Source organism: Enterobacter sp. Taxon_8 (genome assembly GCF_058354585.1).
In genome coordinates, this window is record NZ_CM177989.1 from 4,176,573 (window position 1) to 4,234,243 (window position 57,671).

The window sequence follows — 57,671 nt, forward strand, 5'->3', positions numbered from 1 at the left end:
ATGAATTGCTGCGTCTTTTAGACCTCGATCAGCACCCAGAGTTGCTTGCTGGCCGCGAGGCAAAGCGCCTTTTCGCCCTGCGCGTTCCCCGTGCGTTTGTGGCGCGGATGGAGAAAGGCAACCCCGACGATCCGCTATTAAAACAAACACTTACTTCGCAGGATGAGTTTATCACCGCGCCGGGATACAGCACCGATCCGCTGGAAGAGCAGAACAGCGTGGTGCCTGGTTTACTGCACAAATATCTCAACCGTGCCCTGCTGCTGGTAAAGGGCGGCTGCGCGGTAAATTGTCGTTATTGCTTCCGTCGGCACTTCCCATATGCCGAAAACCAGGGCAATAAACGCAACTGGCAGGTCGCGCTGGACTATATTGCCGCCCACTCAGAGCTGGATGAGATTATTTTTTCCGGAGGCGATCCGCTGATGGCAAAAGATCACGAGCTGGACTGGCTGCTGACACAGCTGGAAGCCATCCCGCACATTAAACGTCTGCGCATTCATAGCCGTTTGCCGATTGTTATTCCCGCGCGGATCACCGACGGACTGGTGTCACGCCTGGAGCAGTCAAGATTGCAGGTGCTGCTGGTGAACCATATCAACCACGGGAACGAAATTGACGATGATTTTCGCGCGGCGATGGCGCGTCTGCGTAAAGCGGGCGTAACGCTGCTGAACCAGAGCGTGCTGCTGCGCGGCGTGAATGACAGCGCCCGCGTGCTGGCTGACCTGAGCAATGCCCTGTTTGATGCGGGCGTGATGCCCTATTACCTGCACGTGCTGGATCGCGTTCAGGGCGCGGCCCATTTCATGGTGACGGATGAAGAAGCCCGGCAGATTATGCGCGAACTGTTAACGCTGGTTTCAGGCTATATGGTGCCGAAGCTGGCACGGGAGATTGGCGGAGAGCCGAGCAAGACGCCGCTGGACTTGCAGCTGCGGCAGCACTAGTTTCCCCTCACCCTAACCCTCTCCCACAGGGAGAGGGAAAAAGGGAATCAGTTCGGGCACTTGTAGACCTGGCCGTTCATCTGGCTGGCGGTCGGCACGAAGCTGGACAGCATACTCTGCGTTGGGCTGCTCACGCCGTAAATGACGTTACCGCCCATTGCCGCAGCCTGGTTACGCAGGGCATTCGCCGCACCGCGCATCGAGCCACCTTCTTCGCCATGCTGACCTGACATCCAGTTGCTTTGCTCACCGGTTGCCGTGCCTAACAGCTGGCATTCACTGCCAGGCTTATCTTCCACAAAGCGAACGCCCTGGCCCGCTGCCGACAGCTCATTGCTGGAGCTACAACCCGCCAGCAGCAATGCTGCCCCTACAATCCCTGCACAGACTTTTACGCGCATGTTATTCCTCGTTTTCAATAAGCTGGACAGTAGTTGTCCGTGTGTAAATCTTATACCTAAAAGATGACCAAAAGAAAAACCCCCGAGCATTTCTGCCCGGGGGTTTTTCACATTCTACGACGTAGAGCGCACGATTACATCATGCCGCCCATACCGCCCATGCCGCCCATACCAGCAGCACCTAAGTCAGGCGCATCGCCTTTAGGCAGGTCGGTCACCATGCATTCGGTGGTGATCATCAGACCAGCAACAGAGGCCGCATACTGCAGAGCAGAACGGGTCACTTTAGTTGGATCCAGGATACCGAAGTCGATCATGTTGCCGTATTCTTCAGTTGCTGCGTTGTAACCGTAGTTACCTTCGCCCGCTTTCACGTTGTTCGCAACCACAGATGGCTCTTCACCGGCGTTAGAAACGATCTGACGCAGAGGGGCTTCCATTGCGCGCAGCGCAACTTTGATGCCCACGTTCTGGTCTTCGTTCTGAGCGGTCAGGCCAGCCAGTTTAGCGGCAACACGCACCAGCGCGACACCACCACCAGCAACCACGCCTTCTTCTACCGCAGCACGGGTCGCGTGCAGAGCATCGTCAACGCGTGCTTTTTTCTCTTTCATTTCAACTTCGGTAGCAGCACCGACTTTGATTACCGCAACGCCGCCGGCCAGTTTCGCTACGCGCTCCTGCAGTTTTTCACGGTCGTAATCGGAAGTCGCTTCTTCGATCTGCTTACGGATCTGACCAACGCGGCCCTGAATAGCGGCTTCTTCACCCACGCCATCGATGATGGTGGTGGTGTCTTTGTTGATCACAACGCGTTTCGCCTGGCCCAGGTCTTCCAGGGTCGCTTTTTCCAGCTCCATACCGATCTCTTCAGAGATCACGGTACCGCCAGTCAGGGTAGCGATATCCTGCAGCATCGCTTTACGGCGATCGCCGAAGCCAGGTGCTTTAACCGCAGCCACTTTCACGATGCCGCGCATGGTGTTAACCACCAGGGTCGCCAGCGCTTCGCCTTCAACGTCTTCAGCGATGATAACCAGAGGCTTGCCTGCTTTCGCAACGGCTTCCAGTACTGGCAGCATTTCGCGGATGTTGGAGATTTTCTTATCAGCCAGCAGGATGAACGGGCTTTCCAGCTCAACAGCGCCAGTTTCTGGCTTGTTGATGAAGTATGGGGACAGGTAACCGCGGTCGAACTGCATACCTTCAACCACGTCCAGTTCGTCTTCCAGACCGGTACCGTCTTCAACGGTGATTACGCCTTCTTTACCGACTTTGTCCATCGCTTCAGCGATCAGTTTACCTACGGTTTCGTCGGAGTTAGCGGAGATAGTACCAACCTGAGCAATGGCTTTAGAGTCAGAGCACGGCACGGACAGCGCCTTCAGTTCTTCAACAGCGGAGGCGACAGCTTTGTCGATACCACGTTTCAGATCCATTGGGTTCATGCCCGCAGCAACGGCTTTCAGACCTTCGGTGATGATCGCCTGCGCCAGAACGGTCGCGGTGGTGGTACCGTCACCTGCAGCGTCGTTCGCTTTAGAGGCAACTTCTTTCACCATCTGCGCACCCATGTTTTCGAACTTGTCTTCCAGCTCGATTTCACGTGCTACAGAAACACCATCTTTGGTGATGGTTGGCGCGCCGAAGGATTTATCCAGCACTACGTTGCGGCCTTTCGGGCCCAGGGTCACTTTAACTGCATCTGCCAGTACGTTTACGCCGCGGAGCATTTTTACACGAGCGTCGTTACCGAATTTTACGTCTTTAGCTGCCATGTTCTTATTTCCTCAAATTCTCGTGCGTAAATTACGCTTCAACAATTGCCAGAATGTCGCTCTCGGACATGATCAACACTTCTTCATTGTCGATCTTCTCGGATTTCACGCCGTAGCCATCGTTGAAAATTACGATGTCACCAACTTTAACGTCCAGCGGCTGCACAGTTCCGTTTTCCAGGATGCGGCCCTTACCGACAGCGATGATTTCGCCACGCGTTGATTTGGCTGCTGCAGAACCGGTCAGAACGATGCCGCCAGCAGACTTGGTTTCAACTTCTTTACGTTTGACGATCACACGATCATGTAACGGACGAATACTCATTGATAGCTCTCCTTTGAGAAAGTCATTATCAGTTATGGATGACGCCGGCCCGCATGCGGTTTTCCGACTAGTGCCCTGAGAGATGGGGATAGCTTTTTACCCCTTCAAGGGGGAGTTGAAAAAAAAATTTGCGAAAGTGTTACCATCGCCTCTCTTTTGCTACTGGCAGGGCGATGTCAATGAGTGGACTCAAGCAGGAGTTGGGACTGGCGCAGGGCGTCGGACTGCTCTCAACCTCCTTGTTAGGTACGGGTGTGTTTGCCGTACCCGCACTGGCGGCGCTGGTGGCTGGAAATAACAGCCTGTGGGCGTGGCCGGCGCTGATTGTATTGGTTTTCCCGATAGCCATTGTGTTTGCCATCCTGGGGCGGCATTTCCCCAGCGCGGGCGGCGTGGCGCACTTTGTCGGACTGGCCTTTGGCCCGCGGCTGCAGCGTGTAACCGGCTGGCTGTTTCTCTCCGTCATTCCGGTTGGCCTTCCTGCGGCGTTGCATATTGCGACCGGATTTGGTCAGGCGCTGTTTGGCTGGCATAACGAGCAGCTGTTGCTGGCCGAGCTGGGTACGCTGGCAATCGTCTGGTGGGTGGGCTCTCGCGGCGCCAGCTCGAGCGCCAACCTGCAGACGCTGGTTGCGGTGCTGATTGTCGCGCTCGTTGTCGCTATCTGGTGGGCGGGCGATATCACCATCAAGGAAATTCCCTTCCCTGCGCTGACAGACGTCGACCATTCACAGCTTTTCGCCGCGCTCTCCGTCATGTTCTGGTGTTTTGTCGGCCTGGAAGCCTTTGCCCATCTGGCCTCTGAATTTAAGCAGCCTGAGCGTGATTTCCCCCGCGCCCTGATGATAGGCCTGCTGCTGGCTGGCACGGTCTATTGGGCGTGTACCGTGCTGGTCTTACACTTCCACGCGTTCGGAGCGGATCTCGCCGCCGCGGCATCGCTGCCGGGTATCGTGGTTGATCTGTTTGGTGTGAAGGCACTGTGGATAGCCTGCGTCATCGGCTATCTGGCCTGTTTTGCCAGCCTCAACATTTATATCCAGAGCTTTGCCCGTCTGGTATGGTCGCAGGCGCTCTACAAACCCGAGAATCGTCTCGCGCGCCTGTCTAAACGCCAGCTTCCGCTGAATGCCCTGAATGCCGTACTGGGCTGCTGCGTGGTGAGCACGCTCTGTATTTACGCACTGAAGATTAATCTGGACGCGCTCATCGTCTACGCCAACGGCATTTTCATCATGATCTACCTGTTGTGCATGCTGGCGGGATGCCGTTTGCTAAAAGGTCGCTATAAAGCTCTGGCGGTCGTCGGGGGTGTGCTTTGCCTGCTGCTGCTGGCGATGGTGGGCTGGAAGAGTTTGTACGCAATTGTCATGCTGGCAGGGCTGTGGGTGTTTTTGCCGAGGCGCGGTGCGCTCCCGGAGGCCCGGTAAGCGAAGCGCCACCGGGCAAAAACATTACCGATCGTCTTTATGGTCTAAACGGTCGTGCTGTTCATCCTTACGCTGATACTCCCCTTCGAAGGTATCGCCCGGTCCGGTGCTAAATCCGCCCCCCGGCATTCGGCTAAAGCGCAGATGCGGCAGCAGCTTCATGGTCAGGTGTTTTTGCACCGGCGGCAGAAGCAGCAGCAGGCCGAGGAAGTCAGTGAAGAACCCCGGCAGGATCAGCAGCAGCCCCGCAATAATCAACGACACGCTTTTGATCATCTCTTCCGCCGGGCTTTCCCCTGCGGCCATCTTCTGCTGCATTATCAGGAAATTTTTGAAACCCTGATTACGCACCAGCGACATGCCGATGACGGAGGTGAAAATCACAAGAATCAGCGTCAGCAGGACGCCCAGCACATGGGCAACCTGAATAAAAATGGAAATCTCAATGTAAACATAGAGGAAGAAAGCAATAAACGGTATCCAGCGCACTGGCATCTCCTGTATGGCAAGGGCCATCGGCCCCTGTCTGAATGTGTTCGCGACGCGCGTTTGTATGAAATGGTGACGGTTAGCGAAAATTCAATCAGTTTGCACGGATATTTTTTTTGGAAATTTTAAAGCGGTGACCCATTTCACAGATTAATAATTATCATGGAATCGGCTCGATAATAAGTGATCCAGCTTACGGCAATTCGCTATCATCAGCATATGATCTCGAGCATCTGGCTGATTGAGGGAATAATCGTCGGCCAGAAAATATTCAAAACCACATAAATACTGTGTGTTTAGTACAATCCATCGGCAGCTTGAAAAGAAGGTTCACATGTTAAACAACATTCGTATCGAAGAAGACTTGTTGGGTACCAGGGAAGTTCCAGCGGATGCCTACTACGGTGTCCACACTCTGAGAGCGATTGAAAACTTCTACATCAGCAACAGCAAAATCAGCGACATCCCTGAGTTTGTCCGTGGCATGGTGATGGTGAAGAAAGCCGCAGCACTGGCCAACAAAGAGCTGCAAACCATTCCTAAAAGCGCGGCAAATGCGATTATCGCAGCCTGCGATGAAGTGCTGAACAACGGCAAATGCATGGACCAGTTCCCGGTTGACGTCTATCAGGGCGGCGCGGGCACCTCCGTCAACATGAATACTAACGAAGTACTGGCAAACATTGGCCTGGAGCTGATGGGTCACCAGAAAGGTGAATACCAGTACCTGAACCCGAACGACCACGTCAACAAATGCCAGTCCACCAACGACGCCTACCCAACCGGCTTCCGAATTGCGGTGTATGCCTCCGTGGTGAAACTGGTGGATGCGATTAACCAGCTGGGCGATGGCTTCCAGCGTAAAGCGGTTGAGTTCCAGGACATTCTGAAAATGGGTCGTACCCAGCTGCAGGATGCGGTGCCGATGACCCTCGGTCAGGAATTCCACGCGTTTAACGTACTGCTGAACGAAGAGACCAAAAACCTGCTGCGTACCTCCGAGCTGCTGCTGGAAGTGAACCTGGGCGCCACCGCTATCGGTACGCGTCTGAACACCCCGGATGGCTATCAGCAACTGGCGGTACAGAAGCTGGCTGAAGTGTCCAACCTGCCGGTTGTGCCTGCAGAAGACCTGATTGAAGCGACCTCCGACTGCGGCGCCTACGTCATGGTACACAGCGCGCTGAAACGTCTGGCGGTGAAACTGTCCAAAATCTGTAACGACCTGCGCCTGCTCTCTTCCGGTCCGCGCGCTGGCCTGAATGAAATCAACCTGCCAGAACTGCAGGCGGGTTCATCCATCATGCCGGCCAAAGTGAACCCGGTGGTGCCAGAAGTGGTGAACCAGGTTTGCTTCAAAGTCATCGGTAACGATACGACCGTGACCATGGCCTCTGAAGCGGGTCAGCTGCAGCTGAACGTGATGGAGCCGGTGATTGGCCAGGCGATGTTTGAATCTATCCACATCCTGACGAACGCCTGCTACAACCTGCTGGAAAAATGCATTAACGGCATCACGGCGAATAAAGAAGTCTGTGAAGGTTATGTCTACAACTCCATCGGGATCGTCACCTACCTCAACCCGTTCATCGGTCACCACAACGGCGACATCGTCGGTAAGATTTGTGCCGAAACCGGTAAGAGCGTACGTGAAGTAGTACTGGAGCGCGGGCTGTTGACCGAAGCCGAGCTGGACGATATCTTCTCGGCCCAAAACCTGATGCACCCGGCATATAAAGCGAAACGATATACCGATGAAAGCGAACAGTAACCGTTCAGGCTAGGCTTCTTAAGGCACGTCACTTGTGACGTGCCTTTTTTCTTTTTAGGCGTTACCAAAATACAACAATTCAATATCAACTTGTTAATAAGCAAGGCAGGTCCTTATGTTTGGAGCAGAACTCGTCATCGTCTTGTTGGCGATTTATTTGGGAGCACGACTCGGGGGTATCGGCATCGGTTTTGCCGGCGGTCTTGGAGTGCTCGTTCTTACCCTTATCTTTCAGATTAAACCCGGCGCTATACCGTTCGACGTTATCGAAATCATCATGGCTGTTATTGCCGCTATTGCCGCCATGCAGGTGGCAGGCGGTATGGACTACCTGGTAAGCCTGGCGGAGCGTATGCTGCGCCGCCATCCAAAATACATTACCTTCCTTGCTCCGCTGGTGACATGGTTTATGACCATTCTCGCCGGTACTGGCCACACCGCTTTCTCCACGTTACCGGTGATTACCGAAGTGGCGAAAGAACAGGGTATCCGTCCGTCGCGTCCGCTCTCCATTGCGGTCGTCGCGTCCCAGATCGCCATTACCGCTTCACCGATTTCCGCGGCGGTGGTCTTCTTCGCCGGTATCCTTGAGCCGATGGGCGTGAGCTACCTGACGCTGCTGGCGATCTGTATCCCGGTGACGCTGATCGCGGTGATGATTACCGCCGTGCTGTGTAACTTCCTCGGCGCTGAACTGAAAGACGATCCGGTTTATCAGGAGCGTCTGGCAAAAGGTGAAGTGAGCCTGCGCGGCAGTCAGGTTTTCGAACTGAAGCCACACGCGAAACGCTCCGTGCTGCTGTTCCTGATTGGTATCGTTGCCGTCATGTTCTACGCGACCGCCATCAGCGATACCGTAGGTCTGATCCAGAACCCGGTTCTGCCGCGTAACGAAGCGATTGTGGTGTTTATGCTGACCATCGCCACGCTGATTAGCATCACCTGTAAAATTGATACCAGCGAAGTGCTGAACGCCAGCACCTTTAAATCCGGTATGAGCGCCTGCGTGTGCGTGCTGGGTGTGGCGTGGCTCGGTGATACTTTCGTGAAAGCGCACATTAGCGACATTCAGACCGTGGCCGGGGACCTGCTGCACAACTATCCATGGCTGCTGGCGGTCGTGCTGTTCTTTGCTGCGACCCTGCTTTACTCTCAGGCCGCGACCACCAAAGCGCTGATGCCTGCGGCACTGATGCTGGGCGTAACGCCGTTGACCGCCATCGCCTCGTTTGCTGCTGTCTCCGCCCTGTTCGTGCTGCCTACCTACCCAACTCTGCTGGCGGCTGTAGAGATGGATGACACCGGCTCAACCCGTATCGGTAAGTATGTGTTTAACCATGCGTTCCTGATCCCGGGCGTGGTCGCCATTTCACTTTGCGTGATCCTCGGCTTTATCATCGGTGGCGTGGTGCTGTAAACCGCTCCCGGTTGTAAAAATAGTTAAAATCGGGCCGCTCTGCGGCCCGTTTCATTAATGACCAACCGCCTTGCGTGATATAGTTAAACCTTTCGTGATGAGGAGGTCGACTTGTGAACACGCCTGATGCTGTTGTCGTACTTTGTACCGCCCCTGATGAAGCCTCTGCCCAGGATCTCGCCGCTAAAGTGCTGGCCGAAAAACTGGCAGCCTGCGTTACGCTCCTCCCCGGTGCCACCTCTCTTTACTATTGGGAAGGTAAGCTGGAGCAAGAGTACGAGGTCCAGATGTTGCTCAAAACCAATCTGGCAAATCAGCAGGCACTCCTGGACTGCCTCAAATCTCATCATCCTTACCAAACCCCGGAGCTGCTGGTGGTGCCAGTGGTTCATGGCGATAACGACTATCTCTCATGGCTCAACGCTTCCTTACGCTGATTCTGCTGCTGTGCAGCACATCAGTATTTGCCGGGTTATTTGACGCGCCCGGCCGTTCGAACTTCATCCCTGCCGACCAGGCGTTTGTTTTCGATTTTCAGCAAAACCAGCATGACCTTACGCTCAACTGGCAGGTGAAAGAGGGCTATTACCTCTATCGCAAGCAGGTGAGCATTACGCCTGCTCAGGCCAGCGTGGGCGCATTACAGATGCCCGCTGGCGAGTGGCATGAAGATGAGTTTTACGGCAAAAGCGAGATCTATCGCCAGCGCCTGAACGTGCCTGTTACGGTGAATCAGGCGGATAAAGGCGCGACGCTGACGGTGACCTATCAGGGGTGCGCGGATGCCGGATTCTGCTATCCGCCGGAAACGAAGGTTGTTCCGCTCAGCGAAGTGAAAGCGGCTGCTGCAGTTTCCCCTCTCCCCTCGGACGAGAAGAGCGAAGACCGCGCAGACCTTCCATTCTCGGCGCTCTGGGCCTTCCTGATTGGGATTGGCATTGCCTTTACACCCTGCGTGCTGCCCATGTATCCGCTCATCTCTGGCATCGTGCTGGGCGGCAAACAGCGCCTTTCCACAGCCCGCGCGCTGCTGCTGGCCTTAATTTACGTGCAGGGTATGGCATTGACCTACACGGCCCTTGGACTTGTGGTTGCCGCTGCCGGGTTACAGTTCCAGGCTGCACTGCAGCATCCTTATGTGCTGATTGGCCTGTCGGCGATATTTATCCTGCTGGCGCTGTCGATGTTTGGCCTGTTCACGCTGCAGTTGCCCTCCTCGCTGCAAACCCGCTTAACGCTGATGAGTAATCGCCAGCAGGGTGGTTCGGCAGGCGGCGTGTTCGCAATGGGTGCCATTGCCGGGCTGATTTGTTCCCCTTGCACCACCGCGCCGCTTAGCGCCATCCTGCTCTATATCGCCCAGAGCGGAAACATGTGGCTCGGCGGCGGAACGTTGTACCTGTATGCCCTGGGCATGGGTCTGCCGCTGATTCTGGTCACGGTTTTCGGCAATCGACTGCTGCCGAAGAGCGGCCCGTGGATGGAAACGGTGAAAACCGCATTTGGCTTTGTCATTCTGGCGCTGCCGGTGTTCCTGCTGGAGCGTATCATCGGTGACGTCTGGGGTATGCGCCTGTGGGCAATGCTCGGGGTAGCGTTCTTTACCTGGGCGTTTATCGTCAGCCTGGGGGCGAAAAAAGCGTGGATGCGTCTGGTACAAATCCTGCTGCTGGCTGCCGCGCTGGTAAGCGTGCGTCCTCTTCAGGACTGGGCGTTCGGCTCGCCGGTCGGCCAGACGCAGGCGCATTTGAACTTCATCCAGATTAAGAACGTTGATGAGCTCAGCAGCGCGCTCGTACAGGCAAAAGGCAAACCGGTGATGCTCGATCTCTATGCCGACTGGTGCGTCGCCTGCAAAGAGTTTGAAAAATACACCTTTAGCGATCCACAGGTGCAAAATGCCCTGAAAGAGACTGTTCTGCTCCAGGCAAACGTGACAGCCAACAAAGCCCAGGATAAGGCTCTGCTGAAGCAGCTTAACGTCCTCGGACTGCCAACCATTCTTTTCTTCAATCAACAGGGCCAGGAGCAGCCAGAAAAGCGTGTAACCGGGTTTATGGATGCAGCGGCATTTAGCGCGCATTTGCGCAATCGCCAACCGTAAACAACACTTTAAACGGGACAAACCGTTGGGAATAGCGGAGGAGATAACCGTGCAACGTGAAGACGTACTGGGACAAGCCCTGCAATTACTTGAGATTCAAGGGATCGCCAGCACCACGCTTGAGATGGTAGCCGACCGTATCGATTACCCCCTGGATGAGCTTAAGCGCTTCTGGCCGGATAAAGAGGCGCTACTCTATGATGCCCTGCGCTATCTCAGCCAGCAGGTTGATATCTGGCGCAGGCAGCTGATGCTGAATGAAGAACTGACTGCGGAGCAGAAGCTGCTGGCGCGCTATACCGCCCTGACGGAATGTGTCAGCAACAACCGGTACCCGGGTTGTCTGTTTATCGCCGCCTGCACTTATTTTCCCGACCCTGGGCATCCTATCCACCAGTTAGCAGATCAGCAAAAACGGGCGGCTCATGACTTCACCCATGAGCTGTTAACCACCCTGGAAGTCGACGATCCGGCGATGGTGGCGAAGCAGATGGAACTGGTGCTGGAAGGTTGCCTCAGCCGCATGCTGGTAAACCGTAGCCAGGCCGATGTGGATACAGCGCACCGCCTGGCGGAAGATATTCTGCGCTTTGCTCGGTGCCGTATGGGCGGGGCACTGACCTAAGCCAGCATGCCAGCCCAGGCAGAGACGATAAGACACAGCGCCATCAGGCGTTGAAACCGCACCATCGCTACGGTGGTGCGAAAAATTCGGTTCACCGCTTTACCCAGCCACGCCCAGCACATCAAACAGGCTATTGAGATCAGCAGAAACCATAGCGCCATTAGCGCAATATCCCGCAATGCCTGATCGCCAGCAGGCGCAAACAGACTGACGACGGCCAGCGCCATCATCCAGGTTTTAGGGTTCACGATCTGCAGCAGTGCAGCCGCCTTAGCGGTAAATTGGATATGGTTCTCAGCGCAGAGACGAGCGGCCGGGGCGCGAAACAGCTGCCAGCTCATCCAGCTTAGCCACAGCACGCCTGTCCAGCTCATGAGCTGACGTATTAGAGGATACTGACGCAGCACTTCCCCTGCGCCGGCGCCTGATATCAGCACAATCGCACTGGCCGCGATACACCCGCCCAGAATAGCTGGTACGGTATTTTTAACGCCAAAGCGCTGGCTGTTCGTCAGCACCAGAATATTGGTTGGCCCCGGCGTAATGGAGGCGACAAAGGCGAACAACAGAAAGGGTATCAAACTCACAGGTGGCTCCTTTTTTATTAGAGCCATGAATGTGCCGCTATTTTTTGGAAACGTCTGGAAGGTTTGTGCACAACCTGCGGTAGTGTGCAGGAGAGATACGGTAAGCCCGCTGAAACCAGCGCCCCAGATGGCTTTGATCGGCAAATCCCACTGCGGCAGCCACATCAACAGGCTGGTCGCCACACGCAAGCAGCTGTCGGGCCTTTGCCAGACGCAGTTGAATAAGCCATGCGTGAGGCGCCAGGTTGAACTCGCGCTTAAAACAGCGCGTCAGGGTGAAGCGATCGGTGCCCGTCTCGCGCGCAAGGTCTGATAGCCCTACGTTCTCGCCGATATGAGCATAGAGATAGTCGCGCGCACGGTACGCCACGGCAGCACTTTGTAACTGCGACGGCAGCTTTTTACGCCAGTGGCAATGGGCGGTGATCCGGGAGAGCAGATTATCCATTGCGCTCTGCTGAACGATCTTCAACTCATTATTATGCAGGGTGGAAAATGTCTCGCCGATAGCGCGCACCAGCTGCGGCTCCCGCGTCAGCGTTTGGGCAAAGTGGAGTGAATAACTCCCGGGAGTAGATTCGTAAAGCCCCTGTAGCGCACGGATAAGCCAGCGCTCATCAAGATAGAAGGTCAGATAGGTAAAACCACCCTCTACAGGCGCATCTCCGTCGTGGATTTCACCAGGCTCGAGGAGGAAAGCGTCGCCCGGCTGGCTGCGATGACGCTCACGGCGGCAGTGAAACTGCTGCGTGCCGGAGAGGGTTATCCCTACCAGGTAGCTATCGTGCCAGTGCGGATCAAATGCATGCCCTTCGAAATGCGCTTTAATCGTCTCAATACCCGTATCTGCATGCTGACGCAGTTCAAGCCAGTCATTCACCATTACTGCCCTCCTCTTACTATCAGCATTGCCGTATTACACTGGTTCTGTCTGGAAGATTTGTGCATTTTCGCGGCGAAAGCGGACAGATTGCCGTAAACTTAAGCAGTTGAACAGCTTTTCCCGAAATAATGTTGACGATAGCGCGTGATTGCGGTTTAATGCGCTCCGTTGCCCGGATAGCTCAGTCGGTAGAGCAGGGGATTGAAAATCCCCGTGTCCTTGGTTCGATTCCGAGTCCGGGCACCACTATTTAAAGAACCCAGCCTATGGCTGGGTTTTTGCTTTTCTGCGTTTATAAATCCCTTCTTTGTATTCTTGTTTCTCTTTGTCGTGGGATCGTGCGGTCTGTATTGCCAATTTGCAGCTTTGCCTTATCGGGCCTACTAAACCCGTAGATCCGGCAAGCGCAGCGACACCGTTTTTTTCTGAGCACAAAGCAAAAAACCCCGCACCTTTCGGTACGGGGTTCTTCTATTTTGATGCCTGGCAGTTCCCTACTCTCACATGGGGAGACCCCACACTACCATCGGCGCTACGGCGTTTCACTTCTGAGTTCGGCATGGGGTCAGGTGGGACCACCGCGCTAAAGCCGCCAGGCAAATTCTGTTAATCTGTATCAGGCTGAAATTTGATTGTTCTGTCTCTTCGCCAAAACACCTTCGGCGTTGTAAGGTTAAGCCTCACGGTTCATTAGTATCGGTTAGCTCAACGCATCGCTGCGCTTACACACCCGACCTATCAACGTCGTCGTCTTCAACGTTCCTTCAGGACCCTTAAAGGGTCAGGGAGAACTCATCTCGGGGCAAGTTTCGTGCTTAGATGCTTTCAGCACTTATCTTTTCCGCATTTAGCTACCGGGCAGTGCCATTGGCATGACAACCCGAACACCAGTGATGCGTCCACTCCGGTCCTCTCGTACTAGGAGCAGCCCCCCTCAATTCTCCAGCGCCCACGGCAGATAGGGACCGAACTGTCTCACGACGTTCTAAACCCAGCTCGCGTACCACTTTAAATGGCGAACAGCCATACCCTTGGGACCTACTTCAGCCCCAGGATGTGATGAGCCGACATCGAGGTGCCAAACACCGCCGTCGATATGAACTCTTGGGCGGTATCAGCCTGTTATCCCCGGAGTACCTTTTATCCGTTGAGCGATGGCCCTTCCATTCAGAACCACCGGATCACTATGACCTGCTTTCGCACCTGCTCGAGCCGTCACTCTCGCAGTCAAGCTAGCTTATGCCATTGCACTAACCTCCTGATGTCCGACCAGGATTAGCTAACCTTCGTGCTCCTCCGTTACTCTTTGGGAGGAGACCGCCCCAGTCAAACTACCCACCAGACACTGTCCGCAACCCGGATTACGGGTCTACGTTAGAACACCAGCCATTAAAGGGTGGTATTTCAAGGACGGCTCCACGCAGACTGGCGTCCACGCTTCAAAGCCTCCCACCTATCCTACACATCAAGGACCAGTGTTCAGTGTCAAGCTATAGTAAAGGTTCACGGGGTCTTTCCGTCTTGCCGCGGGTACACTGCATCTTCACAGCGAGTTCAATTTCACTGAGTCTCGGGTGGAGACAGCCTGGCCATCATTACGCCATTCGTGCAGGTCGGAACTTACCCGACAAGGAATTTCGCTACCTTAGGACCGTTATAGTTACGGCCGCCGTTTACCGGGGCTTCGATCAAGAGCTTCGCGTTGCCGCTAACCCCATCAATTAACCTTCCGGCACCGGGCAGGCGTCACACCGTATACGTCCACTTTCGTGTTTGCACAGTGCTGTGTTTTTAATAAACAGTTGCAGCCAGCTGGTATCTTCGACTGATTTCAGCTCCACCCGCAGGGGCTTCACCTACATATCAGCGTGCCTTCTCCCGAAGTTACGGCACCATTTTGCCTAGTTCCTTCACCCGAGTTCTCTCAAGCGCCTTGGTATTCTCTACCTGACCACCTGTGTCGGTTTGGGGTACGATTTCGTGTTACCTGATGCTTAGAGGCTTTTCCTGGAAGCAGGGCATTTGTTACTTCAGCACCGTAGTGCCTCGTCATCACACCTCAGCGTTAAAAGGTACCGGATTTACCTGGAACCTCCGCCTACATGCTTAAACCGGGACAACCGTCGCCCGGCTAACATAGCCTTCTCCGTCCCCCCTTCGCAGTAACACCAAGTACAGGAATATTAACCTGTTTCCCATCGACTACGCCTTTCGGCCTCGCCTTAGGGGTCGACTCACCCTGCCCCGATTAACGTTGGACAGGAACCCTTGGTCTTCCGGCGAGCGGGCTTTTCACCCGCTTTATCGTTACTTATGTCAGCATTCGCACTTCTGATACCTCCAGCATGCCTCACAGCACACCTTCAACGGCTTACAGAACGCTCCCCTACCCAACAACGCATAAGCGTCGCTGCCGCAGCTTCGGTGCATGGTTTAGCCCCGTTACATCTTCCGCGCAGGCCGACTCGACCAGTGAGCTATTACGCTTTCTTTAAATGATGGCTGCTTCTAAGCCAACATCCTGGCTGTCTGTGCCTTCCCACATCGTTTCCCACTTAACCATGACTTTGGGACCTTAGCTGGCGGTCTGGGTTGTTTCCCTCTTCACGACGGACGTTAGCACCCGCCGTGTGTCTCCCGTGATAACATTCTTCGGTATTCGTAGTTTGCATCGGGTTGGTAAGCCGGGATGGCCCCCTAGCCGAAACAGTGCTCTACCCCCGAAGATGAGTTCACGAGGCGCTACCTAAATAGCTTTCGGGGAGAACCAGCTATCTCCCGGTTTGATTGGCCTTTCACCCCCAGCCACAAGTCATCCGCTAATTTTTCAACATTAGTCGGTTCGGTCCTCCAGTTAGTGTTACCCAACCTTCAACCTGCCCATGGCTAGATCACCGGGTTTCGGGTCTATACCCTGCAACTTAACGCCCAGTTAAGACTCGGTTTCCCTTCGGCTCCCCTATACGGTTAACCTTGCTACAGAATATAAGTCGCTGACCCATTATACAAAAGGTACGCAGTCACACCACGAAGGTGCTCCCACTGCTTGTACGTACACGGTTTCAGGTTCTTTTTCACTCCCCTCGCCGGGGTTCTTTTCGCCTTTCCCTCACGGTACTGGTTCACTATCGGTCAGTCAGGAGTATTTAGCCTTGGAGGATGGTCCCCCCATATTCAGACAGGATACCACGTGTCCCGCCCTACTCTTCGAGTTCACAGCCTGTGTGCTTTCGTGTACGGGACTGTCACCCTGTACCGTGCGACTTTCCAGACGCTTCCACTAACACACAAGCTGATTCAGACTCTGGGCTGCTCCCCGTTCGCTCGCCGCTACTGGGGGAATCTCGGTTGATTTCTTTTCCTCGGGGTACTTAGATGTTTCAGTTCCCCCGGTTCGCCTCGTTAACCTATGTATTCAGTTAACGATAGTGCAACGAATTGCACTGGGTTTCCCCATTCGGACATCGCCGGGTCAAAGGTTCATATCACCTCGCCGGCGCTTTTCGCAGATTAGCACGTCCTTCATCGCCTCTGACTGCCAGGGCATCCACCGTGTACGCTTAGTCGCTTAACCTCACAACCCGAAGATGTTTCACTTCATGATTGCGAAAATTTGAGAGACTCGAACACACCTTAAAGATGTGTCGTTTCAATTTTCAGCTTGATCCAGATTTTTAAAGAGCAAAACTTCGCAGTGCACCTTTTCAGGTTCACTCTGAAGTTTTCTTGTGTTTGCAGTAAAAGATGGTGGAGCTATGCGGGATCGAACCGCAGACCTCCTGCGTGCAAAGCAGGCGCTCTCCCAGCTGAGCTATAGCCCCATCGTTTTGCAATCTCTGTACCGGTAATTTTTCCTGAGACAAGGCGTGGTAACGCGAAGCATACATCAGTATGTGAGCGTTGCCGCAACGCAGTATCAGGGAAAATTTGGTAGGCCTGAGTGGACTTGAACCACCGACCTCACCCTTATCAGGGGTGCGCTCTAACCACCTGAGCTACAAGCCTGCAGAGATTTTTACTGCTGTTTTTTCATCAGACAATCTGTGTGAGCACTGCAAAGGCAGGTTCTTTAAGGTAAGGAGGTGATCCAACCGCAGGTTCCCCTACGGTTACCTTGTTACGACTTCACCCCAGTCATGAATCACAAAGTGGTAAGCGCCCTCCCGAAGGTTAAGCTACCTACTTCTTTTGCAACCCACTCCCATGGTGTGACGGGCGGTGTGTACAAGGCCCGGGAACGTATTCACCGTAGCATTCTGATCTACGATTACTAGCGATTCCGACTTCATGGAGTCGAGTTGCAGACTCCAATCCGGACTACGACGCACTTTATGAGGTCCGCTTGCTCTCGCGAGGTCGCTTCTCTTTGTATGCGCCATTGTAGCACGTGTGTAGCCCTACTCGTAAGGGCCATGATGACTTGACGTCATCCCCACCTTCCTCCAGTTTATCACTGGCAGTCTCCTTTGAGTTCCCGGCCTAACCGCTGGCAACAAAGGATAAGGGTTGCGCTCGTTGCGGGACTTAACCCAACATTTCACAACACGAGCTGACGACAGCCATGCAGCACCTGTCTCAGAGTTCCCGAAGGCACCAATCCATCTCTGGAAAGTTCTCTGGATGTCAAGAGTAGGTAAGGTTCTTCGCGTTGCATCGAATTAAACCACATGCTCCACCGCTTGTGCGGGCCCCCGTCAATTCATTTGAGTTTTAACCTTGCGGCCGTACTCCCCAGGCGGTCGACTTAACGCGTTAGCTCCGGAAGCCACGCCTCAAGGGCACAACCTCCAAGTCGACATCGTTTACGGCGTGGACTACCAGGGTATCTAATCCTGTTTGCTCCCCACGCTTTCGCACCTGAGCGTCAGTCTTTGTCCAGGGGGCCGCCTTCGCCACCGGTATTCCTCCAGATCTCTACGCATTTCACCGCTACACCTGGAATTCTACCCCCCTCTACAAGACTCTAGCCTGCCAGTTTCGAATGCAGTTCCCAGGTTGAGCCCGGGGATTTCACATCCGACTTGACAGACCGCCTGCGTGCGCTTTACGCCCAGTAATTCCGATTAACGCTTGCACCCTCCGTATTACCGCGGCTGCTGGCACGGAGTTAGCCGGTGCTTCTTCTGCGGGTAACGTCAATCGCTGAGGTTATTAACCTCAACGCCTTCCTCCCCGCTGAAAGTACTTTACAACCCGAAGGCCTTCTTCATACACGCGGCATGGCTGCATCAGGCTTGCGCCCATTGTGCAATATTCCCCACTGCTGCCTCCCGTAGGAGTCTGGACCGTGTCTCAGTTCCAGTGTGGCTGGTCATCCTCTCAGACCAGCTAGGGATCGTCGCCTAGGTGAGCCATTACCCCACCTACTAGCTAATCCCATCTGGGCACATCTGATGGCAAGAGGCCCGAAGGTCCCCCTCTTTGGTCTTGCGACGTTATGCGGTATTAGCTACCGTTTCCAGTAGTTATCCCCCTCCATCAGGCAGTTTCCCAGACATTACTCACCCGTCCGCCGCTCGCCGGCAAAGTAGCAAGCTACTTTCCGCTGCCGCTCGACTTGCATGTGTTAGGCCTGCCGCCAGCGTTCAATCTGAGCCATGATCAAACTCTTCAATTTAAGTTTGATGCTCGTGAATTAAACTTCGTAATGAATTACGCATGTTCACTCAGAGACTTGGTATTCATTTTTCGTCCGAGGACGTTAAGAATCCATGTCACTTTGAGTGCCCACACAGATTGTCTGATAAATTGTTAAAGAGCAGTGCAACGCGGCTTTTGCTCACCGTTGCGAGGTGGCGTATATTACGCTTTCCTCTTTCAGAGTCAACCCGTTATTTCAGGATTTTTTCTCTTCAACCGACCGGGCTGTCTGTGAAGTGATTCACATCCGCCGTGTCGATGGAGGCGCATTATAGGGAGTTCCCGAACGACCGCAACCGAAAAGTTGCAAAAAAATGACTGACTGCTGCATTCCCCAGCAAAACCCCGCCTTATACCCTTTTATGCACAAAGTTATCCACAATCATGCACGGTTCCCGACGCGATCCCACGAATTGAGCGGTAAGATCAACTATACTAGCGGCAAATACTCTCCTCTGTGCAGGCCGCATCATGACCACACAACGCCTCACCCGTGACTGGCGTCTCCCTACCGCTGGGTTGATGCTTCTGGTAATTCTCTTTGCCGGTTTTACCCTGCATACGCACTGGAACGCCTTTATCCAGTGGTGTCTTGCCACACAAATTACCCTGCACCGTTATCTGGTGATGTATCTGCTGCAGCTTAATAATCACCAGTACAGCGGAGGATTATGGCTGTTAACGGGGGCTTTCCTTTATGGTGTCCTTCACGCCATCGGACCCGGGCACGGAAAATTCATTGTGACAACCTATCTGACTACCAATAAGGAAAGCGAGCTGGCCACCCGGGTCGTTCCCTTCCTGGGCAGCCTGATGCAGGGCGTCAGCGCCATTCTGTTTGTCTTTATTCTGGCGGTAGGATTTAACCTCGCCTCAGGGGATATTAGTACCAGCCGCTGGTATGTGGAGAAGATCAGCGCAGTGCTTATTGGCGCATTCGGCGCATTTGTCATTTACCAGGCGCTGAAAAGTCTGCGTCCGCGCAGAATGTCTGTCTCTGCAATTAAGCCACTTCATCAGCACGGCGAACACTGTGGCTGCAGCCATCACGGCGTAGGTACAGACCTGACGCAGGGCGACTGGAAAACCCGTCTGGGCGTGATTCTGGCGATTGGCGCACGCCCATGCAGCGGGGCGATCATGATTCTGATGTTTTCGAACGCGCTGGGCATTGTCACCTGGGGGGTGGCCGCAGTCATGACCATGTCTCTGGGCACCGCCCTCTCTATTGTGGGGCTGTCCCTGGCTGTAAGGTACGCCCGCGAACGCACGGTGACCTGGTTCGGAGAAAGCGCCTCATTAAGATGGCTGGTACCGGCAGTCAAAATAGCCGGAGGGATAGTCCTGATCCTGTTCGCGACAGTGCTGTTCCTGACGGTGATCCCCATCAGTGCCAATGGCGACTACATCGCTGCCGGATGCTAATAAAAGAAAACCCGCCGTTGGCGGGTTTATTTATTACTCGTTGATGCGTGGATGCTGATCCACCAGTCGGGATCGTTTTTTCTGCAGCTCTTCAATCTCGGCGTCAATATCCTCAATCTTCTGCTCTACATTATCGTAGTGCTCACGCAGGATCTCTTTCGCTTCCTGGATATCCGATGCCGCAGGCGTTGCGCCTTTCAGAGGACGATTTGCCGTCTCCTTCATGGTAATACCGGTAATCAAACCAATCACCGCGATCACCATCAGGTAATAAGCAGGCATCATCAGGTTCTGTGTGCTCTCCACCAGCGAGGCGGCAAGCGTTGGGGTCAGACCGGCAATCAGCACCGAGATGTTAAAGGCTGCGGCCAGCGCGCTGTAGCGAATGTGGGTCGGGAACATTGCGGGCAGCGTTGAGGCCATCACCCCGATAAAGCAGTTAAGGATCACCGCCAGCATCAGCAGACCGGCAAAAATCAGCCCCAGCACATCACTGTTAATAAGAATAAATGCCGGGATTGCCAGAGCAAACAGCGCAACGCTTCCCAGAATAATGAACGGTCGACGACCAAAACGGTCGCTCAACAGGCCCATAATCGGTTGCACAAACAGCATACCCACCATGATGGCGATAATAATCAGCACACCGTGATCTTCCGAATAGTGCAGGTTATGCGACAGATAGCTCGGCATGTAGGTCAACAGCATGTAGTAGGTCACGTTGGTCGAAATCACCAGACCAATACAGGTCAGCAGGCTGCGCCAGTGCTTAGTGGCAATCTCTTTGAACGATACCTTAGGACCATCCTGCAGCCCTTCGCGGTCACCCTGCTCCAGTTTATCGACGTGCTGCTGGAAGGCAGGCGTCTCTTCCAGCGCATGACGCAGGTAGAGGCCAATAATCCCCAGCGGCAATGCCAGGAAGAACGGAATACGCCAGCCCCAGTCGAGGAAGTTATCTTCACCCACCACGGTTGAAATCAACACCACGACGCCCGCCCCCAGGACAAACCCGGCAATCGAGCCGAAGTCCAGCCAGCTTCCCATAAAACCGCGCTTACGGTCCGGGGAATACTCGGCAACGAAGATCGAGGCACCGGTATATTCACCGCCTACGGAGAAGCCCTGGGCCATCTTACAAATCAGCAGGAGAATGGGTGCCCAAATGCCGATGGTGGCGTAAGACGGTATAAGGCCAATACAGAATGTACTGATCGACATAATAACGATGGTGATAGCAAGGATCTTCTGGCGACCATATTTATCGCCGAGCATACCGAAGAACAGACCGCCCAGCGGGCGAATCAGGAAGGGAACGGAGAACGTACCCAGTGCGGCAATCATCTGCAGGCTGGGATCGGCCCCGGGGAAAAACACTTTACCTAACGCATAGGCCACAAAACCGTAGACACCAAAATCGAACCATTCCATCGCATTACCGAGCGAGGCTGCGGTAATCGCTTTACGCAGCTTTGCGTCATCAATAATGGTGACGTCGCGAAGCGTGATGGGTTTAATCTTTTTCCTTCTCAGCATAGCTATCCTCGTTGACTCGGCCCTGTCTGTTTCACAGTCCAGTATGCGTTCTGTGAACCATGGGATCCGCTCCATGCGAATCGCCTTATTCAAGCGTAGCAGGTTTACTTACATTGACGTTTTACATCGATACAACCGAACCTGTTGACGCCTGCCTGGGCAGTTAATGACCTTTTTACCCTACCAGCGTTTATATTTGTGATCAACTTCACATATATTTTTGCGTCTGGTCAACTCAGTCCAATTTTTGTCAAGGAATGCCAATAAGCACTTCCTTACCCTCCCCAAAAGAACATCCTCACGCGCGTTTTTATTTCTTTCGTAACAGAAAAACAAACCACGTTAATTCACATCAACTTTACATAAATTTTCATCAACAGGATCCGGCCTCAAGCTTTACATTGAATATGTGACAAAGATAACTAAAACGATGTTTTATTTTCATTGAATCAGTATTCCAATGATCGCATGATAAATCCGAATACAACGTTTTATGTGTTTTCAAAAGAGGCTAATCGCGAGCACACATTTAATTATGTTGCTGGGTCATCGAAAAAAGACGGCAAGCAATAAGAGCAATCAATTGAATTTATTGACTAATTTTTAACACCTATCCCCCGTGCTGCGGGATCCGATGTGAGGTTTGTCTATGAAGATTAAAGCCACGATAGAACGCATTCCTGGCGGTATGATGCTGGTTCCGCTGGTGCTGGGCGCGATCCTGAATACCCTTGCTCCCAATACCGGAGCTTATTTTGGCGGTTTCACTAAAGGCATGATAACGGGCACGGTTCCGATTCTTGCCGTCTGGTTTTTTTGTATCGGCGCGTCCATTAATTTGCGGGCAACGGGTACCGTATTACGGAAATCCGGAACGCTGGTGATAACCAAAATAGCGGTAGCCTGGGCGGCGGCAATGATATGCGCAATGTTCATTCCGGAGAATGGAATTCAGACCGGGTTCTTCGCGGGATTATCGGTCCTGGCAATTGTCTCGGCGATGGACATGACCAACGGCGGATTATACGCCAGCCTGATGAACCAGTACGGAACGAAAGAAGAGTCCGGCGCATTTGTGTTGATGTCTCTGGAATCTGGCCCGCTGATGACGATGCTGATCCTGGGGTCTGCTGGCCTGGCCTCGTTTGAACCCCACCACTTTGTCGGCGCGATCCTGCCCTTCCTGGTCGGTTTCGCCCTTGGCAATCTCGATCGCGATCTGCGTGATTTCTTCAGCAAAGCCACGCCGGTGCTGATCCCTTTCTTCGGTTTCGCACTGGGGAACACCATCAACCTGAAGGTCATTCTCGATACAGGCCTGCTGGGGATTGTGCTGGGTGTCGCCGTGATCGTCATCACCGGCATTCCGCTGATTATTGCTGACCGCGTAATCGGAGGAGGAAACGGCACGGCGGGCGTCGCCGCCTCTTCAGCCGCAGGTGCTGCTGTCGCAAACCCGATGATTATTGCTCAGATTAACCCGGCCTTCGAACCGGTCGCTGCTTCAGCGACAGCACTGGTTGCCGCGAGCGTGATTGTCACCGCGATTCTGGTGCCCATCATCACGGCGCTGTATGCGAAGCGCTACGGGAATATGCATGAGACCCAGCCTGAACCGGAGCCAATAGAAGCGAATCATTAACACACCGCACCAGATCATCCCCTCTCCCCTTGGGGAGAGGATCGGGGTGATAAGGGATTCATCCAAAAATTTCTTCCACCATCCCGTCCACCAGCCGTTTTGCCGAACAAAGCCTCGGCATGCCCAGCGCGACGGTCTGCCAGTTTTGCGTCACTGACCAGCTCACCGGATGTTGATCCGCCTGACACCAGTCCCCCAGCCAGCCCAGCATATCTTTATGATCGATTAAGCCCGGAGAGGCCGGTGTTGTAAGCCACTGGTGATAGAAATGGCGGGTCGTGGGTGACGCATTGATACCCTGCGCCAGATAGTTAGCCGCCATGCTGCGCAGGTTATCCTTAAGCATTGCCGCCACATCTTCATTCGCGAGGCGGCATGCGTCACCAAATGCCCCCCAGCGCAGCTCTTCCAGGACGATAAAACAGCGCCCGGCCAGCGACCAGCCATCATAATGTCCGGCCCGCCAGCGGGTAAAAATCTGCTCGCTGTGCTCGCCCGCCTGCACCGTCAGCCCGCGCTGGGTTAGCGCCTTCTCTTTCCAGGCGGCGCGTTGGGTAAAATGAGAAGAGAGTTCAGCGTACTGCTGCATCAGTCCGGGGGACTGCTGGGCGCGCGGGTGCGTCTGCTGGCGCAAAGCAATCAGTTTCTCTGCCATCAGCGTCAGCGCGAGATGACCCGGGTCAAGCATGCCGGCCAGTTTTTCCGCCAGCCCCAGGCGCAGCGCCGCATTTTCATTGAGCATACCCGCCATCGCCCAGGGGCGTAGCCGGGTATGCGTCATGATTTCCTGAGTCAAACGCTCACGAAACTGAAGCTGTTGAGGTCCCAGGTGAGGATGACGCGCCGCGTCCACTCCCTGAACCAGATCGACCATAAATTTTGGATTAATACACTCCAGCGTTCGCCCGGGGCCATCCAGTAGTGGTGTTGTCATGGTTGCTCTGCCGCGAATAGAGTTTGAATATCATCGCGTAACAGTCGGGTATCTTCCTGTATCCACGTCGCAGTAGTAATACTTTGCTTCAACAACTGGCAGAGCGCTCGGGTTGAATGCTCATTCTGTTGACGCACTGCGAGGCTATCACGCAAGCTTTCCTGTAACCCGGTCAGGCACAACGAAAATTCTGCAAAGAACGTTGCCATTCCTGCCGTAACAGAGACATCGACCTGCGCGGACAAAGCTTTACGTATTTGTTCACAAAACTGATCAATATGTTGCTTAAATTTGTCATGTAGCTGCGCAATGTCGATAACATAGCGCGTGCGCGTTTCCACATACTCATCCCAGCCCCAGCCCGGATTATTGAGCCAACGAGAGACCGTTTCACGCATGCTGCTCCCGCCGGAGGGAGGGGCGGCCTGGCTGTCGTCCTGTGCAATCGCATCGTTGAACAGCGCTCGCGTATTGAAGTTAAGCTGGCTTGCCTGAAACGCGGGGAAACTGATCCGCGCCCGAAACCCCGCATGGCTCAGATGCTCTTTAATACGCGTTTCGATGGGGCGCATGGCTTCGTTCAGGGAACGCGCCAGCGTAGATTCAAGCTGGTCGAAGCGTAACGCCAGCTCCCGGCAAATCTTCGTCTGTGCATCGAGCATCACCAGCTCGCAGGAGGAGCGGATTTTACTCAGCGCGATCTGCGCCTGCCCTTCATCTTCCAGAACCAGCTGTTTCAGCTCGTGCGCCTCGTCACCGCGAAGGTTCTGCCGATCGATACCTGCCAAATCAAGAATATGCTGAGCGCTGAACACCTCACCAATCGCCTGGTGAAGCGCAGTTTTTTGGGCTCCCATAAAGTCCGTAGTGGCGTTCAGAGCCTCTTCAACCTCATGTTTCACCTCATCGCTCACCACGCTCTGACGCGTCTGCAGAAGCGCCATGTCCTCTTCCAGACGTGCGATGTTCAGTTCCAGCGCCTCAAAGGCAACCGTCAGCCCCTGATAGCGGAAGTCGAGGTACTCCCGGGCATTTTGTGCATAGTTGAGCAGTTTATGCGAAGCAGAACGCAGCGCGTAAAGTGAAGCATTGGCATAGGCGGCGTAAATCAGTTTGCGTATCGGTTGTTCGAATAGCGAATCTTCCCAGAGCAAATCGGCAGAATGACGAATATGGTCGATATCGTCCAGGTCCGCCGTACGCCAGCGACGTCCAAGCGCAGCTTCAGCAAAATCCTGCACCCAGGGTTGCTCCTGATGATCCGGCAGTTGTCCGTGGGTACTCATCTCGTAGCGAGCGCGGTTCGCCAGATAGGCCCACATGGACGAAACGGGGTAGATCTGGCCAGGCGAAATATTGCCTTTCATTAAGGTGCCGGAGATCATCGCCCGGATCTGCTCTTCATCGTCGCTATTGCGATCTTTCTGATCGAATTTATTGACCAGCGCATACAGCGGCACGGATTTTCCCGCCGCAGAAATGGCCTGGCGGACTTCTTCATCAGAGATGGATTTAAGCTGGGTATAATCCATCACGGCCAGCACCGCCGACGCGCGGGACAACTGCTCGCTGAGCATTTTTTGCAGGTGCGGCTGTCCGGCCTCATTCGGCCCGGGCGTATCGAGCAGCGTCAGCTGTCCGAGGTGAGCATCCAGACCCGCAAGATGCACGAACTCCACTTCAATTACCGGGATATGTTCGATAGCCGCATACTCAGAGAACGGAAACTCTACACCTAATGCCTGGGAAAGCCTCACCAGGTCGTTGAGACTTTTCAGACAGTGAAATATCGGCTGTGCGCCCAGGTGATGCTTCTCAAACGCTTCCCCTTTTTCAATGCGCTCCAGCAGCGTATTCATGTCTTTATCAATTTCCAGACGCTGAGCCAGCTTCCCGCGGTCGTAATCGCATAGCTTTTTCTGGAGCAGTTGGATCAATTCATCAATGGGCGAGGCATGCGAGAAATGCAGCACCGGCTCCTTCTGACCCGGCGTGTGGCGAATCAGAGTAGGAAGTGCCGTCATCGGACGATTGCGATTCGGCAACACTTCGGTCCCCACAATCGCATTAATGGTGGTTGATTTTCCCGCCTTCATGGTGCCCACAATGGCCAGGACCATTTCCAGCCGGGTTATTTTTCGTAATTCATTATTCAGCATCGCCTGCTGCGCTTCGACGCCGCGCGCGCTAAAATGCAAAGGTAAAACGTTGTTCTTTTCACCCGTAATAGCAGCCGCGGTGCTCTCCAGCATCGCAGTCGGCATTGATTTCAACGTATCAAGGTTTTGCAGGGCGAGCTGTAGCAAACGCTCAGCTTCCTGGCTTAATTCAAAAATGGTCTGTGTGTGCATGATAAAAGCCTTTCCTTAACGCAAATTTATTACTTTTATTAAGCCACTGGTATTAATTATGTTGTTCAGGCTTATATGATTACGTGTGGAAAACATGTTCGCCGAAATATAACTGATTGATGATAATCAGAAATAATTCACTATCCTTGCATGGCGTGTATAGCTTCCCTCCTGGCCTGACAGCCAAAAGAAAAAAAGCGTAGCCCATTTTTAAGAAACTTCAGGATATATCATCATTATTTCCCCCCTAAAAAGAGAGGTAATACCCCACTGCCATAAGATATGTAGAGCAGCGAAGTCCAGAGATAAATAACAATGTGTCGCTTCACCTTATCCGAAATGAAGGAACGTAGCAATTTGCCGCAATAAAATATTCGATATATTTAGCGTCATTTCTTCCCACCGTGTTAATGAGGTAAGCATCGCTTAACTGACTGACAGGAAGTGTCACTCCCGATACGTTTTTTGCATTTTTTTAATTCACAATGTCACCGACAAACGTGTGGATTTGCGCTATACTTGCCGCCTTTTTCGGCACGCTGCCGTCATTTAGCTGGCACTTTCCAGCGCGTTTACACTTTTTGAGGATACCGATATGTCACTCCCACACTGCCCAAAATGCAATTCTGAATACACCTATGAAGATAATGGCATGTTCATCTGCCCGGAATGCGCTCATGAATGGAATGATGCCGAACCATCAAACGATGCTGATGCACTTGTCGTCAAAGATGCGAACGGCAATCTGCTGGCGGACGGCGACAGCGTCACCGTGATTAAAGATCTGAAAGTGAAAGGCAGCTCTTCCATGCTGAAGATCGGCACCAAAGTGAAGAATATCCGTCTGGTTGAAGGCGATCATAATATCGACTGCAAAATTGACGGCTTCGGTCCGATGAAGCTGAAATCAGAGTTTGTGAAAAAGAACTGATTTACCCGCCCGGTGGCGCTTCGCTTACCGGGCTTTCGGGCACTACACTTAACGGGCTTATCTTACGTGAGGTAAAGATTATGCCGTTAAGTCCCTACATCTCTTTTGCCGGCAACTGCGCTGAGGCCACCGTCTTTTACCAGCAAGCCGTCGGCGCAGAACTTCTCTATAAAATCACCTTCGGTGAAATGCCAAAAAGCGATAACAGCGAAGAAGGCTGTCCGTCCGGTATGCAATTTCCGGATTCGGCTATCGCCCACTCCAACGTCCGCATTGCGGGCAGCGATATCATGATGAGCGACGGGATGCCGCCCGGCAGCAACGCGCAGTACGCGGGTTTTACGCTGGTGCTTGACACCCAGGACGTCAATGAAGGCAAGCGCTGGTTCGACAACCTCGCCGCGGGCGGGAACATCGACATGGCGTGGCAGGAGACCTTCTGGGCGCACGGTTTCGGTAAAGTCACCGACCAATACGGCGTGCCGTGGATGATTAACGTCGTCAAGCAACAAACGTCGTAGGCAGGACACGCGCAGCGCAGCCAGCAAAAGCGCGCGGTGGCGCTGCGCTTACCGGGCCTACAGTAACTGTCATCGCTTTCACTTCAACTCTTCAAACTCCCGCAACCTGCACTTAACCCAAATGTCATATTGATGCGCCAGCATGAGGCCACATTTATCGTGAGGCCCAGCACATGCAAACCGTCATCCGCGTCGAGAAACTGAGCAAGACCTTCAATCACAACAAGGCTCTGCATGCCGTTGATCTGACCGTCCTGCAGGGCGACATGGTGGCGCTTCTCGGGCCTTCTGGCTCGGGTAAATCTACCCTTCTGCGCCATTTGAGCGGGCTTATCACCGGCGATAAAACGCCGGAAAACCACGTCGAGCTGCTGGGTAATACCGTACAGCGCGCCGGGCGTCTGGCGAGCGATATCCGCAAGAGCCGCGCCCAGACGGGCTACATCTTCCAGCAGTTCAACCTGGTAAACCGCCTGACGGTGCTGGAGAACGTGCTGATTGGCGCGCTCGGCAGCACCCCGTTCTGGCGCACCTGTCTGCGCTGGTTCTCCCCTTCCCAGAAGCAGGAAGCCTTGCAGGCGCTGACCCGCGTCGGCATGGCGCACTTCGCCCACCAGCGCGTCTCCACCCTGTCCGGTGGGCAACAGCAGCGCGTGGCGATTGCGCGCGCGCTGATGCAGAAAGCGCAAATCATTCTTGCTGACGAACCCATCGCCTCGCTGGACCCGGAGTCCGCCCGCATCGTGATGGAGACCCTGCGCGACATTAACCAGAACGACGGCATCACCGTGGTGGTCACGCTGCATCAGGTGGATTACGCCCTGCGCTACTGCGAGCGCATCGTCGCCCTGCGTCAGGGGCACGTGTTCTTTGATGGCGCGAGCCATCAGTTTGATAACGAACGTTTTGACCATCTCTACCGCAGCATTAACCGCGTCGAAGAGAACGCGCAGGCTGCTTAATTAAACCCGATCCGAGGAAAGTACATGAGCTACAAAGCCGTTGCCGCGCTGGCCTTTACCAGCATGTTCAGCATCAGCACCCTGTTAAGCCCAGCGTATGCGGAAGAGCAGGAAAAAGCGCTGAACTTCGGCATTATTTCGACGGAATCACAGCAGAACCTGAAGCCTCAGTGGGAACCGTTCCTGAAAGATATGGAAACCAAACTGGGGATCAAAGTGAACGCCTTCTTCGCCCCGGACTATGCGGGCATCATCCAGGGGATGCGCTTTAATAAAGTGGACATCGCCTGGTACGGCAACCTCTCCGCCATGGAAGCGGTGGACCGAGCGAACGGCCAGGTCTTTGCCCAGACCGTCGCGGCCGATGGCTCCCCTGGCTACTGGAGCGTGCTGATCGTCAACAAAGACAGCCCGATCAACAACCTCAATGACATGCTCGCCAAACGCAAAGAGCTGACCTTCGGCAACGGCGACCCGAACTCTACCTCCGGCTACCTTGTCCCTGGCTACTACGTCTTCGCCAAAAACAACGCCTCCGCCAGTGACTTCAAGCGCACCGTAAACGCCAGCCACGAAACCAACGCTCTGGCGGTGGCCAACAAGCAGGTGGACGTTGCCACCAACAACACCGAGAACCTCGACAAGCTGAAAACCTCAGCGCCGGACAAGCTTAAAGAGATCAAGGTTATCTGGAAATCGCCGCTGATCCCGGGCGACCCAATCGTGTGGCGTAAAAACCTGTCCGAAAGCACCAAGGACAAGGTGTACGACTTCTTTATGACCTATGGCAAAACGCCGGAAGAGAAAGCGGTTCTCGAACGTCTGGGCTGGGCACCGTTCCGCCCGTCAAGCGACCTGCAGCTGGTTCCGATTCGCCAGCTGGCGCTGTTTAAAGAGATGCAGGGCGTCAAGGACAGCAAGGGACTGAAGGACGAGGAAAAGACCAGCAAAGTGGCCGAGATTCAGGCCCAGCTTGAAGACCTCGACCGCCTGACCGCCGCGCTCGGCGCGATGACCAGCGTGAATAAAGCGGTGCAGTAACGCTTTTCGCCCGGTGGCGCTGCGCTTACCGGGCCTACATTTTGGATCGTAGGCCGGATAAGCGTAGCGCCATCCGGCACACAAAGACCTGCGGAGTAACACATGCAAACCATCACCCTCCCGCCGCCAAAGCGCGGCTGGTTCTCGCTCATAAGCTGGGCCATCCTGCTGGCGGTGCTGGTTATCTCCTGGAAGGGCGCGGAAATGGATCCGCTGCTGCTCTTCAAAGACGCGGGCAATATGGCGACCTTCGCCGCCGACTTCTTCCCGCCGGACTTCAGCCAGTGGCAGGACTACCTCAGTGAAATGGCGGTCACCCTGCAAATCGCCGTCTGGGGCACCGCGCTTGCCGTCATTCTCTCCGTTCCGTTTGGCCTGATGAGCGCTGAAAACATCGTGCCGTGGTGGATATACCAGCCCATGCGCCGCCTGATGGACGCCTGTCGCGCCATCAACGAAATGGTCTTTGCGATGCTGTTCGTGGTCGCCGTTGGCCTGGGTCCGTTCGCGGGCGTGATGGCGCTGTTCATCCACACCACCGGCGTGCTCTCCAAGCTGCTCTCGGAAGCGGTCGAAGCCATCGAACCCGGCCCGGTGGAAGGTATTCGCGCAACCGGCGCCAACAAAATCGAAGAGATCCTCTACGGCGTCCTGCCGCAGGTGATGCCGCTGCTGATCTCCTACTCCCTGTACCGCTTCGAATCCAACGTTCGCTCCGCCACCGTGGTCGGTATGGTGGGCGCAGGCGGGATTGGCGTCACCCTGTGGGAAGCGATTCGCGGTTTCCAGTTCCAGCAAACCTGCGCCCTGATGGTGCTCATCATCGTCACCGTCAGCCTGCTGGATTTCCTCTCTCAACGTTTGCGTAAGCACTTCATCTGAGAAGCGAGGCTTTGTTTTCTATGCACTTATCCAGACATCCGACCAGTTACCCCACCCGATGGCAAGAGATCGCGGCAAAGCTCGAAGTGGAGCTGCGCACGCACTACCGCTGCGGGGACTACCTCCCTGCCGAGCAGCAGCTTGCTGACCGCTATGAAGTGAACCGCCACACCCTGCGTCGCGCCATTGACCAGCTGGTCGAGCGCGGCTGGGTGCAGCGCCGTCAGGGCGTGGGCGTGCTGGTGCTGATGCGCCCGTTCGACTACCCGCTGAACGCCCAGGCGCGCTTTAGCCAGAACCTGCTGGATCAGGGCAGCCATCCGACCAGCGAAAAGCTGCTCTCGGTATTAAGACCGGCCTCCAGCCACGTGGCGGACGCGCTGGGCATTAAGGAGGGCGACAACGTCATCCACCTGCGCACGCTGCGCCGCGTCAACGGCGTGGCGGTGTGCCAGATCGATCACTACTTCGCGGACCTCACCCTCTGGCCGGTGCTGCAGAATTTCTCCAGCGGATCGCTGCATGATTTTCTCCAGAATGCGACAGGCATTGCGCTGAAACGCACCCAGACGCGCATCAGCGCCCGCCGCGCGCAGGCGAAAGAGAGCAAAGTACTCGAAATTCCCAATATGGCCCCGCTGCTCTGCGTGCGCACCCTCAACCACCGTGACGGCGAGATCGACGCGACGGAATACTCCGTCAGCCTGACCCGCGCCGACATGATCGAATTCACCATGGAGCACTGAATGCACTTCGACACCGCCACCCGACAGCGCTGGATGCGCGTGCTGGCCCACAGCCAGCCTGCTGCGCTGGCTGCCCGCATGAACGCGCTCAGCCTGACGCCAGACTACGACACCCTTCGCGCACCGGAGATCGGCCTCGTTCAGATCCAGGCGCGCATGGGCGGCACCGGCGAGCGCTTCTTCGCCGGAGATTCCACCCTCACCCGCGCAGCGATCCGCCTGCACAGCGGCACGCTGGGCTACGGCTACGTGCTGGGGCGTGATAAAGCGCACGCCGAGCGCTGCGCGGTCATCGACGCGCTTTTACAGGAACAACCGCATTTCCAGACGCTGATGGAAACCCTTATTTCCCCGCTGGAGGCCGACCGCGCCGCACGTCTTGCCGCGCGTCAGGCCGAAGTGAATACCAGCCGGGTCGACTTCTTTACGCTCGTTCGCGGAGACAACGCATGACGCTTCAAACCGCTTTTACCCTGGCCGTCCAGGATGCCCAACACAGTTTTCGTCGCCTGCTGAAAGCCATGAGCGAGCCGGGCGTGATTGTCTCGCTGCACCAGCTCTCTCAGGGCTGGCTGCCGCTGAACCTGGCGACCACCAGCGTGCTGCTGACCCTGGCCGACAACGATACCCCGGTATGGCTTTCGGGCGCCCTGTCTAACGATATCGCCAGCCAGAACCTGCGTTTTCACACCGGCGCCCCGCTGGTTGAACAGCCGCAGCAGGCAATCTTTGCCGTGGCCGACGAACAAATCAGTCATGAACAGCTGAATGCCCTGAGCGAAGGCTCCGCCGTCGCCCCGGAAACCAGCGCCACGCTGATTTTGCAGGTCACCAGCCTGAGCGGTGGCCGCATGCTGCGCCTGACGGGGGCAGGCATCGCCGATGAGCGCATGGTTGCGCCGCAGCTGCCGGAGTGCATCATTCACGAGCTGACCGAGCGCCCGCACCCGTTCCCGCTGGGCATTGACCTGATCCTGACCTGCGGTGAGCGCCTGCTGGCCATCCCGCGGACCACCCACGTGGAGGTGTGCTGATGTACGTTGCCGTCAAAGGGGGCGAGAAGGCTATCGCCGCCGCCCATGCGCTGCAGGCGCACAGACGACGGGGCGATGAACAGCTCCCTGAGCTGAGCGTGGCCCAAATCGAGCAGCAGCTAAACCTCGCCGTCGACCGGGTGATGACCGAAGGCGGCATCGCTGACCGCGAGCTGGCGGCGCTGGCCCTGAAGCAGGCCAGCGGCGATAACGTGGAAGCGATCTTCCTGCTGCGCGCCTACCGCACTACGCTTGCCAAACTGGCGGTGAGCGAGCCGGTCAACACCGCGGAGATGCGCCTGGAGCGCCGCATTTCTGCCGTTTATAAAGACATCCCCGGCGGCCAGCTGCTTGGCCCTACCTGTGACTACACCCATCGCCTGCTCGATTTTACCCTGCTGGCGAACGGCGAGATGCCGCCGCTCAGCTCCTCTGACGCAGAACAGGAACCGTCTCCGCACGTTTTCAGCCTGCTGGCGAAACAGGGCCTGGCGAAGGCGGAAGAAGATTCAGGCGCGCAGCCGGATGACATCACCCGCACGCCGCCGGTTTACCCGTGCTCGCGCTCGTCCCGCCTGCAGCAGCTGATGCGCGGCGACGAAGGCTATCTGCTGGCGCTAGCCTACTCCACCCAACGCGGCTACGGGCGCAACCACCCGTTTGCCGCCGAAATTCGCAGCGGCTACATCGACGTTGAAATCGTGCCGGAAGAGTTAGGTTTTGCGGTGAACGTCGGCGAACTGCTGATGACCGAATGCGAAATGGTGAACGGTTTTGTCGCGCCTGAAAATGAAGACCCGCACTTTACCCGCGGCTACGGGCTGGTGTTCGGCCTCGGCGAGCGCAAGGCCATGGCCATGGCGCTGGTCGATCGCGCCCTGCAGGCACCCGACTACGGCGAGCACGTTGCAGGCCCGGCGCAGGACGAAGAGTTTGTGCTGGCCCACGCGGACAACGTTGAGGCCGCCGGTTTTGTCTCACACCTCAAGCTGCCGCACTACGTCGATTTCCAGGCCGAACTGGAACTGCTGAAACGCCTGCAACGGGAGCGCAAACATGGCTAACTTAAGCGGCTACAACTTTGCCTATCTGGATGAGCAAACCAAACGCATGATCCGCCGAGCGATACTTAAAGCGGTGGCGATTCCGGGCTATCAGGTGCCCTTCGGCGGCCGCGAAATGCCGATGCCCTACGGCTGGGGCACGGGCGGCATTCAGATTACCGCCAGCGTGATCGGAGAGGCGGACGTGCTGAAGGTCATCGACCAGGGCGCCGACGACACCACCAACGCCGTATCGATCCGCAGCTTCTTTCAGCGGGTAACGGGCGTCGCGACCACGGAAAAAACCGAAGACGCGACGCTGATCCAGACCCGCCACCGCATTCCGGAAACCCCGCTCGCTGAAGATCAGATTCTGATTTTCCAGGTGCCGATTCCGGAGCCGCTGCGCTTTATCGAGCCGCGCGAAACTGAAACCCGCACCATGCACGCGCTGGAAGAGTACGGCGTCATGCAGGTGAAGCTGTATGAGGATATCGCCCGCTTCGGCCATATCGCCACCACCTACGCCTACCCGGTGAAGGTGAACGGGCGCTACGTGATGGACCCGTCGCCAATCCCAAAATTCGATAACCCGAAGATGGACATGATGCCAGCCCTGCAGCTTTTCGGCGCCGGGCGCGAAAAACGCATCTACGCCGTTCCGCCTTACACCCGCGTGGAAAGCCTGGATTTCGACGATCACCCGTTTACGGTGCAGGAGTGGGACGAGCCGTGCGCCATCTGCGGATCCAAACACAGCTATCTGGATGAAGTGGTGCTGGATGACACGGGCAAACGGATGTTTGTCTGCTCCGACACCGATTTTTGCCGCCAACAGAGCGAGGCGAACGGCCAATGAAACCGCTGCTTTCGGTTAATAACCTGACCCACCTGTATGCGCCGGGCAAAGGCTTTAGCGACGTGTCGTTCGAGCTGTGGCCGGGCGAAGTGCTGGGCATTGTCGGCGAGTCCGGCTCCGGCAAAACCACCCTGCTGAAGTCCATCTCCGCGCGCCTTACGCCGCAACACGGCGAGATACTCTACCAGGGACACTCCCTCTTCGGCATGAGCGAGGCCGAGCGCCGCCGCCTGCTGCGCACCGAGTGGGGCGTGGTGCATCAGCACCCGATGGACGGCCTGCGCCGTCAGGTCTCTGCGGGGGGCAATATTGGCGAACGCCTGATGGCCACCGGCGCGCGCCACTACGGCAATATCCGCGCCACCGCCCAGCACTGGCTTGAAGAGGTGGAAATCCCCGCCTCGCGCATCGACGACCTGCCGACGACCTTCTCCGGTGGGATGCAGCAGCGCCTGCAGATCGCCCGCAACCTGGTCACCCATCCGAAGCTGGTGTTTATGGATGAACCCACCGGCGGGCTGGACGTCTCGGTGCAGGCGCGCCTGCTCGACCTGCTGCGCGGCCTGGTGGTGGAACTGAACCTTGCGGTGGTGATTGTCACCCACGATTTAGGTGTTGCGCGCCTGCTGGCGGACCGTCTGCTGGTGATGAAGCAGGGTCAGGTGGTGGAAAGTGGGTTAACTGACCGCGTGCTCGACGATCCCCACCATCCCTATACCCAGCTGCTGGTGTCGTCCGTGTTGCAGAACTAAGAGGCCAACATGATCCACGTACAAAACGTAAGTAAGACCTTTGTGCTCCACCAGCAAAACGGCGTGCGCCTGTCGGTGCTGCAAAATGCCTCTCTGGAGGTTAATCGCGGCGAATGCGTGGTGCTGCACGGCCACTCCGGCAGCGGAAAATCGACCCTGCTGCGCTCCCTGTACGCCAACTATCTGCCCGACGAAGGCCATATTCATATTCGCCACGGCGAAGAATGGGTCGACCTGGTTCAGGCCCCCGCGCGTAAGGTGCTGGAGGTGCGCCGCACGACGATCGGCTGGGTGAGCCAGTTTCTGCGGGTGATCCCGCGGATCTCCGCCCTGGATGTGGTCATGCAGCCGCTGCTGGATCTTGGCGTACCGCGCGAAACCTGTGCCGCCAAAGCCGCCAGCCTGCTGACGCGCCTCAAGGTGCCGGAGCGCCTGTGGCACCTTGCCCCGTCGACCTTTTCCGGCGGCGAGCAGCAGCGCGTCAATATCGCCCGCGGCTTTATCGTCGACTACCCGATTTTACTTCTGGATGAACCCACCGCCTCGCTCGACGCTAAAAACAGCGCGGCCGTGGTGGCGCTGATCGAACAGGCCAAAGCGCGCGGGGCGGCGATCGTCGGGATCTTCCACGATGAGAGCGTTCGCACCCGCGTCGCGGACAGGCTGCACCCGATGGGGACAAACGCATGATTATCAATAACGTCAAGCTGGTGCTGGATAATGAGGTGGTTGACGGCTCGATTGAGATCCAGGACGGAACAATCCGCGCGTTTGCTGAAACCCAGAGCCGCTCGCCCGAGGCGATGGACGGTGAAGGCGGCTGGCTGCTGCCGGGGCTGATTGAACTGCATACCGATAATCTGGACAAGTTCTTCACGCCACGGCCGAAGGTGGACTGGCCCGCGCATTCAGCGATGAGCAGCCACGACGCGCTGATGGTCGCCAGCGGCATCACCACCGTGCTGGACGCGGTGGCGATTGGCGACGTGCGCGACGGCGGTGACCGTCTGGAGAACCTGGAGAAGATGATCAACGCCGTGGAGGAGACGCAAAAGCGCGGCCTCAACCGCGCCGAGCACCGTCTGCACCTGCGCTGCGAGCTGCCGCACCACACCACCCTGCCGCTGTTTGAGAAGCTGGTAGGCCGCGAGCCGGTCTCGCTGGTCTCCCTGATGGACCACTCGCCGGGGCAGCGCCAGTTCGCCAACATTGAAAAGTATCGCGAATACTATCAGGGCAAATATTCTCTCAGCGATGCGGAGATGGCGCGTTACGAAGAAGAGCAGCTGGCGCTTGCGGCACGGTGGTCGCAGCCTAACCGTCTCAGGATTGCGGCGATGTGCCGGGACCGCAATATCGCGCTGGCCAGCCATGACGATGCCACGCACGATCACGTGCTCGAATCCCACCAGCTTGGCAGCGTGATCGCCGAATTTCCCACCACGTTCGAGGCGGCTGAAGCCTCCCGCAAGCACGGCATGAACGTCCTGATGGGCGCACCGAACATCGTGCGCGGCGGTTCACACTCCGGCAACGTCGCGGCAAGCAAGCTCGCGTCCCTTGGCCTGCTGGATATCCTCTCGTCCGACTACTACCCCGCCAGCCTGCTCGACGCGGCGTTCCGGGTGGCCGACGACGAGGGCAATCGCTTTACGCTGCCGCAGGCGATTCGCCTGGTGACGAAAAACCCGGCCTCGGCGCTTAATCTGCAGGACCGCGGCGAGATAGCCGAAGGCAAGCGGGCGGATCTGGTCCTGGCCCACCGCAGGGGCGAGCACGTTCATATCGACCACGTCTGGCGTCAGGGAAAGAGGGTGTTCTGATGGGAAGACTTATCTGGCTAATGGGGCCGTCCGGCTCCGGTAAGGACAGCCTGCTGTCCGCCTTACGGCAGCAGGAGCATCCCCAGCTGCTGGTGGCGCACCGTTACATTACCCGGGCGGCCAATGCGGGGAGTGAAAACCATATCGCCCTGAGCGAGCAGGAGTTTTTTACCCGTGCCGGGCAAAATCTGCTGGCGCTGAGCTGGCACGCCAATGGCTATTACTACGGAATCGGCATCGAGACCGATCTGTGGCTGCATGCGGGGTTCGACGTGCTGGTCAACGGCTCGCGGGCGCATCTTTCGCAGGCGCGCGCCCGCTATGGGGCAGCCCTGCTGCCGGTCTGCCTGCAGGTTTCACCGGAGGTTCTGCGCAGCCGGTTGCAGAGACGGGGTCGTGAATCCGCCCGCGAGATCGACCAGCGGCTGGAACGTGCGGCGCGCTACACCCCGTCCGAGTGCCATATCCTTAATAACGACGGAAGTTTGCTACAGTCAGTCGAGACCTTTTTATCGCTTATCCGTCAGAAGGAGAAACAGCATGCCTGACTGCAGGCTTCGTCCCGCCACCGCCGACGATACGCAAATCGTCTATGCGTTAATCTGCGAATTGAAACAGGCGGAATTCGATCGCCAGGCGTTTCACGCGGGCTATCTTGCCAATCTGCAGGATCACAATATGCGCTACCAGCTTGCCGAGCTGGACGGGCAGGTCATCGGCATGATCGGCCTGCACCTGCAGTTTCACCTCCATCACGCGCGCTGGATCGGCGAGATCCAGGAGCTGGTGGTGATGCCGCAGGCGCGCGGGCTAAAGGTGGGCAGCCAGCTGCTGGCCTGGGCGGAAGGGGTGGCACGAGAGGCGGGCGCGGAGCTGACCGAGCTCTCCACCAGCGTGAAGCGCACCGACGCCCACCGTTTTTACGTCCGTGAAGGATATACGCAGAGCCATTTCCGATTCACCAAACCGCTGTAGAGGTGCGTTATGAGTCTGACGATCGCGTTAACAGGAACCGGAAGCGCCCAGCTCGTACCGGTCTTTGGCTGCGACTGCGCGGCGTGCCGCCGGGCGCGCCTGCAGGAGACCTATCGCCGTCGCCCCTGTAGCGCGGTGGTCAAATTCAACGATGCGGTGACCCTGCTGGACGCGGGTATTCCGCACCTGATGGACGACTGGGCTGCAGGCAGCTTTAAGCAGTTTTTGCTGACCCATTACCATATGGATCACGTTCAGGGGCTGTTCCCCCTGCGCTGGGGCGTGGGCGCGACGATCCCCGTTTACGGTCCGCCGGATGAAGCGGGCTGTGACGACCTGTTTAAACATCCGGGGATTCTGGATTTCAGCCATACGGTCGAACCGTTTGTGATGTTTGAACTTCAGGGAATGCGGGTTACGCCGCTGCCGCTCAACCATTCGAAACTGACCTTCGGGTATTTGCTGGAGTCGGCCCACAGCCGCGTAGCCTGGCTTTCCGATACCGCCGGGCTGCCGGAAAAAACGGTGAAGTTCCTGCTCAACAATCAGCCGCAGGCGATGATTATCGACTGCAGCCATGCACCGCGCGACGAAACGCCGCGAAACCATTGCGATTTAAATACCGTAATTGCGCTAAACGAGGTGATTGGCTGTCCGCAGGTGATCCTGACCCACATCAGCCATCAGTTTGACGTGTGGATGATGGATAACCCGCTGCCCGACGGCATTGAAGCAGGGTATGACGGGATGGTGCTGGTCCTGGATTAGTTTTCTCCCTCTCCCGTGGGAGAGGGTTGGGGTGAGGGCAAGAGGCCGCACTTAGCCTCGATCGTAATCGTCTTCCAACCTGCGCTCGTCCTCTTCCAGACGACGTCTGTCGTCATCCAGCTGGCGCTGGCGCTCGTCTAAACGGCGGCGCCTGTCTTCGAGCTGCCGACGACGATCGTCGTACTGTCGACTGTCGATTTGACGGCTGCGGTCATAACGATCGTCGTCGTCATTGCTGCGGCTGCTGCTGGGGTTGTAGGCATCGTTGATCGCCTGCTGAATGTTGCCAATAGCATCATCAACAATGTCGGCATGAGCCAGTTGGCTGGTGAGAGACAGCAGACCAAATAACAGAGCAGTTGAGTAACGTTTCATAAGGCCAGACTCGCAGGTGAACTGGCCTTACGATAATCAACGGCAGGAAACGGGGGTAGCGGAGGAATCTCAAATTCAGTTGTGTCCTGGGACTTCCATCAGTTGATTCGCACGCTGTTTGTTTTCTGCAACCAGGACGATGCCATAGCATTTTTGATCCGGCGAATGGCTCCAGATACGATCTTCGGGGATACACCCTCCGTCATAGATAACCTTGCTACCATCATACGGCCAAAATGCGCCCTGCTCGGTATCGAGAACAAATACAGCGATTTGGTCAGATTCGCGGGCAATTTTCTGCCAGAGCATCTTCCCACCCTCATATTGTTCAAAGTCGCTGACAAGTGTCACGCCACACTGTAATACCAGGGCTTCATACAGACGAGTTGCCAGTCCCTTGTCACGCTCGGCGGGATCAACACAGATACCTTCTACCTGAATAACATTGGCATCTTCCCAACAGCGCTCGACGGCAATGATATCTTCACCCAAATGCGTTTTACGTTGTAAATCCAGGGCAGCAACAACCCGATGCCGGGGCACCCCATCGAAGGTTTCAATATCCGCTTCAATAATCGCAGCTCTTGGCGTCTGGCTATCAAAAATAACATGTAGCACTCGTCCGGAAAGCTCAAACTCATCAACGAGTTTAAACGACCTGGCAATTGTGCTCGGGCTGTATGTTGTAGGCATCACGATCATTTGTGAGTCCCCCTTTGTGAGTACCGGCATAATTCCTTTTATATCCCAATCTGCTAAATTTTGCGCAGATTAACATCACCGGCGTTAACGATGCTCTTGATGAAATCCTAAACAGGGGCATTTAAAAACATATTTTCCGCAGAGCCTGCGCCAACTGCACCCGCGTAAACGGCTTACGCAGTAACGGAACGTCCGGCAGCTGAGGATTATGCGCGGGCCGTAAATCCTGGCCGCTGATCAGCAGCACCGGAAGCTGCGGATAGTGGCTGCGCACATGGCTAATCACCTCGGCTCCGCTCAGGCTTCCCGGCAACATCAGGTCGCTGATAAACATGCCAATATCCGGCGACGCCGCCAGCATGTTCAGCGCCTGCTCGCCGTTTTCCGCTTCGAGCGTCAGATAGCCAAGCTGGTGCAGCTGCTCGCACAGGGTCTGACGGACATCCGCCTCATCTTCCAGCACCAGCACCAGCCGCTCGCTATCGACGGAGGCGGTGGCAGATAATGCTTCATCAACTGCAGCAGCGGGCAGCGTCGAGCGCGGGAGGTGAAGCCGCACGGTCGTTCCCTGCCCCGGCGCGCTCTCGATCTCCACGCGACCGCCGGACTGGCGGACAAAGCCGTAGACCATCGACAGGCCTAATCCGCTTCCGCTCCCGGTCTGCTTGGTGGTGAAGAACGGCTCAAAGACCTGGGATTTCACCTCCTGCGACATGCCGCTGCCGCGGTCAATGACCTCCAGCGCCACCATATCCTGCCTGCGCCCGTCGCTGCGGGTGACGCGCTGATTCCAGGTCCGAATTTTAATCACTCCGCTTTGCCCTTCCATCGCATCGCGCGCGTTCATCACCAGGTTGATGATGGCGTTTTCCAGCTGGCTGACGTCTATCCAGGCGGGCCATGCAGGGGATTGCGCTTCAATCTCCAGGGTCAGGGTAGCAGGCAGGGAGTGGCGCAGCAGTTCCCGGAGGTTCTCCAGCAGCGGCAGCATCTCTACAGCATGCGGGGTCAGGGATTGCTTGCGGGAAAACGCCAGCAGTCGCTGGGTCAGCAAGGCGCCACGCTCGGCCGCCTTTAGCGCCCGGGTAATGCGCGGCGCGTCTTTTGATTCAGGGTCGGTGAGCTCAAGACTGCCGATGATCACCGCCAGCAGGTTATTAAAATCATGCGCCAGCCCGCCCGTCAGCTGTCCGACGGCCTTCATCTTCTGGCTGTGCAGGAGCGCCTCTTCAAGCCCCTGACGCTCAATGCGGTCGATCTCCATCTGCGTTGTTTTTTCTTTCAGCAGACGCGTGGTGTGTTCAAGCGAGGCGGTGTTGCGGGCAAAAACGTTGAACGCGCGCGCCAGCTCGCCCAGCTCATCGCGCCGCTGCAGGGCGGGAACGGAGACATCCTGTTCGCCGTGAGCAAGACGCGACATCGCCCGGGAAATGGCCGTCAGGTTTGAGGCCAGATGGCGGTAGATATACCAGCAGGCACACCCGGTGATGATCAACGCCAGCACGGCGAAGATGCTGATAAACACGCTGATGGATTGCAGTTCGTGATGGCTCTGGGCGGTGCGAAGCCGGGAGGCCTGCGCCACCTGCTCCACGTACTGATTGATGTCGCTGTTGAGGATTGCCACCAGCGCCTTGATGTGGAACATATACCAGCTTATCGCCAGATCGCTCTCCTCCAGCTGCTTCGACAGCGGGCCTAGCTTACCTAGCTCGGCATTAAAATCAGGCAGAACTTCCTTCACAACCGGCTGTGCGGCACTCCGGGGCAGCGTTGCGGCAACTGCGTCCAGCTGCTGAACGGTCGCGCGCGGCGAAGGGGTGTCAATGGCGGCGGCGATCAGCCGGTCCATCTCCATCAGTTGCTGCGCATTCGGTACGTTGCTGTCATAACGGCTGTTGATGTCCTGCAGATGGCGCAGGTAGCTCTGGCTTTGATACAGCGAGCTCAGCAGCGCGTTACGCTCCAGATGGCGTCGCTGTCCTCGCTCCAGCATCTCCGTCACGCTCTGCTGTAATTCATTACTTCTTTGAATAATACGCGCCACCAGGGCCGGCTCCTGCTGCGCCAGCGGCGCCTCCGCAAGCTGCTCCAGCGAATGGCGCAGGGCCATTTGCGTCTGCTTCAGGCGCTCGGCTTCCCCTTTGTACTCGAGCGCCCCCACCACCTGCGAGAGCCGCACCGCCGCCGTCGCCACGTTGGCGGTATCGCGGGCCAGGTTCATGCTGCCGGTCATATCGTCCAGCGTTTGCTGCTGCACCTGCTCCTGGATTTGACTGGCGTGACGGAAGCCGAGCACCGCCACGCCGCTCACCATCAGCGTCACGGCGACCACCAGCAGATTGAAAATCAGCAGGCGACCGCGGGCGCTGGCGAAGAACGGGGGGCGGCGTGATGGCATGGATTGAGGCTCCTTTGCGGTTTGCTGCCCTCACCCTGCCCCTCTCCCACAGGGAGAGGGAAAAGGAAAATGTGATGGCGATTAGCTATTCATAACTATGACAAATATGAACAGCTTCTGACATTTTGCATTTACGCACCTGTGATGAAGTGCAGAAATCGGCATTCACAGGAGATCCGCCATGAGCAGAACCCCGGTATTAGAGATGCGCAGCATTGCCAAAACGTTTGGCAGTTTCCACGCGCTCAAGGGCGTGGATTTGACGGTGTTTCCCGGTGAGATCCACGCCCTGATGGGCGAAAACGGCGCGGGAAAAAGCACGCTGATGAAAATCCTCGCGGGGGCCTATACCGCAACCGGCGGCGAGATCCTGATCGACGGTCAACCATTTCATATTAAAGGGCCGAAAGATGCGCTGGCCGCAGGCATCACTCTGATTTATCAGGAGATGCAGCTCGCGCCCAATCTGACCGTAGCCGAAAATATCTTCCTCGGCAGCGAGCTGTCGCGCGGCGGGCTGGTCCAGCGCAAGGAGATGGCCGCCCAGGCGCAGGCGGTGATTGACCGCCTCGGCGCGCAGTTCAGCGCCACCGATCGGGTGATGAAGCTGACCATTGCCGAACAGCAGCAGGTGGAAATTGCCCGCGCGCTGCACCGCAACAGCCGCATTCTGGTGATGGATGAACCCACCGCAGCCCTCTCCTCACGGGAAACGCATCGCCTGTTTGAACTGATTTTGCGCCTGCGCGATGAAGGGATGGCGATCATCTATATCAGCCACCGCATGGCGGAGGTCTATGAACTCTCTGACCGCGTCAGCGTTCTACGCGACGGGCAGTACGTCGGCAGCCTGACGCGCGACAAGCTGAACGCGTCGGAACTGGTGAAGATGATGGTGGGCCGCCCGCTAAGCGACCTGTTCAACAAGGAGCGTGATATCCCCCTCGGCAGCCCGCGTCTCAACGTCCACCACCTCACCGACGGTAAAAAAGTACAGCCGTGCAGCCTGCAGGTGCGTTCCGGCGAAATCGTCGGGCTGGCGGGCCTGGTGGGGGCCGGACGCTCCGAGCTGGCGCAGCTCATCTTCGGCGTGCGTAAAGCCACCGGCGGCATGATTGAGGTCGACGGCGAGCCGGTGGTGATCCACTCCCCGCGCGCGGCCATCGAAAACGGCATCGGTTTTCTCACCGAGAACCGCAAGGAGCAGGGGCTGTTTCTGGAGCTGGCGGCGCAGGAGAACATCACCATGGCGACGCTTGAGCGCGACGCCACCTTCGGCATGTTAAACCGCAAAAAAGCGCAGTCGATTTCCGATGACGCCATCGCCCTGCTTAACATCCGCGTGCCCCATGCTCAGGTGCGCGCGGGCGGGCTCTCCGGCGGAAATCAGCAGAAGCTGCTCATCTCCCGCTGGGTGGCGATTGGCCCACGCATTCTGATTCTGGACGAACCCACGCGCGGCGTGGACGTCGGCGCGAAAAGCGAGATCTACCGCATCATGAACCAAATGGCCCGCAAAGGGGTGGCAATTTTAATGATCTCCAGCGAGCTGCCGGAAGTGGTGGGGATGAGCGACCGGGTGTACGTGATGCGGGAAGGCAGCATTGCGGGCGAGCTCCACGGGCGCGACATCTCTCAGGAAAACATCATGACGCTGGCAACCGGCGTAAACGACACTCATCATCAGGCGGTGTAACCATGACACATTCAACCAGTCCGCAGCAGGTGGCGAAATCCGCTTCCGCAAAAAAAATGCTGATGAGCGATCTGATGCAAACGGTCGGTATCCTGCCGATTCTTATCCTGATTGTGGCGGTATTTGGCTTTATCGCCCCGAACTTCTTTACCGAGAGCAACCTGCTCAATATCACCCGTCAGGCGTCGATCAACATCGTGCTCGCGGCGGGAATGACCTTCATTATCCTGACCGGCGGGATTGACCTCTCGGTGGGGTCGATTCTCGGCACCACGGCGGTGGCGGCGATGGTGGTGTCGCTCATTCCCGAATTCGCCGGGCTGTCCATTCCGGCCGCGCTAATGCTCGGCATGGTGCTGGGCCTGTTCAACGGGGCGCTGGTGGCCTTTGCCAGGCTGCCGCCGTTTATCGTCACGCTTGGCACCTACACGGCGCTGCGCGGCGCGGCCTATCTGCTGGCCGACGGTACGACGGTCATTAACTCCAACATCAACTTCGAGTGGATCGGCAATAACTATCTCGGCCCGATCCCCTGGCTGGTTGTCATTGCCCTTGCGGTCATTGCGGTGTGCTGGTTCATCCTGCGCCGCACCACGCTCGGCGTTCACATCTACGCCGTGGGCGGCAACATGCAGGCGGCGCGCTTAACGGGCATCAAGGTCTGGCTGGTGCTGCTGTTTGTCTACGGCATGAGCGGCCTGCTCTCCGGCCTCGGCGGCGTCATGAGCGCCTCACGCCTGTACAGCGCTAACGGCAACCTCGGCACGGGTTACGAGCTGGATGCAATTGCAGCGGTGATCCTCGGCGGCACCAGCTTTGTCGGCGGGATCGGCACGATCACCGGCACGCTGGTCGGCGCATTGATCATCGCCACCCTCAATAACGGCATGACGCTGATGGGCGTCTCCTACTTCTGGCAGCTGGTGATCAAAGGGGCGGTGATCATCATTGCGGTGCTGATCGACAAATACCGTACCCGACATCATCAAAGTGCATAACAACAATACCCTACGAGTGAGGAAGACAAGATGCGTTTGAAACCGTTAGTAACCGCGCTCTGTGCTGGCGCGCTGCTTGCCGCAACGCCGTTTGCGCAGGCGAAAGATCTGAAGTCCATTGGCGTGACGGTGGGTGACCTGGCTAACCCGTTCTTCGTGCAGATCACCAAAGGTGCCGAGCTGGAAGCGCGCAAGCTGGCGGGGGATAACGTCAAGGTGACGCTGGTCTCCAGCGGGTACGATCTGGGCCAGCAGGTGGCGCAGATCGACAACTTCATCGCCGCGAAGGTGGACATGATCATCCTCAATGCCGCGGACTCCAAAGGGATCGGCCCGGCGGTGAAGCGCGCGAAGGACGCCGGGATTGTGGTCGTGGCGGTTGACGTCGCGGCGGAAGGGGCTGATGCCACCATCACCTCCGATAACACCCAGGCGGGTGAGATGGCCTGTAAGTACATTACTGACCGCCTGAAAGGGAAAGGCAACGTGGTGATCATCAACGGACCGCCGGTCTCAGCGGTGCAAAACCGCGTGGAAGGGTGCCAGACGGAGTTCAAAAAACATCCGGATATCAAGGTGCTCTCGGATAACCAGAACGCCAAAGGCAGTCGTGAAGGCGGCCTGGAAGTCATGACCTCCCTGCTGGCGGCCAATCCGAAGATCGACGGCGTGTTTGCGATTAACGATCCGACCGCGATCGGCGCCGATCTGGCCGCGAAGCAGGCGCAGCGCAATGAGTTCTTTATTGTCGGCGTGGATGGCAGCCCGGACGGTGAGGAAGCGCTGAAGCGCGAAAACTCCCTGTTTGTCGCGACCCCGGCGCAAGATCCGCAGGTTATGGCGGCAAAAGCGGTGGAGATCGGCTATGGCATTCTTCAGGGCAAACCTGCGCCGAAAGAGCCCGTGCTGATCCCGGTGACGATGATCGATAAAAAGAACGTCGGCACGTATAAGGGGTGGACGGTTAAATGATCCTTTTCCCTCTCCCACAGGGAGAGGGAACTGTTTTCAAGGAGTCCCCATGAAACGCTCCGACATCAATGAAATTCTCGGCCACACGCGACAGTTCTTTTCCATGCACGACGTGCATCTCCCGCCTTTTGCCAGCTTTCCGCCAACAAAATGGCAGCAGCTTGACCAGGCCGCGTGGCAGGAAGTGTTCGATCTCAGGCTCGGCTGGGACGTGACGGCGTTCGGCGGCAACAGCTTTGCCGCAGAGGGCCTGACGCTGTTTACCCTGCGCAACGGCTCGCCCAACGGCGTACCTTATGAAAAATGCTATGCCGAAAAAATCATGCACGTGCGCGACGGCCAGGTGACGCCGATGCATTTTCACTGGCGTAAGCGAGAAGACATTATCAACCGGGGCGGCGGGAACCTGATTGTAGAATTGTGGAATGCCGGGGCGCATGAAGAGACGGAAAACACCGACGTGACGGTCACCGTCGACGGCTGCCGTCAGACCCACGCGCCCGGCAGCCAGCTACGCCTCACACCAGGGGAAAGCATCTGCCTGACGCCCGGTCTTTACCACAGTTTCTGGGGCGAACGCGGCTTCGGTGACGTGCTGGTCGGGGAAGTGTCCTCGGTCAATGACGATGAACACGACAACCACTTTTTGCAGCCCGTTGCCCGCTATAACAACATCGAAGAAGACGAACCGGCGCTGCTGGTGCTGTGCAACGAGTACAACCTGTTTCGGATATAAGGGGTAAATAATGCCATTAATTTCTCTTGCCGACGGTCTTGCGCACGCCAGACAGCACCGCTACGCGCTGGGCGCGTTTAACGTGCTCGACTCCCACTTCCTGCGCGCGCTGTTCGCCGCCGCAAAACAGGAACGCTCGCCGTTTATCATCAACATCGCCGAAGTGCATTTTAAGTACGTGTCGCTGGATTCTCTTGTCGAAGCGGTTAAGTTCGAAGCCGCCCGTCACGATATTCCCGTGGTGCTCAACCTCGACCACGGCCTGCATTTTGACGCCGTCGTGCGCGCCCTGCGCTTAGGGTTCAGCTCGGTGATGTTCGACGGCTCTACGCTGAGCTACGAGGAAAACATCCGCCAGACGCGGGAAGTGGTGAAAATGTGCCACGCGGTCGGCGTGTCGGTGGAGGCGGAGCTGGGCGCGGTCGGTGGCGATGAAGGCGGCTCGCTTTACGGACATGCGGATGAAGCCTTCTTCACCGATCCGCAGCTGGCGCGCGAATTTGTTGATTCAACCGGCATCGACGCGCTGGCCGTCGCCATCGGCAACGCGCACGGCAAGTATAAAGGCGAGCCGAAGCTCGATTTCCCGCGCCTGGACGCCATTCGCCAGCAGACGGGGCTGCCGCTGGTTTTACACGGCGGCTCCGGGATTAGCGATGCTGACTTCCGCCGCGCCATCGAGCTGGGCATTCATAAAATCAATTTCTATACCGGGATGTCGCAGGCCGCGCTCGCCGCCGTGGAGCAGCGCATGGCTAACCGCCAGCCGCTGTACGACGAGTTTGCCGAGCTGCTGCTGGGGATAGAAGAGGCGATTACGGATACGGTCGCCGAACAGATGCGCATCTTCGGCAGCGCGGGGCAGGCATAATGGAACGTAAAGGCATCATCGCCGCAGGCAATATGCTGGTGGACCACGTCCACCAGATCGTGCAGTGGCCAGAGCGCGGCTGGCTGGCGGAAATCACCCACAGCGAACGCTCAACCGGCGGCGCGCCGCTCAACGTCCTGCTGACGCTGGCGAAAATGCACGTTGGCCTGCCGCTGCAGGCGGTGGGGCTGATTGGCGAAGACGGCGACGGGGACTACATTCTGGCAATGCTCGACCAGTACCACGTCAACCGCCAGCGCGTTCAGCGCACCACATTTGCGCCAACCTCCATGTCGCAGGTGATGACCGATCCCAGCGGACAGCGCACCTTTTTCCACTCGCCGGGGGCCAACCGCCTGCTGGATCTACCCGCCTTCGATCGCTTAGACGGATCGATGAAGATCTTCCATCTCGGCTATCTCCTGCTGCTCGACAGCCTGGATATGCCCGATGACGAATTTGGCACCCGCAGCGCGCGGCTGCTGGCGCAGATGCGCGACCAGGGGTATGAAACGTCGCTCGATCTGGTTTCCCGCAAGGGCGACCCACGCTATCAGCCGCTGGTGCTCCCTGCCCTGCGCCATCTCGACTATCTGGTCATTAACGAGCTGGAGGCCGGTGAGTTTAGCGGCCTGACAATGCGTGACGAAAACGACGCCCCGCACGTTGCCCATATCGCCGACGCCGCGGCGCAGCTGCTGGCGGCCGGGGTACGCCAGCGGGTGGTGATCCACTGTCCGGAAGGCGCATGGGGAGAAGCACATGGTGAAGAGGGTCGCTGGATCCCGTCATGGATGCTGGAGCAGGAAGAGATTATCGGCAGCGTCGGCGCGGGCGATGCCTTTTGCGCAGGCTTTTTATACGGCTGCCATGAATCGCTGCCGCTAACAGAGAGTATTTATCTGGCGCACGCCTGCGCGCGAGCAAGCCTGCTGGCCGCCAATGCGATTGATGGCGCAAAAACGCTGGCCGAGCTGCAGGCGTTTATTCGCGAGAGTGTTTAATTTAACAATAATTGCGATTTTTCATTACAGATCTATGAATTTTACATCTCCGAACTACACTCTCTCCATCTGGCATATTCGGCGTGGGCAGCACTTTGTCCGCACGCTTTTCCGAAATGAGATAGAAAGAGGACAAGGGAAAAATGTTCGCAGCCATCATCATCGGTATTTTCATTATCAGCGTTATTTATGCGCATTCACGCGGCAAAGAAAAACAGACGCTTTCCCGTCAGCTCTTCGACCATTCGACGTTCATGGCGCCCATCAATATGTTTATGACGGCTTTTTCTTCCCTGCCCGCCAGGCAGCCTTTCTTTGAAACAGAACGTTTTCCTGAATTAAATAAGCTGACGGAAAACTGGCTGATTATTCGCGAAGAGGCGCTGCGTTTGCAGCACCATATTAAGGCGGCGGAAAATAATAACGACGCCGGCTTTAACACCTTTTTTAAACGCGGCTGGAAACGGTTTTACCTGAAATGGTATGCCGATGCCCATCCCTCCGCGCAGTCTTTATGCCCGGTGACGACCCGGCTGGTGAGTGAAATCCCCTCGGTGAAGGCGGCCATGTTTGCCGAGCTGCCGGCGGGTGCAAAGCTTGGCAAGCATCGTGATCCCTATGCGGGCTCGGTTCGTTACCATCTGGGGTTATTCACACCGAATGACGACCGATGCTTTATTGAAGTCGACGGGCAGCGCCACAGCTGGCGGGATGGTGAAGCCGTTATTTTTGATGAGACCTACGTCCACTGGGCAGAGAATAAATCGGATCAAACGCGCATTATTCTCTTCTGCGATATTGAGCGTCCGATGAAATGGCGCTGGGCGCAGGCGGTTAACCATTGGGTGGGGACCACGCTGATGTCTGCAGCCAGCTCACCGAATGACGAAAATGACAGCACCGGCGGCATAAACCGCATTTTTAAATACGTTCATGCGGGCCGCGAGCGGGGGCAGCGTCTGAAAAAAAGAAACCGTAAGGCTTATTACGCCCTCAAGTATCTGTGCATCATCGCAATTTTTGCCGCCATCATTGTTCCGGCAATAACGTAAGCCTTATGCCGCCTGCTCGGGCCGGCTCACGTCGGTGGCAAACACGTAACCCAGCCCGCGAATGGTTTTGATGAGCGCAGGCTGATGCGGGTTAGCCTCTATTTTCCGGCGCAGGCGCATGATCAGCACGTCAATCGTGCGGTCGAACACGTCGGCGCTTTCGCTGTGGGTCAGCTCAAGCAGCCTGTCACGGCTTAGCACCCGACGGGCATTCTGCGTGAGCGCCAGCAGCAGGCCATACTCGCCCTGGGTTAAGGGGACGGGATTACGCTGCGGATCGCTCAGCTCGCAGCGGGTGGTATCAAGCGTCCATCCGTTAAACGCAATGCCCGCAACGGGCGCTGCGGAGGGTTCCGCAGCCAGCACGCCCGTACGGCGCAGTACCGCTTTTACGCGGGCGACCACCACGCGCGGGTTGAACGGCTTGCCAATATAATCGTCGGCCCCCATCTCCAGCCCCACCACCACGTCTGACTCGCTGCCCAGGCCGGTTAACATCACAACCGGTAGCGCCGGACGCTGCTTTTGCAGCTGCAGCAGAACCTGCAGTCCATTAATATCCGGCAGCATCATATCCAGCAGTACCAGCGCGATATTTGGCTCCTGTTGCACCTGCCGCAGTGCATCCTGGCCGTTATGGCAGACAAGCACGCTAAAGACGTGCTCGCTCAGCACATCCTGAAGCAGTTCGCAGACTGCCGTATCGTCATCAACCACCAGAATCGCCGGTTTCATCGTATGCTTCCGTCAGGGGATTATGTTAAGTCTGAACTATTCTGCCGTCGGCTCCAGTCAAAAGGTTTTTTCAGTGACGGAAATTCAACCCATGTCACATCCGCCGCCCCGTCGACACGTCAATTTTGACGATTGACTGCTTTTTGTCAGGGTTTTCACCCCGGATGGGCCGTAAAGTCAGGGGATACCCATACAAAAAACATGGCATAGAAGCTGCATAGTGGGTGCGAACGATTCGATTAACTGGAGCAGACTGATGAAAAAAGTCGTCACGGTTTGCCCTTATTGTGCCTCAGGTTGCAAGATCCACCTGGTGGTCGATAACGGCAAAATCGTCCGGGCGGAGGCCGCACAGGGGAAAACCAATCAGGGCACGCTGTGCCTGAAAGGTTACTACGGCTGGGATTTTATTAACGATACCCAAATCCTTACCCCGCGCCTGAAAACCCCTATGATCCGCCGCGAGCGCGGCGGCAAGCTGGAAGCCGTCTCCTGGAACGAGGCGCTGGATTACGTCGCCGCGCGCCTGAGCGCCATCAAGGCCAAGTATGGCCCGGATGCCATCCAGACTACCGGCTCTTCCCGCGGGACGGGAAATGAAACCAACTATGTGATGCAAAAATTCGCGCGCGCCGTTATTGGTACTAATAACGTCGACTGCTGCGCTCGCGTCTGACACGGCCCATCGGTTGCAGGTCTGCACCAGTCGGTCGGTAACGGCGCAATGAGTAACGCCATCAACGAGATAGATAATACCGATCTCGTCTTCATCTTTGGTTATAACCCGGCGGATTCTCACCCTATCGTCGCGAACCACGTTATTCGCGCTAAACAGAATGGGGCGAAAATCATCGTCTGCGATCCGCGCAAAATTGAAACCGCGCGCATTGCGGATATGCACATTGCATTGAAAAACGGCTCAAACATCGCGCTGTTGAACGCAATGGGGCACGTCATTATTGAGGAGAACCTGTACGACCAGGCGTTTGTCGCGACCCGTACAGAAGGCTTTGAAGAGTATAAGAAAATAGTCGAGGGCTATACGCCTGAATCCGTCGAAGCGATAACCGGTGTCAGCGCACAGGAGATTCGTCAGGCGGCCAGAATGTATGCCGGGGCAAAAACCGCCGCCATTCTCTGGGGTATGGGCGTAACCCAGTTCTACCAGGGCGTGGAAACCGTGCGCTCGCTCACCAGCCTCGCGATGCTGACCGGTAATCTGGGTAAAGCCCACGTTGGCGTGAACCCGGTGCGTGGTCAGAATAACGTGCAGGGCGCCTGCGATATGGGCGCGCTGCCGGATACTTATCCGGGCTACCAGTACGTGAAGTTTCCGGAAAACCGCGCCAAGTTCGCGAAGGCCTGGGGCGTGGAAAGCCTGCCGGAACACACCGGGTATCGCATCAGCGAGCTGCCGCACCGCGCGGCGCATGGCGAAGTGCGTGCGGCCTACATCATGGGTGAAGATCCACTTCAGACCGACGCCGAGCTTTCTGCAGTGCGTAAAGGGTTTGAGGATCTGGAGCTGGTGATTGTCCAGGATATCTTCATGACCAAAACTGCGGCGGCGGCGGATGTGATTTTACCGTCGACCTCCTGGGGCGAGCATGAAGGCGTCTATACGGCGGCGGACCGCGGCTTCCAGCGCTTCTTCAAGGCGGTCGAGCCGAAGTGGGATCTGAAAACGGACTGGCAGATCATCAGCGAAATCGCCACCCGCATGGGCTACCCGATGCACTACAACAACACCCAGGAGATCTGGGACGAGTTGCGCAGTCTGTGTCCGGACTTCTACGGCGCCACCTATGAAAAAATGGGTGAGCTGGGGTACATCCAGTGGCCGTGCAGGGATGAGTCAGAGGCCGATCAAGGCACGTCCTATCTCTTTAAGGAGAAATTCGACACCCCGAACGGGCTGGCGCAGTTCTTCACCTGCGACTGGGTCGCGCCGATCGATAAACTCACCGACGAGTATCCGATGGTGCTCTCCACCGTACGTGAAGTGGGCCATTACTCCTGCCGCTCAATGACCGGTAACTGCGCCGCGCTGGCCGCGCTGGCGGACGAACCGGGCTATGCGCAAATCAACACCGCAGATGCTGAACGCCTTGGTATTGAGGACGAAGCCCTGGTGTGGGTGAACTCGCGCAAAGGGCGGATCATCACCCGCGCGCAGGTCAGCGATCGCCCGAACAAAGGGGCGGTCTATATGACCTACCAGTGGTGGATTGGTGCCTGCAACGAGCTGGTGACGGAGAACTTAAGCCCGATAACCAAAACGCCGGAGTATAAATACTGCGCCGTTAACGTTGAGCCGATTGCGGATCAGCACGCGGCGGAACAATACGTGATAGAGGAATATAACAAGCTAAAAGCCCGACTGCGCGAAAGCGCAATGGGTTAAAGCCGTTAATTGAACGTTGAATAAAGGGAGTGATATATTCACTCCCTTTTTATTTCCAATTAATTCATAAGAAATAGAAATTATTATTCTGTAAAGCGGCTCGCAGAAATAATGTAATTTACGCAGAATAAAATTACATCTTTGCATTTTAATTCAGAGAGATAAGATATGCGGCGGGTGCTTAAGACTTTCTGTCTTGAGCATTGTTGAGGGACAGAAAGTGGAAAGCCCCGGGAAATTTTCATTTACCCGAGGCTACTCCCTCAACTCCCAACAGGTTGAGAGTAGCCTCTTATTCTTTTTTTGACAAGGAGTAAAAGGCATGACGCCATTAAAAACTGCGTTAGGCATCGTCTTTATTGTTTGCCTGACGATAGTGATTTTTACCTTTATTACTCGCGGTAAGCTCTGCGAGTTCTCAATAAAGAGTGAGCATCAGGAGGTGGCGGCAAAATTAGCCTGCAACGCAGGCTAATCTCTACGGGCGGAACAACGGTTCCGCCCGGCTTGTAGGATGCTGGGGTCTTAATGCACCCGTTTTTTTCTTTTGCGCCCGCGATTATACTGCGCGGCGTGTACCCAGATGATAAGAGTCCATGAAAGCCATTTTTCTGTTGTTATTGTTTTTAACGTCCTTTGCCCGCGCGGATGAGATAGGCAGCCAGTATCGGAAACAGGCGGAAGCCGGCGATGCCCGCGCCCAGTATTATCTTGCCGATACGTACTTCAGCTCCGGCGACAGCAAGCAGGCCGCGCTGTGGGCCGAGAAAGCCGCGAAAGGCGGCGATGTCGACGCCATGGGGTTGCTCTCGCAAATCCTCTTTACGCAAGGTGATTACGCACAGGCCAAAGCCCTGGCCCAACAGGCAAACATTGCTGGCAGCAAACGCGGTGCGATCATGCTGGCGCGCATTCTGGTGAATACTCAGGCGGGGAAAACTGACTATCCCCAGGCCATCAGACTGCTGCAAACGGCGACCGAAGATATCGACAGCGACTCTGCGGTCGATGCCCAACTGCTCCTGGGGCTGATTTATGCCAACGGCGGTGAGGTAGCGCAGGATGACGTGCAGGCTGCCTCCTGGTTCAAGCGGAGTTCAGCCCTTTCGCGTACCGGCTATGCCGAGTATTGGGCTGGGATGCTGTTCAGGCAGGGTGAGAAAGGCTTTATCACGCCCAATAAACAGAAAGCACTGTACTGGTTGAACCTGAGCTGTACGGAAGGGTTTGATACGGGGTGCGAAGAGTTTGATGCGTTGAGCGGGGAATAAAATCCCCTCACCCTAACCCTCTCCCCAAAGGGGAGAGGGAAGACAACGTTACATTACTGGTCAGCAGTCTTATCAAAACGACCCAGCACCTCGCGTTCATACGCCAGCGCCTTTTTACGATCGAATTTGTGTTCCCATTTGGCTATAACCAGCACCGCCAGCGCATTACCCACCACGTTCAGCGCCGTACGCGCCATGTCGAGGATACGGTCCACACCGGCGATAAAGGCCAGACCTTCCAGCGGAATGCCTACGCTGCCCAGCGTCGCCAGCAGCACCACGAACGAAACGCCCGGTACGCCTGCGATACCTTTAGACGTCACCATCAGCGTCAGTACCAGGACGATCTCCTGCCACAGCGACAGGTCAATGCCGTACAGCTGGGCAATAAAGATAGCGGCGATACTCTGGTACAGCGTGGAACCATCCAGGTTAAAGGAGTAACCGGTTGGTACCACGAAGCTGGTAATAGAGGCAGGCGCGCCGTAGGCTTCCATCTTCTCAATAATACGCGGCAGCACGCTCTCAGAGCTTGCCGTGGAGTAGGCCAGAATCAGCTCATCTTTCAGGATACGGATCAGGATCCAGATGCTCAGCCCGCACAGACGCGCCACGATGCCCAGCACCACCAGTGCGAAGAACAGGATGGCGAAGTGCACCAGGATCACCAGCTTCGCCAGCGGCCACAGGGAGGCAAAACCGAAGTTCGCCACGGTGACGGCGATAAGCGCAAACACCCCTACCGGCGCGTAACGCATTACCATGTGGGTCACTTTAAACATGGTCTCGGAAATAGAGCGGAACACGGTCACCAGCGGTTCACGGTGCGTCGCGGGCAGAGAAGAGAGCCCCAGACCAAACAGTACCGAGAAGAAGATGATCGGCAGCATTTCGCCCTTCGCCATCGACGCCACGATGTTGGTCGGCACCAGCGACAGGATTGTGCCCATCAGGCCATGCGCATGGCTCTGCACGTCAGCGGTCGTACTTTGGTATTTCGAAATATCCACCGTTGCCAGCTGCGACATATCGATCCCGGAACCCGGCTGGAACACGTTCGCCAAAGTGATACCAAGAATGATCGCAACCGTAGTGATCACTTCGAAATAGATAATGGTTTTTGCACCAATACGACCTAACTGCTTCGCATCGCCGACGCCCGCAATACCGACCACCAGCGTCGAGATCACAATTGGAACCACAATCATCTTGATCAGATGAATGAAGATATCCCCTGCCGGTGAGAGCAGGTTCGCAATCAGCCATTCGCGGCTGTCGCTGTGATAGTGAAGGTAACTGCCCAGCAAGATGCCCAGCACAAGGGCGATTAAGATCTGCCAGGCAAGGCTGACTTTAACGTTTTTCATAGAAACTGACTTCCTCAATGAAGCGCCTTATTCACTCAAACTGCATGAATATGGAGACATACTGAAAGGGTATGAATTGTGTTGCGTTGGTTTATGGGATTTTTTAACGCGGCGTATGAGTATCATTTGCGCGACCTGTTGCGCAAGCCTTAAAGAACGACGCGTTTCACTCACAAAAGCGACGATGACGGCAGTTTGTTCTAATTCTGATAAATAACCTTTTGTTATAAAAACGCTTTTTTAAACATAAATGTGAATAATCGTCAGCATAAATTATTTTCCTTCAAAGATTCATTCGCTCAATTTTCATACTCTTCAAACAATGCGTGATCTGCAGCCCAAATAATAAACAAAGCTTGTAAAGCCCCTACAATTAACGTTTTTGCGACATATTATTAACATCTTACAAGGAGAAAAAAAGCCATGAGCCAAATACACAAACATGACATTCCCGCAAATATTGCGGACCGTTGCCTGATCACCCCGGAGCAGTACCACGAGAAATATCAGCAATCTATCACCGCCCCGGACACCTTCTGGGGTGAGCAGGGTCATATCCTTGACTGGATCAAACCTTACCAGAAGGTGAAGAACACCTCCTTTGCGCCCGGCAATGTCTCCATTAAATGGTATGAAGATGGCACTCTGAACCTGGCGGCAAACTGCCTTGATCGTCACCTTGCCGAACGCGGAAACGAGACGGCGATTATCTGGGAAGGCGATGATGCCTCCCAGAGCAAACACATTACCTATAAAGAACTGCACCGCGACGTGTGCCGCTTCGCCAACGTCCTGCTGGAAAAAGGCATTAAAAAAGGCGATGTGGTCGCTATCTATATGCCGATGGTGCCGGAAGCGGCGGTAGCCATGCTGGCCTGCGCGCGTATTGGTGCGATCCACTCCGTTATCTTTGGCGGTTTCTCACCAGAAGCGGTTGCGGGCCGTATTGTCGATTCCAGTTCAAAACTGGTGATCACCGCCGATGAAGGCGTGCGCGCCGGACGCGGAATCCCCCTGAAGAAAAACGTCGACGAAGCGCTGAAAAACCCGAACGTCAAAACGGTCAGCAACGTCATCGTCCTTAAGCGTACCGGCGGCAAAATCGACTGGAACGAGGGGCGTGACCTGTGGTGGAGCGACCTGATTGAAAAGGCGAGCGACCAGCATCAGCCCGAAGAGATGAACGCAGAAGATCCGCTCTTCATTCTTTACACCTCCGGCTCGACCGGTAAGCCGAAAGGCGTGCTGCACACCACCGGCGGCTATCTGGTCTACGCGGCCACCACCTTCAAATACGTCTTTGATTACCATCCGGGCGACATCTACTGGTGTACAGCCGACGTGGGCTGGGTTACCGGACACAGCTACCTGCTGTACGGCCCGCTGGCCTGTGGCGCAACAACGCTGATGTTTGAGGGCGTACCGAACTGGCCGACTCCGGCGCGGATGTGTCAGGTGGTCGACAAGCATCAGGTCAATATTCTCTACACCGCGCCAACGGCGATCCGCGCATTAATGGCGGAAGGCGATAAAGCCATCGAAGGCACTGACCGCTCTTCATTGCGCATCCTCGGTTCCGTGGGTGAGCCAATCAACCCGGAAGCCTGGGAGTGGTACTGGAAGAAAATCGGCAACGAGAAATGCCCGGTCATGGACACCTGGTGGCAGACCGAAACCGGCGGCTTTATGATCACCCCGATGCCGGGCGCCACTCAGCTGAAAGCGGGCTCGGCAACCCGTCCGTTCTTCGGCGTGCAGCCTGCGCTGGTGGATAACGAAGGCAACCCGCTGGAAGGCGCCACCGAAGGCAACCTGGTGATCACGGACTCGTGGCCGGGTCAGGCGCGTACCCTGTTCGGCGATCACGATCGCTTCGAGCAGACCTACTTCTCGACCTTTAAAAACATGTACTTCAGCGGCGACGGCGCGCGCCGTGATGAAGATGGCTATTACTGGATTACCGGACGCGTGGACGACGTGCTGAACGTCTCCGGCCACCGTCTGGGCACCGCGGAGATTGAATCTGCGCTGGTGTCGCATCCGAAGATTGCCGAAGCGGCTGTTGTGGGCATTCCGCACAACATTAAAGGCCAGGCGATTTACGCGTACGTCACCCTGAACCACGGGGAAGAGCCGTCGCCAGAGCTGTATACCGAAGTGCGCAACTGGGTGCGTAAAGAGATTGGCCCGCTGGCCACGCCGGACGTGTTGCACTGGACCGACTCTCTGCCGAAAACCCGCTCCGGCAAAATTATGCGTCGTATCTTGCGCAAAATCGCGGCAGGGGACACCAGCAACCTCGGTGATACCTCAACGCTCGCGGATCCTGGCGTGGTGGAAAAACTGCTCGAAGAGAAGCAGACCATCGCAATGCCTTCCTAGTGATTTCTCCCTCTCCCCTCACCCTCTCCCCATAGGGGAGAGGGGATAAAAACAAACCAACCTTACCTTTGGAGACTCTG

50 protein-coding genes, 3 tRNA genes and 3 rRNA genes (1 of these 56 only partly in view) are annotated in these 57,671 nt (G+C 56.3%); 37 read left to right on the forward strand and 19 right to left on the reverse strand.

Going from position 1 to position 57,671, the window contains the following annotated elements:
- On the forward strand, positions 1–950 hold the 3' portion of the coding sequence (gene epmB / locus AC4IBF_RS19895; protein WP_111965409.1) for an EF-P beta-lysylation protein EpmB. 79 nt of this gene lie to the left of the window's left edge; the window shows 950 of its 1,029 coding nt (coding positions 80–1,029); its start codon lies beyond the left edge, outside the window; it ends in the stop codon at positions 948–950.
- A 47-nt stretch (positions 951–997) separates the two neighbouring features.
- On the opposite strand, the gene AC4IBF_RS19900 is transcribed toward epmB, so the two are convergent.
- From AC4IBF_RS19900 to AC4IBF_RS19910, 3 genes are all read right to left on the reverse strand, one after another.
- Positions 998–1,351, reverse strand: coding sequence for a DUF4156 domain-containing protein (locus AC4IBF_RS19900; RefSeq protein ID WP_023310115.1), 354 nt, complete (start codon positions 1,349–1,351; stop codon positions 998–1,000).
- A gap of 134 nt (positions 1,352–1,485) precedes the next feature.
- Positions 1,486–3,129, reverse strand: a complete 1,644-nt coding sequence (gene groL, locus AC4IBF_RS19905; protein ID WP_023310114.1) for a chaperonin GroEL — start codon at positions 3,127–3,129, stop codon at positions 1,486–1,488.
- A gap of 31 nt (positions 3,130–3,160) precedes the next feature.
- Complete coding sequence (locus AC4IBF_RS19910) at positions 3,161–3,454, reverse strand: co-chaperone GroES (RefSeq protein WP_003855929.1); 294 nt, start codon at positions 3,452–3,454, stop codon at positions 3,161–3,163.
- A gap of 179 nt (positions 3,455–3,633) precedes the next feature.
- Here AC4IBF_RS19910 and yjeH point away from each other — a divergent pair, with 179 nt between their 5' ends.
- Positions 3,634–4,884 (forward strand): L-methionine/branched-chain amino acid transporter, encoded by a 1,251-nt coding sequence (yjeH, locus tag AC4IBF_RS19915; protein WP_115876641.1) that lies wholly within the window; start codon positions 3,634–3,636, stop codon positions 4,882–4,884.
- Between the two features lie 24 nt (positions 4,885–4,908).
- On the opposite strand, the gene AC4IBF_RS19920 is transcribed toward yjeH, so the two are convergent.
- Entirely contained in the window at positions 4,909–5,373 is a 465-nt protein-coding gene (locus tag AC4IBF_RS19920) for an FxsA family protein (RefSeq protein ID WP_023616652.1), read from the reverse strand.
- Between the two features lie 334 nt (positions 5,374–5,707).
- Here AC4IBF_RS19920 and aspA point away from each other — a divergent pair, with 334 nt between their 5' ends.
- The 5 genes from aspA (at position 5,708) to AC4IBF_RS19945 (ending at position 11,290) form a co-directional block, all read left to right on the forward strand.
- Complete coding sequence (aspA, locus tag AC4IBF_RS19925; protein ID WP_003855923.1) at positions 5,708–7,144, forward strand: aspartate ammonia-lyase; 1,437 nt, start codon at positions 5,708–5,710, stop codon at positions 7,142–7,144.
- Between the two features lie 115 nt (positions 7,145–7,259).
- On the forward strand, positions 7,260–8,561 hold the full coding sequence (locus AC4IBF_RS19930) for an anaerobic C4-dicarboxylate transporter (RefSeq protein ID WP_024907357.1): 1,302 nt from the start codon (positions 7,260–7,262) through the stop codon (positions 8,559–8,561).
- A 113-nt stretch (positions 8,562–8,674) separates the two neighbouring features.
- Positions 8,675–8,998, forward strand: coding sequence for a divalent cation tolerance protein CutA (gene cutA / locus AC4IBF_RS19935; protein WP_111965412.1), 324 nt, complete (start codon positions 8,675–8,677; stop codon positions 8,996–8,998).
- Complete coding sequence (locus AC4IBF_RS19940; protein WP_252093323.1) at positions 8,974–10,665, forward strand: protein-disulfide reductase DsbD; 1,692 nt, start codon at positions 8,974–8,976, stop codon at positions 10,663–10,665. The genes cutA and AC4IBF_RS19940 overlap by 25 nt, the downstream gene beginning before the upstream one ends.
- A 49-nt stretch (positions 10,666–10,714) precedes the next feature.
- Entirely contained in the window at positions 10,715–11,290 is a 576-nt protein-coding gene (locus AC4IBF_RS19945) for a transcriptional regulator (RefSeq protein WP_248175599.1), read from the forward strand.
- Here the strand turns inward: AC4IBF_RS19945 and AC4IBF_RS19950 are convergent.
- Entirely contained in the window at positions 11,287–11,877 is a 591-nt protein-coding gene (locus tag AC4IBF_RS19950; protein WP_248175597.1) for a LysE family translocator, read from the reverse strand. The genes AC4IBF_RS19945 and AC4IBF_RS19950 overlap by 4 nt on opposite strands.
- Positions 11,878–11,914: 37 nt before the next feature.
- Positions 11,915–12,760, reverse strand: coding sequence for an AraC family transcriptional regulator (locus tag AC4IBF_RS19955; RefSeq protein WP_133293614.1), 846 nt, complete (start codon positions 12,758–12,760; stop codon positions 11,915–11,917).
- Between the two features lie 170 nt (positions 12,761–12,930).
- Here AC4IBF_RS19955 and AC4IBF_RS19960 point away from each other — a divergent pair.
- Positions 12,931–13,006 (forward strand) — tRNA-Phe (locus AC4IBF_RS19960).
- A gap of 235 nt (positions 13,007–13,241) precedes the next feature.
- Here the strand turns inward: AC4IBF_RS19960 and rrf are convergent.
- The 5 genes from rrf to AC4IBF_RS19985 form a co-directional block, all read right to left on the reverse strand.
- Positions 13,242–13,357, reverse strand: a 5S ribosomal RNA gene (gene rrf, locus AC4IBF_RS19965).
- A gap of 72 nt (positions 13,358–13,429) precedes the next feature.
- Positions 13,430–16,334: ribosomal RNA gene (locus tag AC4IBF_RS19970) — 23S ribosomal RNA — on the reverse strand.
- 171 nt (positions 16,335–16,505) lie between these two features.
- Positions 16,506–16,581 (reverse strand) — tRNA-Ala (locus AC4IBF_RS19975).
- A 107-nt stretch (positions 16,582–16,688) separates the two neighbouring features.
- A tRNA-Ile gene (locus tag AC4IBF_RS19980) sits at positions 16,689–16,765 on the reverse strand.
- Between the two features lie 70 nt (positions 16,766–16,835).
- Positions 16,836–18,377: ribosomal RNA gene (locus AC4IBF_RS19985) — 16S ribosomal RNA — on the reverse strand.
- The 16S, 23S and 5S rRNA genes sit together here with 2 tRNA genes alongside, the layout of an rRNA operon.
- Before the next feature lie 494 nt (positions 18,378–18,871).
- On the opposite strand from AC4IBF_RS19985, the gene AC4IBF_RS19990 reads away from it, so the two are divergent.
- Positions 18,872–19,825 (forward strand): nickel/cobalt transporter, encoded by a 954-nt coding sequence (locus tag AC4IBF_RS19990; RefSeq protein ID WP_458727088.1) that lies wholly within the window; start codon positions 18,872–18,874, stop codon positions 19,823–19,825.
- 33 nt (positions 19,826–19,858) lie between these two features.
- Here the strand turns inward: AC4IBF_RS19990 and proP are convergent, their stop codons facing one another.
- Positions 19,859–21,361, reverse strand: coding sequence for a glycine betaine/L-proline transporter ProP (gene proP / locus AC4IBF_RS19995; RefSeq protein WP_023334221.1), 1,503 nt, complete (start codon positions 21,359–21,361; stop codon positions 19,859–19,861).
- Between the two features lie 649 nt (positions 21,362–22,010).
- Here proP and kdgT point away from each other — a divergent pair.
- Positions 22,011–23,003, forward strand: a complete 993-nt coding sequence (gene kdgT, locus AC4IBF_RS20000) for a 2-keto-3-deoxygluconate transporter (RefSeq protein ID WP_111964168.1) — start codon at positions 22,011–22,013, stop codon at positions 23,001–23,003.
- Between the two features lie 58 nt (positions 23,004–23,061).
- Here kdgT and AC4IBF_RS20005 read toward each other — a convergent pair whose 3' ends face one another.
- On the reverse strand, positions 23,062–23,937 hold the full coding sequence (locus AC4IBF_RS20005; protein WP_111964169.1) for a diguanylate cyclase regulator RdcB family protein: 876 nt from the start codon (positions 23,935–23,937) through the stop codon (positions 23,062–23,064).
- Positions 23,934–26,288: a clamp-binding protein CrfC gene (gene crfC, locus AC4IBF_RS20010; RefSeq protein WP_133293612.1), complete on the reverse strand. Its 2,355-nt coding sequence runs from the start codon at positions 26,286–26,288 to the stop codon at positions 23,934–23,936. The genes AC4IBF_RS20005 and crfC overlap by 4 nt, the downstream gene beginning before the upstream one ends.
- A gap of 595 nt (positions 26,289–26,883) precedes the next feature.
- Between crfC and AC4IBF_RS20015 the strand changes: the two genes are divergently transcribed.
- The 16 genes from AC4IBF_RS20015 (at position 26,884) to phnP (ending at position 38,625) form a co-directional block, all read left to right on the forward strand.
- A complete protein-coding gene (locus tag AC4IBF_RS20015; RefSeq protein WP_111964171.1) occupies positions 26,884–27,219 on the forward strand; it encodes a zinc ribbon domain-containing protein YjdM in 336 nt (111 codons plus the stop codon).
- A gap of 80 nt (positions 27,220–27,299) precedes the next feature.
- On the forward strand, positions 27,300–27,740 hold the full coding sequence (gene yjdN / locus AC4IBF_RS20020; protein WP_133293611.1) for a VOC family metalloprotein YjdN: 441 nt from the start codon (positions 27,300–27,302) through the stop codon (positions 27,738–27,740).
- A 173-nt stretch (positions 27,741–27,913) separates the two neighbouring features.
- Positions 27,914–28,702 (forward strand): phosphonate ABC transporter ATP-binding protein, encoded by a 789-nt coding sequence (phnC, locus tag AC4IBF_RS20025; RefSeq protein WP_491463060.1) that lies wholly within the window; start codon positions 27,914–27,916, stop codon positions 28,700–28,702.
- 24 nt (positions 28,703–28,726) lie between these two features.
- Positions 28,727–29,743 (forward strand): phosphonate ABC transporter substrate-binding protein, encoded by a 1,017-nt coding sequence (gene phnD / locus AC4IBF_RS20030; RefSeq protein WP_491463061.1) that lies wholly within the window; start codon positions 28,727–28,729, stop codon positions 29,741–29,743.
- Positions 29,744–29,845: 102 nt separating this feature from the next.
- Positions 29,846–30,625, forward strand: a complete 780-nt coding sequence (phnE, locus tag AC4IBF_RS20035; RefSeq protein ID WP_136196024.1) for a phosphonate ABC transporter, permease protein PhnE — start codon at positions 29,846–29,848, stop codon at positions 30,623–30,625.
- A gap of 20 nt (positions 30,626–30,645) precedes the next feature.
- A complete protein-coding gene (gene phnF / locus AC4IBF_RS20040) occupies positions 30,646–31,371 on the forward strand; it encodes a phosphonate metabolism transcriptional regulator PhnF (protein WP_133293609.1) in 726 nt (241 codons plus the stop codon).
- On the forward strand, positions 31,372–31,824 hold the full coding sequence (gene phnG, locus AC4IBF_RS20045; protein ID WP_115876888.1) for a phosphonate C-P lyase system protein PhnG: 453 nt from the start codon (positions 31,372–31,374) through the stop codon (positions 31,822–31,824). It begins immediately after the preceding gene.
- Positions 31,821–32,405 carry a phosphonate C-P lyase system protein PhnH gene (gene phnH, locus AC4IBF_RS20050; RefSeq protein ID WP_136196023.1) on the forward strand — a complete coding sequence of 195 codons (585 nt, stop codon included), beginning with the start codon at positions 31,821–31,823 and terminating at the stop codon, positions 32,403–32,405. The genes phnG and phnH overlap by 4 nt, the downstream gene beginning before the upstream one ends.
- Complete coding sequence (locus tag AC4IBF_RS20055; protein WP_136196022.1) at positions 32,405–33,469, forward strand: carbon-phosphorus lyase complex subunit; 1,065 nt, start codon at positions 32,405–32,407, stop codon at positions 33,467–33,469. Before phnH ends, AC4IBF_RS20055 begins: the two co-directional genes overlap by 1 nt.
- On the forward strand, positions 33,462–34,307 hold the full coding sequence (locus AC4IBF_RS20060) for an alpha-D-ribose 1-methylphosphonate 5-phosphate C-P-lyase PhnJ (protein ID WP_048990321.1): 846 nt from the start codon (positions 33,462–33,464) through the stop codon (positions 34,305–34,307). The genes AC4IBF_RS20055 and AC4IBF_RS20060 overlap by 8 nt, the downstream gene beginning before the upstream one ends.
- Positions 34,304–35,059: a phosphonate C-P lyase system protein PhnK gene (phnK, locus tag AC4IBF_RS20065; RefSeq protein WP_133293605.1), complete on the forward strand. Its 756-nt coding sequence runs from the start codon at positions 34,304–34,306 to the stop codon at positions 35,057–35,059. Before AC4IBF_RS20060 ends, phnK begins: the two co-directional genes overlap by 4 nt.
- 9 nt (positions 35,060–35,068) lie before the next feature.
- Positions 35,069–35,749 (forward strand): phosphonate C-P lyase system protein PhnL, encoded by a 681-nt coding sequence (phnL, locus tag AC4IBF_RS20070; RefSeq protein WP_491463062.1) that lies wholly within the window; start codon positions 35,069–35,071, stop codon positions 35,747–35,749.
- On the forward strand, positions 35,746–36,882 hold the full coding sequence (gene phnM, locus AC4IBF_RS20075) for an alpha-D-ribose 1-methylphosphonate 5-triphosphate diphosphatase (protein ID WP_491463063.1): 1,137 nt from the start codon (positions 35,746–35,748) through the stop codon (positions 36,880–36,882). Before phnL ends, phnM begins: the two co-directional genes overlap by 4 nt.
- The gene (gene phnN, locus AC4IBF_RS20080) at positions 36,879–37,430 is read left to right on the forward strand and encodes a ribose 1,5-bisphosphokinase (protein ID WP_143344545.1); all 552 of its coding nucleotides are present in this window, start codon (positions 36,879–36,881) and stop codon (positions 37,428–37,430) included. The genes phnM and phnN overlap by 4 nt, the downstream gene beginning before the upstream one ends.
- The gene (gene phnO, locus AC4IBF_RS20085) at positions 37,423–37,857 is read left to right on the forward strand and encodes an aminoalkylphosphonate N-acetyltransferase (RefSeq protein WP_143344544.1); all 435 of its coding nucleotides are present in this window, start codon (positions 37,423–37,425) and stop codon (positions 37,855–37,857) included. The genes phnN and phnO overlap by 8 nt, the downstream gene beginning before the upstream one ends.
- Positions 37,858–37,866: 9 nt before the next feature.
- Positions 37,867–38,625, forward strand: a complete 759-nt coding sequence (phnP, locus tag AC4IBF_RS20090) for a phosphonate metabolism protein PhnP (RefSeq protein ID WP_143344543.1) — start codon at positions 37,867–37,869, stop codon at positions 38,623–38,625.
- A 51-nt stretch (positions 38,626–38,676) separates the two neighbouring features.
- On the opposite strand, the gene yjdP is transcribed toward phnP, so the two are convergent.
- The 3 genes from yjdP to AC4IBF_RS20105 all read right to left on the reverse strand — a co-directional run bounded on the left by yjdP (position 38,677) and on the right by AC4IBF_RS20105 (position 42,103).
- Positions 38,677–39,000 (reverse strand): DDRRRQL repeat protein YjdP, encoded by a 324-nt coding sequence (yjdP, locus tag AC4IBF_RS20095; protein WP_033144428.1) that lies wholly within the window; start codon positions 38,998–39,000, stop codon positions 38,677–38,679.
- A 75-nt stretch (positions 39,001–39,075) separates the two neighbouring features.
- Positions 39,076–39,702, reverse strand: coding sequence for a GNAT family N-acetyltransferase (locus AC4IBF_RS20100; RefSeq protein WP_008500049.1), 627 nt, complete (start codon positions 39,700–39,702; stop codon positions 39,076–39,078).
- Positions 39,703–39,823: 121 nt separating this feature from the next.
- Positions 39,824–42,103: an ATP-binding protein gene (locus AC4IBF_RS20105; protein ID WP_491463064.1), complete on the reverse strand. Its 2,280-nt coding sequence runs from the start codon at positions 42,101–42,103 to the stop codon at positions 39,824–39,826.
- 181 nt (positions 42,104–42,284) lie between these two features.
- Between AC4IBF_RS20105 and AC4IBF_RS20110 the strand changes: the two genes are divergently transcribed.
- From AC4IBF_RS20110 to lpxO, 7 genes are all read left to right on the forward strand, one after another.
- The gene (locus AC4IBF_RS20110; protein ID WP_487165684.1) at positions 42,285–43,799 is read left to right on the forward strand and encodes a sugar ABC transporter ATP-binding protein; all 1,515 of its coding nucleotides are present in this window, start codon (positions 42,285–42,287) and stop codon (positions 43,797–43,799) included.
- Between the two features lie 2 nt (positions 43,800–43,801).
- Positions 43,802–44,797, forward strand: coding sequence for an ABC transporter permease subunit (locus AC4IBF_RS20115; RefSeq protein WP_491463065.1), 996 nt, complete (start codon positions 43,802–43,804; stop codon positions 44,795–44,797).
- 30 nt (positions 44,798–44,827) lie between these two features.
- Positions 44,828–45,769 (forward strand): ABC transporter substrate-binding protein, encoded by a 942-nt coding sequence (locus tag AC4IBF_RS20120; protein WP_491463066.1) that lies wholly within the window; start codon positions 44,828–44,830, stop codon positions 45,767–45,769.
- Positions 45,770–45,818: 49 nt separating this feature from the next.
- Positions 45,819–46,505, forward strand: a complete 687-nt coding sequence (locus tag AC4IBF_RS20125; protein WP_133293599.1) for a D-lyxose/D-mannose isomerase — start codon at positions 45,819–45,821, stop codon at positions 46,503–46,505.
- Between the two features lie 10 nt (positions 46,506–46,515).
- A complete protein-coding gene (locus AC4IBF_RS20130) occupies positions 46,516–47,376 on the forward strand; it encodes a ketose 1,6-bisphosphate aldolase (protein ID WP_136196018.1) in 861 nt (286 codons plus the stop codon).
- Complete coding sequence (locus AC4IBF_RS20135; RefSeq protein ID WP_111964190.1) at positions 47,376–48,380, forward strand: carbohydrate kinase family protein; 1,005 nt, start codon at positions 47,376–47,378, stop codon at positions 48,378–48,380. The genes AC4IBF_RS20130 and AC4IBF_RS20135 overlap by 1 nt, the downstream gene beginning before the upstream one ends.
- A gap of 143 nt (positions 48,381–48,523) precedes the next feature.
- Entirely contained in the window at positions 48,524–49,432 is a 909-nt protein-coding gene (gene lpxO, locus AC4IBF_RS20140) for a lipid A hydroxylase LpxO (RefSeq protein WP_115876902.1), read from the forward strand.
- Positions 49,433–49,435: 3 nt separating this feature from the next.
- Here the strand turns inward: lpxO and AC4IBF_RS20145 are convergent, their stop codons facing one another.
- Complete coding sequence (locus tag AC4IBF_RS20145; RefSeq protein ID WP_133293597.1) at positions 49,436–50,167, reverse strand: response regulator; 732 nt, start codon at positions 50,165–50,167, stop codon at positions 49,436–49,438.
- Between the two features lie 256 nt (positions 50,168–50,423).
- Here AC4IBF_RS20145 and fdhF point away from each other — a divergent pair, with 256 nt between their 5' ends.
- The 3 genes from fdhF to AC4IBF_RS20160 all read left to right on the forward strand — a co-directional run bounded on the left by fdhF (position 50,424) and on the right by AC4IBF_RS20160 (position 53,842).
- The gene (gene fdhF / locus AC4IBF_RS20150) at positions 50,424–52,571 is read left to right on the forward strand and encodes a formate dehydrogenase subunit alpha (RefSeq protein ID WP_133293596.1); all 2,148 of its coding nucleotides are present in this window, start codon (positions 50,424–50,426) and stop codon (positions 52,569–52,571) included.
- Positions 52,572–52,893: 322 nt separating this feature from the next.
- Positions 52,894–53,046, forward strand: a complete 153-nt coding sequence (locus AC4IBF_RS20155) for a Hok/Gef family protein (protein WP_059386360.1) — start codon at positions 52,894–52,896, stop codon at positions 53,044–53,046.
- 121 nt (positions 53,047–53,167) lie between these two features.
- Entirely contained in the window at positions 53,168–53,842 is a 675-nt protein-coding gene (locus AC4IBF_RS20160) for a tetratricopeptide repeat protein (protein ID WP_115876905.1), read from the forward strand.
- A gap of 53 nt (positions 53,843–53,895) precedes the next feature.
- Here the strand turns inward: AC4IBF_RS20160 and gltP are convergent, their stop codons facing one another.
- Positions 53,896–55,209, reverse strand: coding sequence for a glutamate/aspartate:proton symporter GltP (gene gltP / locus AC4IBF_RS20165; RefSeq protein WP_024906735.1), 1,314 nt, complete (start codon positions 55,207–55,209; stop codon positions 53,896–53,898).
- A gap of 423 nt (positions 55,210–55,632) precedes the next feature.
- Between gltP and acs the strand changes: the two genes are divergently transcribed.
- Positions 55,633–57,591, forward strand: a complete 1,959-nt coding sequence (gene acs, locus AC4IBF_RS20170) for an acetate--CoA ligase (protein ID WP_136196015.1) — start codon at positions 55,633–55,635, stop codon at positions 57,589–57,591.
- The last annotated feature ends 80 nt before the right edge of the window (positions 57,592–57,671 follow it).

Bases quoted from the DNA above. Each gene is read 5' to 3' on its own strand.
- phnM (WP_491463063.1), top strand. From the start codon at position 35,746: ATGATTATCAATAACGTCAAGCTGGTGCTGGATAATGAGGTGGTTGAC.
- AC4IBF_RS19910 (WP_003855929.1), bottom strand. From the start codon at position 3,454: ATGAGTATTCGTCCGTTACATGATCGTGTGATCGTCAAACGTAAAGAA.
- AC4IBF_RS20135 (WP_111964190.1), top strand. From the start codon at position 47,376: ATGGAACGTAAAGGCATCATCGCCGCAGGCAATATGCTGGTGGACCAC.
- AC4IBF_RS20055 (WP_136196022.1), top strand. From the start codon at position 32,405: ATGTACGTTGCCGTCAAAGGGGGCGAGAAGGCTATCGCCGCCGCCCAT.
- phnD (WP_491463061.1), top strand. From the start codon at position 28,727: ATGAGCTACAAAGCCGTTGCCGCGCTGGCCTTTACCAGCATGTTCAGC.
- phnG (WP_115876888.1), top strand. From the start codon at position 31,372: ATGCACTTCGACACCGCCACCCGACAGCGCTGGATGCGCGTGCTGGCC.
- AC4IBF_RS20015 (WP_111964171.1), top strand. From the start codon at position 26,884: ATGTCACTCCCACACTGCCCAAAATGCAATTCTGAATACACCTATGAA.
- phnP (WP_143344543.1), top strand. From the start codon at position 37,867: ATGAGTCTGACGATCGCGTTAACAGGAACCGGAAGCGCCCAGCTCGTA.
- acs (WP_136196015.1), top strand. From the start codon at position 55,633: ATGAGCCAAATACACAAACATGACATTCCCGCAAATATTGCGGACCGT.
- AC4IBF_RS19900 (WP_023310115.1), bottom strand. From the start codon at position 1,351: ATGCGCGTAAAAGTCTGTGCAGGGATTGTAGGGGCAGCATTGCTGCTG.
- phnF (WP_133293609.1), top strand. From the start codon at position 30,646: ATGCACTTATCCAGACATCCGACCAGTTACCCCACCCGATGGCAAGAG.
- phnE (WP_136196024.1), top strand. From the start codon at position 29,846: ATGCAAACCATCACCCTCCCGCCGCCAAAGCGCGGCTGGTTCTCGCTC.
- aspA (WP_003855923.1), top strand. From the start codon at position 5,708: ATGTTAAACAACATTCGTATCGAAGAAGACTTGTTGGGTACCAGGGAA.
- AC4IBF_RS20160 (WP_115876905.1), top strand. From the start codon at position 53,168: ATGAAAGCCATTTTTCTGTTGTTATTGTTTTTAACGTCCTTTGCCCGC.
- AC4IBF_RS20060 (WP_048990321.1), top strand. From the start codon at position 33,462: ATGGCTAACTTAAGCGGCTACAACTTTGCCTATCTGGATGAGCAAACC.
- groL (WP_023310114.1), bottom strand. From the start codon at position 3,129: ATGGCAGCTAAAGACGTAAAATTCGGTAACGACGCTCGTGTAAAAATG.
- kdgT (WP_111964168.1), top strand. From the start codon at position 22,011: ATGAAGATTAAAGCCACGATAGAACGCATTCCTGGCGGTATGATGCTG.
- AC4IBF_RS20155 (WP_059386360.1), top strand. From the start codon at position 52,894: ATGACGCCATTAAAAACTGCGTTAGGCATCGTCTTTATTGTTTGCCTG.
- AC4IBF_RS20005 (WP_111964169.1), bottom strand. From the start codon at position 23,937: ATGACAACACCACTACTGGATGGCCCCGGGCGAACGCTGGAGTGTATT.
- phnO (WP_143344544.1), top strand. From the start codon at position 37,423: ATGCCTGACTGCAGGCTTCGTCCCGCCACCGCCGACGATACGCAAATC.
- lpxO (WP_115876902.1), top strand. From the start codon at position 48,524: ATGTTCGCAGCCATCATCATCGGTATTTTCATTATCAGCGTTATTTAT.
- crfC (WP_133293612.1), bottom strand. From the start codon at position 26,288: ATGCACACACAGACCATTTTTGAATTAAGCCAGGAAGCTGAGCGTTTG.
- AC4IBF_RS20110 (WP_487165684.1), top strand. From the start codon at position 42,285: ATGAGCAGAACCCCGGTATTAGAGATGCGCAGCATTGCCAAAACGTTT.
- AC4IBF_RS20120 (WP_491463066.1), top strand. From the start codon at position 44,828: ATGCGTTTGAAACCGTTAGTAACCGCGCTCTGTGCTGGCGCGCTGCTT.
- AC4IBF_RS20115 (WP_491463065.1), top strand. From the start codon at position 43,802: ATGACACATTCAACCAGTCCGCAGCAGGTGGCGAAATCCGCTTCCGCA.
- AC4IBF_RS19955 (WP_133293614.1), bottom strand. From the start codon at position 12,760: ATGGTGAATGACTGGCTTGAACTGCGTCAGCATGCAGATACGGGTATT.
- AC4IBF_RS20100 (WP_008500049.1), bottom strand. From the start codon at position 39,702: ATGATCGTGATGCCTACAACATACAGCCCGAGCACAATTGCCAGGTCG.
- AC4IBF_RS19990 (WP_458727088.1), top strand. From the start codon at position 18,872: ATGACCACACAACGCCTCACCCGTGACTGGCGTCTCCCTACCGCTGGG.
- AC4IBF_RS20145 (WP_133293597.1), bottom strand. From the start codon at position 50,167: ATGAAACCGGCGATTCTGGTGGTTGATGACGATACGGCAGTCTGCGAA.
- phnC (WP_491463060.1), top strand. From the start codon at position 27,914: ATGCAAACCGTCATCCGCGTCGAGAAACTGAGCAAGACCTTCAATCAC.
- yjdP (WP_033144428.1), bottom strand. From the start codon at position 39,000: ATGAAACGTTACTCAACTGCTCTGTTATTTGGTCTGCTGTCTCTCACC.
- AC4IBF_RS19940 (WP_252093323.1), top strand. From the start codon at position 8,974: ATGGCTCAACGCTTCCTTACGCTGATTCTGCTGCTGTGCAGCACATCA.
- yjeH (WP_115876641.1), top strand. From the start codon at position 3,634: ATGAGTGGACTCAAGCAGGAGTTGGGACTGGCGCAGGGCGTCGGACTG.
- yjdN (WP_133293611.1), top strand. From the start codon at position 27,300: ATGCCGTTAAGTCCCTACATCTCTTTTGCCGGCAACTGCGCTGAGGCC.
- AC4IBF_RS19930 (WP_024907357.1), top strand. From the start codon at position 7,260: ATGTTTGGAGCAGAACTCGTCATCGTCTTGTTGGCGATTTATTTGGGA.
- AC4IBF_RS20105 (WP_491463064.1), bottom strand. From the start codon at position 42,103: ATGCCATCACGCCGCCCCCCGTTCTTCGCCAGCGCCCGCGGTCGCCTG.
- proP (WP_023334221.1), bottom strand. From the start codon at position 21,361: ATGCTGAGAAGGAAAAAGATTAAACCCATCACGCTTCGCGACGTCACC.
- phnL (WP_491463062.1), top strand. From the start codon at position 35,069: ATGATCCACGTACAAAACGTAAGTAAGACCTTTGTGCTCCACCAGCAA.
- phnH (WP_136196023.1), top strand. From the start codon at position 31,821: ATGACGCTTCAAACCGCTTTTACCCTGGCCGTCCAGGATGCCCAACAC.
- phnK (WP_133293605.1), top strand. From the start codon at position 34,304: ATGAAACCGCTGCTTTCGGTTAATAACCTGACCCACCTGTATGCGCCG.
- AC4IBF_RS20130 (WP_136196018.1), top strand. From the start codon at position 46,516: ATGCCATTAATTTCTCTTGCCGACGGTCTTGCGCACGCCAGACAGCAC.
- gltP (WP_024906735.1), bottom strand. From the start codon at position 55,209: ATGAAAAACGTTAAAGTCAGCCTTGCCTGGCAGATCTTAATCGCCCTT.
- AC4IBF_RS20125 (WP_133293599.1), top strand. From the start codon at position 45,819: ATGAAACGCTCCGACATCAATGAAATTCTCGGCCACACGCGACAGTTC.